We start from the raw sequence: 57,671 nt of genomic DNA, 5'->3' as shown, positions 1-57,671 counted from the left end.
AACAATAAGTTCTCATACGATTTTGCAGTGGTAGGACCTCGTACATATGTATTATAATCATCTGAATTTGGATCATCAATCCATTTATCCTCCTTAGTTGTAACCTGGTTTTCCAGTAGTGTATGCACTTGTTTCTCATACGTGTACAGTTTTCCCAAACGAAAGATTCCAGTTGGAGACTTGCCGTCACCTTCCTGTTTATTAAGTGGCATTGCAAAACCGTTCTTTCCTATTCCAACTGCTACCGGATCATATTTTACCACCCACTTTTTCTCCTTTTTCTCTAAGGCTACAAAAAAAGCACTATAACTTTCTGGCTGATAATTATACACCACCAACAATTGTTCGGTATTATCTAACTTACTTTTATTACGCTCTGCAATTAATAATGCATTTTCAATCGTACTATTATTTGTTTGTGCACGCAGGCAATTACAAAAAAACAGCACTGCGGACAAAAACAAAAATCTGTTTAAAAGTTTCATTTTGGATAGTATTTAATAGCTGATAAGCAAGTCCTGTTAGCTTTGTAAATTTAATTTTACGTGTACGAACAAACAAAGCAAATATATAGTAAAACTATTCGCATCTGGCAATCGCAATTAAAATCACCACTTCCATTACAGACAAATAGTGTTTATATTCGTGTTAAAGAATCTCGAAATATTAGGAATTATAACACCAATTTGTTTTATTTGATGACAATAACAAACCCAAATCCAATATATACTTCATGAAATCCTATTCCATCCAAGAAATAAATGAAATTTTAAAAGGAGTTATTGTCGGCAATACGATCCAAAATATCACTGCACCTGAACAACTTGAAGCTGCAAATGAATCCGAAATTTCTTTTATTGGAAACAAAAAATACGAAAAATTATGGGCAACATCCAAAGCTTGTGTAGCCGTTGTAAATGAAGATATTTCAATAGAACCGGGAGAAAACAGAGCTTTCATTAAAGTGAAAAATGCTGATTTAGCCATGTCGCAAGTTTTAGCTCTTTTTGCACCTCCAACCCCAATATTTGCTATTGATATTCACCCAACTGCAGTTATCGATCCGACAGTAATTATTTGCAATGGTGTTAGAATTGGAGCGGGCTGTTATATAGGACCTAAAGTTGTGCTGGGCGATAATTCAACCATCTATCCAAATGTTACTATTCTGGATGAATGCACGCTGGGAAAAAACACTGTGATCTGGTCCGGAACAGTAATTAGAGAACGTTGTCATATCGGAAATGATTGTATTATACATCCCAACGCTACAATTGGAGCCGATGGCTTTGGTTTTCGACCTGATCCCGAAAGAGGTTTGGTAAAAATTCCACAAATTGGAAATGTTATTATAGGTAATAATGTTGAAATTGGTGCCAACACCTGTGTTGACCGCGGAAAATTCAGTTCTACGGTTTTAGGCGATGGCTGTAAAATCGATAATTTAGTCCAAATTGGGCATAACAGTAAACTAGGTCGTTTTTGCATTATGGCTGGAAATAGTGGACTGGCCGGTTCTGTAACGTTAGGAAACGGTGTCATTATAGGTGGAAGCGCTTCCATAAAGGACCACACAACAATTGGCGATGGTGCAATTATCGGTGCCGGATCAGGTGTTACAGGAGATATTCCTGCAGGTAAAACAATGTTGGGCTATCCCGCTGTCGAAGCTCGTGATGCACTAAAACAATGGGCCATTTTGAAAAGACTCGTAAATGATTCTAAAAAATAAACAATCACTTTTTTATTAAATTCATAAAAAAACAGGGGTTAGCTTCTGTTTTTTTGTTTTAATACCAAATATACATTCGATTTCCTTTCTAAACCAATAAAAATAATAAAATTTATTTCGTTGGATTTTGTATTTTAGCGCAAACTATTTTTTAACATTATTTCATCATGGATTTGAATTTCAATAAAAACGAAGACCACAATAAACTTTTACTTTCTAATTTAAAGCAAAAACTGACCAAAGTAAAATTAGGGGGTGGTGAGAAACGTATCGAAAAACTACACGGTGAAGGCAAAATGACCGCACGGGAACGTATTGATTATTTACTTGACCCTAAAGCAAAAAGTATTGAGATTGGAGCATTTGTTGGTGAAGGAATGTATGCCGAACACGGCGGTTGTCCTTCTGGTGGCGTTGTTGTTAAAATAGGGTACATCAAAGGAAAGCAATGTATTGTTGTGGCCAATGATGCAACTGTAAAAGCAGGCGCCTGGTTTCCTATTACCGCTAAGAAAAACTTACGTGCACAGGAAATTGCAATGGAAAATCGTTTGCCAATTATTTATTTAGTGGACAGTGCGGGGGTTTATCTGCCATTGCAAGACGAAATTTTTCCTGATAAAGAACATTTTGGTCGAATTTTTAGAAATAATGCTCAAATGAGCAGTATGGGAATTACGCAAATTGCTGCCGTAATGGGAAGTTGTGTTGCCGGTGGTGCCTATCTGCCAATTATGAGCGATGAAGCTTTGATTGTCGAAAAAACAGGAAGTATTTTCCTGGCAGGAAGTTATTTAGTGAAAGCTGCCATTGGCGAAAGCATTGATAATGAAACATTAGGAGGAGCTACAACACATTGTGAAATTTCAGGTGTTACTGATTATAAAGCTAAAGATGACAAAGATGCTTTAGACAAAATAAAAAATATAGTTGACAAAATAGGCGATTTTGACAAAGCCGGTTACAGCCGAATCAAAGCGACGAAACCTGCTTTAGACGAAAATGATATTTATGGTATTTTGCCAAAAGCTCGAAATGAACAGTACGATATGATGGAAATCATCAGTCGCTTAGTTGACAATTCGGAGTTTGAACCGTACAAAGACGGTTATGGTCAAACTATTATCACCGGATATGCACGAATTGATGGTTGGGCAGTGGGAATTGTTGCTAATCAACGAAAAGTGGTAAAAACAAAGAATGGTGAAATGCAATTTGGAGGTGTAATCTACTCGGACAGCGCTGATAAAGCTACCCGTTTCATTGCTAATTGCAACCAGAAAAAAATCCCTTTGGTATTTGTACAGGATGTTACTGGTTTTATGGTTGGATCTAAATCAGAGCATGGTGGCATTATAAAAGATGGTGCTAAAATGGTGAATGCCGTCAGTAATTCAGTTGTCCCAAAATTTACGGTTATTGTAGGAAACTCATATGGTGCCGGAAATTATGCAATGTGTGGAAAAGCATACGACCCCCGATTAATATTTGCGTGGCCAAGTGCTGAATTAGCTGTAATGGGAGGTACACAAGCGGCAAAAGTATTGGCCCAAATTGAAGCTTCTTCACTTAAAGCAAAAGGAGAAGTAGTAGATGAAGCTAAAGAAAAAGAATTATTTGATAAAATAAAAGCACGATATGATGAGCAGGTTTCGCCCTATTACGCAGCTTCCAGATTATGGACTGATGCAATAATTGATCCTTTAGATACCAGAACCTGGATTTCTCTTGGAATTGAAGCCGCGAACCACTCCCCTATTGAAAAGAAATTTAATTTAGGAGTTATTCAGGTTTAGATTTTAGCTATAGCATGTAATTTACAGTAATCAGCCCAGTGATCCCTACAGGCCACTGGTGACTGACCGCTTTCCAAAAGCCTTCGTGGCAAATACAAGCAGTTAAATAATCATGAAAAAAATAGTATTAGTCCTGTTTACATTACTACTCTTTGTTCAATGTGCTTCGGTAAAAAAAAACAACAAGCACCTGAATGATTTAATAGCTGAAGATAAGTTAAAATCAGATGCTGATTTTACTTATAAAAAATTGCGTGATTTGCATCCCAATCTCTACTGGTATATTAGTAAGAATCATTTAGATTATAAGTTTGACAGTCTAAAATCCACCATTACAAAACCGATGACTCGTTTTGAGTTTTACAAAAAAATAAGTCCTGTGGTAGCTGCTGTCCGCCAAGGTCATATAACGGTTTATGCTCCTGTCAAATTAATGACAAAAAAGCAGACCAAAGCACTTCTTAAAAGAGGAACAGGCCCTTTTTCACAATTTGATTTTGAACTTATTGATGAAAAATTATATGTTGTAAAAAACAAGTCTTATGACAAAACTATCAATATTGGCACCGAGGTTGTTGCTGTAAATGGGACAAAGCCACTTAATTTAATTCAGGAATACAATAAATTATATAGCTCTGATGGTTATAATACTACGTTCAAAACTCATTTTTCAGGCAAGCGATTTTCTTCATTTTTCACAAATGAAAACGGAATCAAGGATAGTTTACAATTTGATTTCAAATTTAAGGATAGTACAAGAACAATTACCATCAGAAGAAAAGCAGAAGATTCCACTGGAAAGCATCTAAAAAAAATTCAAAAAAAACGAGTTGCTGTTGATAAAACAAAAGCGAAAGCACATCGTAGAAAGAAAAGAATTAATGGCTACTATTCCATTGAAAAAAAGTACAATAGAAACCTCCATTTTTTAGAAAAAGACAGTAGTGTTGCCGTGATGAAAATCAGAAGTTTCAAAATTGGAGATTCTAAAACTTTTTACAAAGAAAGCTTTAGTAAAATTGCAGCATATCAATCCCAAACACTTATCCTTGATTTGAGAGATAATGGCGGAGGCAGATTAAATGAAGTTGCCGATTTATACTCCTATTTGGCAGACTCCACTTTTGTTTTTTTAGACAAATCTGAAGTAGTTTCAAAGTCCAGTTTATTTAAAGGAGCCTATTTTCACGGTGGTTCTTTTGGCGTTAAAGTTTTAAAAACTATACTTTCTCCTTTAATGTACTCCTATTTAGCACTGACTGTTCATGAAAATAAAGACGGAAAAAATTATTACGCGACACAAACGAAACCTCGCAAAGTGAGCCGAAATACTTTCAAAGGAAAAGTTTATGTTCTTATCAATGGTGGTAGTTTTTCAGCCTCAAGTATCATCTCTTCCAATCTAAAAGGTTCTAAAAGAGCCTTTTTTGTAGGTGAAGAAACTGGAGGCGCATATAATGGGACTATCGCTGGATTTATGCCTCGTATAAAATTGCCAAATACAGATCTGAAAATTCGCATTGGATTAATGTTTATTGCTCCTCACTTCAAAACAGCACCAGAAGGTCGTGGCATATTTCCAGATATGGAAATAATTCCTTCACTTGAAGACCGAATAAAAGAAAATGATCCGGAAATGAATTGGACTCTTAACGATGCAAAATCAGCAATTTCAGTAAGCTCTAAAACAAAATAGACCAGATACTTTATAAAAAATTGAAATTTAAGTATTGTATTATAAATTAGGCTGTTCTTATATCTAATTTTAAAGATTATTTAAAAGTAGTCGTCCTTCTAAGGTTCTGTCGCGTCTGTCGAGCAAAAATCTACTTCAGGAGGTCCTAATAGCTTAAATCTAAGTTTGAAATATACAACTTGAATAGTAGATTTCGGACAACACTTTTAGCAAAAACCACTTTTTTTGTCAAAAGTAAATAAAGTAAAATCCTATTTCTTAAGATTCAAGTCGATTCCTGGTATTCGTTTAGAGCGAAACAAACACGCAACAAAAAAGCATAAAAAAACCGTCTCAAGTTGTGAGACGGCCTCGTTTTTTCCAATGTATAGCGTAAGGCTCAAAATAGTTAGTATTTGGCATCAGAAAGAAGTCGTTAAATAATAGTAATTAAAGTTTAAGATCATAACGTTCGTCACGGAATATGGCACCCCATTGGTTTACTTCTGTTGATTTTGTTAACTTAAACCCAGCTCGTTTATACATCTCAAGGGCCCGTTCCTGCATGCTTGTGGTAAGTAGAAATACACTTTTGAATTGTTGATCATAACAGAAATTTAAAGCATCGTTTAAAAGTTTTTTACCAATTCCCAATCCTCTGAAAGCAGGATCTAATAAAAACCATCTCAGCTGTGCTTCTTCCTCTGTTTGATGTACAATAGCAATACAGCCGATGATACGGTTATTATATTCAGCCATCCAAAGGCGCTCTTTGTCCATTGAGCAATGTTCGAGAAATTGATAGAAAGTCTTTATGACATACGCTTCAAACTCATTTGAAAAGATGGATTCGTTACCATAAATTAGACCATGAAGATAAATTATATAACCAATATCTCCAGGTTTAACATCATAACGATAAGTAATATCTTCTGCTGTTGGTGTATTTGCGTCTCCAGCCAATAACTTCTTTACTGTATACATCGAATCAACCAGTTGCTCTTTTTCGGAGGGCTTCAGCTTTTCGATTCTTAATGCTGTCTGATGATCCGAAATATCATTTAAAGTTTTTATTAGTTCAATTCCCAAAACGGTAAGTACAATATTAAAAGCACGCTTATCTTCACTAGACGATATCTTTTCAATTATCCCCTCTTTTAGCAAACGTTTCAATATCCTGCTTAAATAGCCTTTATCAAGAGTTAGGATTTCACTGATTTCTTGAGCTGTTATACCCTGTGCGCCATTGATTTCATACATAATACGGACTTCCGTTAAAGTATAACTGCTATCAAGATAACGTTGATTTAAGATGTCTAAGTGTGATGTGTAAAACCTGTTAAAGGCCCTAATTTCCGATGTTATATTTTCCATATTGTTCAAAATTTATAATAGTATGGCAAATATACAAATTAGTTGCTTTTATCAACTATATTAATGTAAAAGAAAATTACTATCTAAAAAATTTAGATTCAGGCAGACTAAAGTTACCAAAGTTGTTCCTACTCTCCTAATTGTAAAAATCGTCACCATTAACTATCTTGTATCAAAATCAACTGACCACCGAATTCAGTTTATAAGTGCGCCACTGATTCCAGTACAAAATGCTCCATTTTTTTATGATTTTTCTGTGGTTAAAAGCAGCTATTTTTTTAGTTCTTTTTATTTTTTCACGCATCAATTCGCCTGATTCCAAATCGAATTGCGGAGCGAATTGCCCGATCCAAGATTGCCTCTGCTATATTTAAAGCAAAAAAAGCCTACATTTTGTTTTTTTACAGAATACTTTATATATCACTAAAAATTAGTATCTTAGTGTATAATTTTTAAACCTTTAGTATTATGAGCAACGTAAAAAATTTAAATAAGTGGGCAAATGCACATACTTATTTATCACTTGATTTGGTACGCATAGCGCTTGGTGTCTTTTTGTTTATGAAAGGAATTTCTTTTATAACAAACATCCAATATTTACATGATTTAATATCACCTATTGACAAAATTGGTGGCGGAATGTTTCTTATACATTATATCGCACCGGCACATATGGTTGGCGGGATAATGATTGCATTTGGTTTGCTTACCAGATGGGCCATAATAGCGCAATTACCGATATTGTTAGGAGCTGTTACGGTAAATTTTATGGGAGAAATGCAATCTCAAAACTTATTGTTAGCAATTGCCACCCTTGGTATCTGCGTCTTTTTCTTGTTTTATGGAAGTGGTAAACATTCTGCAGATTACTATTTTAAAATGCAACAATAATAAAAACTAAAAAAGCATCTCGTTTTCAAGAAAAACGGGATGCTTTTTTATACCTAATAAATAATACTCTGAATATTCTCCAGAATTTCTTTCCTTTTTATTTTTCCATTTTCTGTTTCAATAAATTTTGAAACATAAAACACTTCTTTAGGCTTCTCGTATTTATCTAAACCCTCAAAGATAGTTTCGTCCAACGGTTGTTTTTCACCTTCAATAATCAGCGCTAATTTTTCACCCAAAATAGCATCCTCAATTCCTGTCACAAAAAATCTTGAGTGAATCTTGTTAGACAGTTTTTCCTCAATTTGCTCCGGAATAAGCTTAATTCCTCCACTATTTACAACATTATCAATACGCCCTAAGAAAACAAATTCTTTGTCATTTACCAATTCAACTAAATCATTGGTTACTATTTTTTCTTCGGAAATTTTTGGTGCATCAATCACCAGACAATTTCTATCGTCCTGCGAAATTTTTATATTCGGTAAAACAGAGAATGTTTTCCCTCCTATTTTCTTGGCTGCAATATGAGTAATGGTTTCTGTCATACCATACGTTTCATATCCTTTGGTACTCAATTTAGAAAGACTGTTTTCTAGTGATTTGCTCATTTTAGCACCGCCAACAATCATTTTTTTTACGTTTTTTAATTCCTTCAACGAATTCTGCGCTTGCAAAGGCACCATCGCAACAAAATCATATTTCGTATCATTTTGCAGCATCGGATGTGCACTTGGTGCTACAAAATCCATATCAAGACCCAAAATAAAGCCTCTGACAAACATCATTTTTCCAGCAATATATTTAGTCGGCAAACAATGTAACGCTTTATCTCCCGGACGTAAATCAAAAAAATCACCTGTAGCCAAAGCCGAATTCACCATGGCCTGTTTGTCCATTTGAATAATCTTTGATTTGCCAGTAGTTCCTGATGTGTTTAACTCGACATAGCTCTTCTTATCAAACCAATCGAGTATAAAATCCCCAACAGATTTTTCAAACTCTTCACCTTCCTTTATAAAACTGTACGCTACCCTGCATAAATCTTTGCGATTCAAATGAAATCCATTCAGTTTAAAATGATTGTGTACATTTTTGTAAGTAATTGCATCCATAATAATGTATTTTATTTTAAATTATTAAAAGCTACCGGCTCCTCAATTTTTCCTGTTAATTTCGCTTTCCAGTCTGTCCATTTGTATTTTTTACTAAAGATAAATAAAAGTATTGGGTAAATGATAACGACAGGTAATATAACATCTAAACCAGCGGAAGGATCCGAAATATCTTTAAAAATAGAATGGGTCTGAAACGCGGACCAATCAGAAGTAATCAATAAAGCGCTAACTAAGTTATTGGCGGCATGAAAGCCCAATGCCAATTCCATTCCCTCATCCATCAAAGTCATTATTCCCAATAATAATCCGGTACCTATATAATACACAAAAACAACATTCCCAATTTTAGCGACTTCGGGGTTTGAAATGTGCATAGCGCCAAAAACAATAGAAGTCATCAGTAACGGAAACCATTTATTCTTAGCAAGATTGGCAAAACCCTGCATCAAATAACCACGAAAAATATATTCCTCGGTACTGGTTTGAATTGGAATTAATACCGTTCCGATAAGCACCAAAATTGCGAATGGAACAGGTTTAAAATTGATTACAAAATCCTCGGGATTTGAAAAATAAAACAATACTGTTGAAATGATCATAAAAACTGACCAGACAGAAAACGAAAAAAACACCCTGTTCCAATCCATTTTCTTTCTGGATGTTGTAATAGAAAGTAGCGTTTGATTGTGTAAATATTTGACAACAAAGTAAATCCCAAACATTGCAAAAACAAACGAAATCAATATCAGAAACAAGGTCAAATTAGGCTCAAAAAAACGCATAACATCAGTATTGTTTGTCGGATATGGCTTTCCGTTTACCAAGGTTTCATAAAGCAAAGCTCCCAGTAAAAATACCTGACCTAAAAAGGAAGCCAAAATAATTATCAATGAGCCTACAATGTACTTCCAAAACTTATTCTCAGACTTTATCCCCTGCTCTATAAACATAGATTTTTGTTTTTATAAATTACTAAAATTAGAATAACAAATTATACTTTTGTCACTCTTATTGTAAGAGTTCGATTCTAAATTACCTAAAAAAAATAGATGATACAAATATACCACAATCCGCGTTGCGGAAAATCAAGAAACTGCCTGGCTTTACTAAAAGAATCCGAAAAAGAGATCGAAATCATTAATTATCTGGATACTGTTCCCACATTTGACGAATTAAAAAGTCTTATCCAAAAACTAAATTTTGAGCCGCTGGCTTTAGTGCGCCAAAAAGAGAAAATCTGGATTGAAAATTTCAAAAATAAAGCAATGAATAATGACGAAATTATTCAGGCCATGGTGACCTATCCCATTCTGATTGAAAGACCTATTGTTATCCGGGAAAACAAAGCGATAGTAGGAAGAGATCTGGATAATGTGGTTAATTTTCTGTAATTAAATTAACAATTTTTTATGATTTACAAATTAAACCAAAACAGTTTTATGCAATCTAAAAAGAAAAACTAAAACTACAAAAATGCCCAAAAAATTAAAACCCCTATTAGCGCTTGTACTTCTTTTTACAAGCCTGATACTTTTTGCCCAGCAACCCAATCCGGTAAAAAAAGTAAAAGTCAGTGGTAAAGTGATTGAAAAAATTAGCAAGCAACCATTAGAATATGCTACAGTTACCCTCATAAATACTCAAAATCCAAAAGCACTTGCCGGTGGAATTACAAATGCAAAAGGAGAATACGACATCGATGTGGTTCCTGGTGTATATGATATAAAAATAGAATTCATCTCTTTCAAATTATCTGAAATCAAGCAAAAAAACATTCAGGGAAATAGTAATTTAGGCACAACTGCTTTAGATGAAGATGCGGCGCAATTGAATGAAGTTGTTATTCGTTCTGAGAAAACTACTGTCGAAATAAAACTAGATAAAAAAATATATAATGTCGGTAGTGATCTAATGGTCAAAGGAGGAACTGTAAGTGATGTTCTTGACAATATCCCTTCGGTATCGGTAGATGTAGAAGGAAATGTAAGTCTTCGCGGAAACGAAAATGTAAAAGTGCTTATTGATGGAAAACCATCAAATGCCATAAATATAGCCGAAGCATTACGCTTAATTCCTGCCGATGCAATCGAAAAAGTAGAAGTTATAACCAATCCTTCCGCGAGATATGACGCTGAAGGCGGGGGTGGTTTATTGAACATCATTTTGAAAAAAGGAAAAAATCTTGGATTAAATGGTACTTTTATTGCCTCTACCGGTTATCCTGAAAATTATGGTCTAAGCGGTACTTTAAATTATAAATCAAAGAATTTTAATCTTTTCACTAATCAGGGTTACAATTACAGAAGCAACCCTGGAAACATGACAACAAATACGGACTATTTAAATCCAGATAATTCGATTCGAAATTACGTAGATGAAAATAGAGAAAACGAGAGACAAAGCAAAGGCTATAATGGGAATTTTGGTATAGAATTGTATTTGGACAAATCTACTTCTTGGACCAACACGCTTAATTACAGAAAAAACAATGGTGACAACACGGATAATGTTTTCCAAAAATATTATAACGCTGATGCGATTTACGACTATACTCGAACGCGTATCAACGAAGAAGACAGTAAAAGTGAAAACGTAGAGTTTGCAACCAATTTCACTAAAAACTTCAAAAAAGACGGTCACAAATTGACTATTGACGGTTCGTTCTCTACCAATGATGATAAAAATAATGCTTTAGTTACTGATACTGCTACCAATACAAGCGCAGTTTTATTTGACAAAACGATAAACAATCAAACTCAAAACAGAAATTTACTCCAGGCAGATTATGTTTTACCATTAGGCAAAGGCAGCCAATTTGAAGCTGGGTATCGTGGTGATTTTTCTAAATTAGTTACGGATTACCAAGTAGAGAGTGATGGAGTTATTAATCCAAACTTCACTAACACATTAGAATACAAAGAAAAAGTGAACGCATTGTATACGCAATATGGTGTAAAAATAAATAAGTTTTCAGCACTTTTTGGAATGCGTTTCGAAGATTCAAATATAGAAATCAACCAATTAGCAACTAACGATTTCAACACCAAAAAATACAATAACTTTTTCCCCAGCGCTTTCTTCACCTACGAGATTGATGATAAAAGCAGTGCTTCGATAAGCTACAGTAGAAGAATTCAAAGACCTAGAGGAAGAATGATAAATCCATTTAGCAATTTATCCAGTAATATCAATATTTTTGTCGGAAATCCTGATTTAGATCCCGCATTCACTAATGCTTTTGATTTAGGATATATCAAACGTTGGGATAAATTGACATTCAACACTTCCTTATATGTGAACAAAACTACCGATGTATTTCAATTTGCAAGAAGAGAATCTGGTGATTTTATAAATGGAATACCAATTATCTTTGCTTCACCAATAAACCTGGCGACAGAATATAGAGCTGGATTTGAATTTACCTTAAATTATTCTCCTTACAAATGGTGGAAATTAAATGGAAACTTCAATTTCTTCAGAAACGAAACACAAGGTGATTTTACTTATATCGATTTTAATGATAATGAAGTTGTTCAGAATTTTGATAATATAGCAACGTCATGGTTTACCCGCATAACATCAAAAGTATCATTACCCTATAAAATTGACTGGCAAACCAATGCAACTTATAATGCACCTCAAAAGAATGCGCAAGGAACTGTTTTAGGAAATTTCAGTGCTAATTTAGCATTCAGTAAAGATGTTATGAAAGATAAAGGAACCCTTTCTTTTAATGTAAGTGACGTATTCAATTCCAGAAAAAGAATTATGGAAACAAATCTTCCCGGTGTACTTAATTCTTACTCTGAAATGCAATGGAGAGAAAGACAGTTTAACTTATCCTTCACGTATCGTTTCAATAAACAGAAAAACGAAAGAGAGAAACAGCCTAAGCGAAATCAAAATGAAAATGGCGATGGTGGCGAATTTCAAGGATAAAAAAATATGGACTCGTGAAAACGAGTCCTTATTTTTTTTACCAATAAACGGATCGTAATTAGTACCCGCTCCTTTATTAAAACAGCTATTGAGGTAACTTTTTGGCACAAAAAAAGGACTCGTGAAAACGGGTCCTTATTTTATGAAACAATTAGTTTAAACTGATTGTTCTTGCTTCTTTTTTGCTCTTTTCTCTTTGTACGCCTCCCAAGTTGCTCCGCCTACCCAATAGGATACGAAACCAACAAGAAAAAACATCAACCAGAATCCTATAGTTAGAACGGTTAAGAAAAGTAAAAAGCCTAAGTACTGTGAAAATTCAAACATGTTTTCCGGAATTTTTGAATGTAGCCACAAATGTAAGTTTAATTCCTTTTCTTACCAATAAAAATTTACAAAAACTGCCTGTCAATTTTTATAAAAAGGGAATTATCCGTATTTTTGGGCTCAGAATTTGGGAGCAGATCCTGCTATTCCTTATAATCTTTTATGCCGACCACCAACACAAAGCGATTTTCACTTCAAATGAAGTTCAGAGAACTCCATTAAAAATAGAAATCAAGTGAAGTAATCGGTGCTAAACAATTATTAAACTACTTAATACTTATAAATAACAACACAATGAAATTTAGAATCGAAAAAGACACCATGGGTGAAGTGCAGGTTCCTGCAGACAAATATTGGGGCGCTCAAACAGAACGTTCCCGAAACAATTTCAAGATAGGTCCATCGGCTTCCATGCCAAAAGAAATCATTGAAGGGTTTGCTTATCTAAAAAAAGCAGCTGCTTATGCTAATTGCGATTTAGGAGTCTTACCGATCGAAAAACGAGATGCAATTGCAGCGGTTTGTGACGAAATCCTAGCCGGAAAATTAGATGACGAATTTCCATTGGTGATTTGGCAAACAGGTTCAGGTACACAAAGTAACATGAACGTAAACGAAGTGGTTGCCAATCGTGCACAAGTTCTAAAAGGATTCAATATTGGTGAGGGGGAACAATTCATCAAAGCCAATGATGATGTAAACAAATCACAATCTTCTAACGATACGTTCCCAACAGGAATGCATATCGCAGCTTACAAAGCCGTAGTAGAAGTTACTATTCCCGGAGTTGAAAAACTAAGAGATACACTTCATGCCAAAGCAATTGAATTCAACAATGTCGTTAAAATTGGCCGTACGCATTTAATGGATGCTACGCCATTAACATTAGGACAAGAAATTTCAGGATACGTAGCGCAATTGAACTATGGTTTAAAAGCGGTTAAAAACACTTTAGCACACTTATCAGAAGTGGCTTTAGGAGGAACAGCAGTTGGAACCGGATTAAATACTCCAGAAGGATATGATGTAAAAGTAGCTGCATACATTGCAGAATTTACAGGACATCCATTCGTAACTGCAGAAAACAAATTTGAAGCTTTAGCAGCCCATGATGCAATCGTAGAATCGCATGGTGCTTTAAAACAACTAGCCGTTTCATTAAACAAAATTGCTAATGATGTTCGTATGTTAGCTTCCGGACCACGTTCAGGAATTGGAGAAATCCTTATTCCTGAGAACGAACCAGGTTCTTCCATCATGCCAGGAAAAGTAAACCCAACACAATGTGAAGCATTAACTATGGTTTGTGCTCAGGTTATGGGGAATGATGTTGCTATTTCTGTTGGAGGAATGCAGGGTCATTATGAACTGAACGTTTTCAAACCATTGATGGCAGCCAACTTCTTGCAATCAGCAAGATTGCTAGGTGACGCTTGTATGTCTTTTGACGAACATTGCGCACAAGGTATTGAGCCAAACTACAAACGCATCAAAGAATTAGTTGATAATTCATTGATGTTAGTGACTGCTTTAAATACTAAAATTGGCTATTACAAATCAGCTGAAATTGCTCAGACAGCACATAAAAACGGAACCACTCTAAAAGATGAAGCGGTTGGTTTGGGTTATGTAACTTCTGAAGATTTTGATGCTTGGGTTAAACCGGAAGATATGGTTGGAAGCTTGAAATAATCCTAAAAATTTTAGTAGCGATGCACAATACTGTATCTTACTTATATAAAAACCTGCAATTAACGTTGCAGGTTTTCTTATGTTAAAAAACGATTTACTCCTATTTCATGGTACCGATAACTTCTTTCATTAGCCGCATACTTTTCAATTTATCTTCATGATTAAAAATCGGACTGGTTATCATTAGTTCATCAATACGGGTCCGATCAATAAATTGCTTCAATTCAGTTTCCAATTTCTTTTTGCTTCCTACAAACGAACAGGAAGTCATTTGATTCACATGAAAATACTCTTCCTCACTCATTATTCCATCAAGAGACGCAACAGGTGGCTGCAATGGTTTTCTATCATTACGAATCAAATTCAGAAACATTTGGGTCAGACTCGTTGACAGTATTTCTGCTTCTTCATCTGTATCTGAAGCTATCGCATTTACGCACGCCATCGTTTTGGGTTTATCTAAAAATTGGGAAGGCTGAAAATTATCACGATAAAATTCAAAAGCCTGATACATTACTTTGGGTGCAAAATGTCCCGCAAACGCATATGGCAATCCATTAGCAGCCGCCAAAGCCGCACTGTCCATACTCGAACCTAAAATCCAAATGGGAACATTAGTGCCTTCTGCAGGAAAGGCTCGCACTTTTGCGGTAGCATTGTCCTTAGAAAAATACGTCTGAAGCGCGGCCACATTCTGAGGAAACCGTTGCGATTGCTCAAAGAAATCGCTCCGAATGGCTTGCGCTGTTAACGAGTCGGTTCCTGGCGCTCTTCCCAAGCCCAAATCAATCCGATTCGGGTATAGTATTTCCAATGTACCAAACTGTTCCGCAATAATTAGCGGGGCATGATTAGGCAACATGATTCCGCCTGAACCGACCCTAATATTTTGAGTCTGACTGGCTATATAACCGATCAGAACAACTGTTGCTGAGCTTGCTACATGAGCCATATTATGATGTTCGGCCAGCCAAAATCGGCTATAACCTAAAGCGTCAGCAAGTTTTGCTAACGCTGTTGTTTTTTGCAATGTTTCGCTTGCATTGCTATCTTGGGTAACTATTGCTAATTCTAATATAGAAATTGGAATATTCTTTGCCATTATAAATTTCAGATTTTAAGCAAAATTAATCATTTACACCAGAGGCATAAATTCTTCGGTGTTAATTGAATTATAATATTTCATACCAAAAACAACTGACACCTCTTTCTTATGTTTCCTATTTCAGGATCTGGGTTAATTCCATAAAAAAAACCGTTCATCAAAGATGAACAGTTTTTTTATATAATGTGAAGACGTGATAAATCTAGTCTCTACAAGAATTTATTATTTTACTTCTTCGAATTCAACGTCTTCAACATTGTCTCCTTGAGCAGCATCCCCTTGTGGTTGTGCTTCACCTTGACCTTGTTCACCTTGAGCATACATCGCTTCAGTAGCTTTTTTCCAAGCTGCATTGATGTTGTCAAGAGCAGTTTGAATTGCAGGAATGTCTTGAGATTGGTGTGCCATTCTCAATTCAGTTAATGCATATTCTACAGCAACTTTGTTTTCATCAGATAATTTAGAACCTAATTCTTTCAATTGAGTTTCAGTTTGGAAGATCATTCCGTCTGCTTCGTTCAATTTTTCAGCTCTTTCTCTTGCAATTTTGTCAGCATCAGCATTAGCTTCTGCATCTTTTTTCATTCTTTCGATTTCTTCAGCAGTTAATCCAGAAGAAGCTTCGATACGAATATCATGAGATTTACCAGTTCCTTTGTCAGTTGCAGAAACTTTGATGATACCATTAGCATCAATATCAAAAGTTACTTCAATTTGTGGAACACCTCTTGGTGCTGGTGGAATACCATCTAAATGGAAACGACCGATAGTTTTGTTATCAGCAGCCATTGCTCTAGCTCCTTGTAAAACGTGGATTTCAACTGTTGGTTGAGAATCTGCAGCTGTAGAGAAAACTTGAGATTTTTTAGTTGGGATCGTTGTATTAGACTCAATAAGAGTTGTCATAACACCACCCATAGTTTCGATACCTAAAGATAAAGGTGTAACGTCAAGTAACAATACATCTTTTACATCTCCAGAAAGAACTCCACCTTGAATAGCTGCTCCAATAGCAACAACTTCATCAGGGTTAACTCCTTTAGATGCTTTTTTACCAAAGAATTTTTCAACTTCTTCAGCAATTCTTGGCATACGTGTAGAACCACCTACAAGAATAACTTCGTCAATATCAGAAACAGATAAACCTGCATCTTTCAACGCTTTAGCAACTGGTGCCATAGAACGTTTTACTAATGAGTCAGTTAATTTTTCAAATTGTGCTCTCGTTAATTTCTTAACTAAGTGTTTTGGTCCTGAAGCTGTAGCAGTTACGTATGGTAAGTTAATTTCAGTTTCAGTAGAAGAAGACAATTCAATTTTTGCTTTCTCAGCAGCTTCTTTCAAACGTTGCAAAGACATTGGATCTAAACGTAAATCAATACCTTCTTCAGTTAAAAATTCAGCAGCTAACCAGTCAATAATTTCGTGATCAAAATCATCTCCACCTAAGTGAGTATCTCCGTTTGTAGATAATACTTCAAAAACTCCGTCTCCTAATTCAAGAACAGAGATATCAAATGTACCTCCACCTAAATCGTAAACAGCAATTTTTTGATCTTTACCTTTTTTATCAAGACCGTAAGCAAGCGCAGCTGCTGTAGGTTCGTTGATAATACGCATTACTTTAAGACCTGCAATTTCACCAGCTTCTTTTGTAGCTTGACGTTGTGCATCATTAAAGTAAGCAGGAACAGTAATAACTGCTTCAGTAACAGTTTGACCTAAATAGTCTTCAGCTGTTTTTTTCATTTTTTGAAGCGTCATAGCTGACAATTCTTGTGCAGAGTATAAACGTCCATCAATATCAACACGTGGTGTATTGTTGTCCCCTTTTACTACTTTGTAAGAAACTCTTTTTGCTTCAGCTGTAATTTCAGCAAAAGAATGACCCATAAAACGTTTGATAGAAGCAATAGTCTTAGTTGGATTAGTTACCGCTTGTCTCTTAGCAGGATCTCCTACTTTAATTTCTCCACCTTCTACAAATGCAATGATAGATGGCGTTGTTCTTTTTCCTTCAGCATTAGGGATAACTACTGCTTCATTACCTTCCATTACAGAAACACAAGAGTTTGTTGTACCTAAATCAATTCCGATTATTTTACCCATTTTTACTATATTTAATTTTATTATATACTCATTTTAAATAGCTCGAAGTCGATAAGTCAATCTTTGTGCCAATGCAACACACCTCCATAAATTGTCAGTTTATGTTAAAATTGGCGTAAAAAAATCTGACAAGATGACATTTTAGAACCTTTGTCATTATAACCCAAGTTGTCCATAATCCCCAAAAGTCTAGCCGAAGTTTCAAAAGATTTCCTGCTATTCATTCTATTTTTTCTTAAAAAAAAGAAAATGATGCCGCTGCTACTGAGACTCAGAAAATCGGCCCCAGCTTCTATTCATCTCTCTACTATTGCTTTAAAAATTTTTATAAAAAAATTACGTAATAAATCACTTATATTAGCACAAGGAAAGAAAAAATGGATAGCTGCGTAAATTAAAAACAAATTAGGCTTGATGTACTTAACGGAGTTGGGTACATTAAACTCTAAACAAAGAAAACTAATTAAATCGTCTGAACCCGAATAGTAACTAGATCTAGATAACAATCCCTTAAACTAACAACCATTATGAAACAACCTTCCAATCATTTTAGAATAAAGACAATCCTAATTGCTTTATTCATTCAAGTAACTGCAGTATCGGTTTGTATTGGACAAACCAAAACAGATCAAATCGATAAGCTGATGAATCTATATTCGGAGTACGGCCAATTTAATGGCTCAGTACTTGTCGCTGATGCTGGTACAGTTATTTATAAAAAGGGATTTGGAATGGCAAATATGGAATGGAATATTCCCAATCAGTCAGACACAAAACACAGATTGGGTTCCGTTACCAAACAGTTTACCGCTGTGTTGATTGTTCAATTAGCTGAGCAGGGAAAATTAACATTAGATGCCCCAATCGCAACGTATCTTCCTAACTATCCAAAAGCATCGGGTGATAAAATTACTATCCACCACTTACTTACCCATGCATCAGGAATTCCAAATTATACTTCATTTGCGAATTTCGAGAAAGATTTAAGCATCAACACGTATAGCCCGGAGGCATTTTTAAAAGTGTTTGCGGACTCGCCTCTGGAATTTACGCCAGGTGAAAAATTTGCTTACAGTAATTCCGGTTATTTTTTATTGGGTTACATCCTGGAAAAAGTCTCTGGCAAAAGCTATGAGCAGTGCCTGCACGACAATATTCTTACACCGCTCAAAATGAGTAATACAGGATACGATCATCATGAAACTATTCTTAAAAATAGAGCCACAGGCTATGAGAAAAACGGTAAAAACTATAAAAATGCTGCTTATTTGGACCTGTCTATCCCCTACGCTGCCGGTTCTTTATATTCTACTGTAGACGATTTGTATTTATGGGACCAAGCGCTTTATACAGAACAATTGCTTTCTAAAAAATACAAAGATTTATTATTTAATTCTTATATCCCTGCAGGACCGGGACATTATGGTTACGGATGGTTTATCAATAAAGCCTTTACTGGAGAAAAGAAAGAAAGCTTGACTATTATTGAACATGGTGGTGGAATAAATGGATTTAACACTTTGTTTTCTCAAATTCCGTCTGATAAAAAACTAGTTGTATTATTAAACAATACAGGTAGTACGAACTTAAATGAGATGAATAAAGCCATTAGAAATATCCTATACAACAAACCATACAGTTTGCCTAAAAAATCGCTTGCTACCGCTTTAGTAGATATTATTATGGAAAAAGGAATCGCCTCTGGTCTGGAATATTTTAAAGAAAATAAAAATTCAACTGTCTACGCTATCAATGAAAATGAAATGAACAATGCAGGATATCAATTATTAAACACCGGAAAAGAAAAAGAAGCAATAGAAGTTTTTAAACTAAATGTTGAAGCATTTCCGCAATCAGGAAATACATACGACAGTTTGGGAGAAGCGTATCTGAAAAACGGAGATAAAAACCTTGCTATTACAAATTACAAAAAATCCGTGGAGCTTGATCCAAAAAATGAAAATGGAAAAAAAATATTAAAAGAGATTTCAAAATCCTAAATAATTGACAATTATTTAAAATTTAATCCGCACGGATGTGCTCATTTCGATAGCACAAACGCGCGGATTTTTAATCCATACTATTTTTTTGTTAAATGCGATGAACCACCGCGCCAAAAACGGCAACCGTCATTTAACAACACACTCTCTGATTGTAAGACAATTAACACTTAAAAAACAAATCACAGTGGAGGCATTTGTGTTTTGCATCCAAAATGAAGGGTGATGAAATAACTTTTTGATTTATTTTGTCAGTTTAATAAATAGATTTACATTTGCTGACTGATTAGTCAGTAACAAAACCGATATTCATTTCAATTTCTTTAATTCTCTTATTCGTAATGAGTGTATTTAAATATTTAAAACAGGCCAAATTTGGTAAATTGCCCACAGGGAAAAGATTGGAGCGAATTAAACAATCTCCGAATTACAAAAATGGCTCTTTTCAAAACCAAAGCATTACTCCTGACCTTACAGAAGGTGCAAACTATTATACCGTTGGTAAAGAGTTCTTTTTCGGACAAAACAAGAATGTTTCACCAGTCGCTGAAATTCCATCCACAAAGACAGACCTTCTCAATTTAGACCTAAAGGAAAATATTTTAGTTTGGTTCGGACATTCCTCCTACTATATTCAAATTGACGGAAAACGTATTTTAGTAGATCCTGTTTTAAGTGGCGTTGCTTCTCCGTTTTCATTTTCAACAAAAGCATTCAGGGGAACCGACCGTTACACAACTAACGATATTCCTCAAATTGATTACCTTTTTATTTCTCACGACCATTGGGATCATTTGGATTATCAAACAATTTTGCAATTAAAACCCAAAATCAAAAAAGTTATCTGCGGACTTGGCACCGGTGAACATTTTGAATATTGGGGTTTTGAACCCAACAAAATAATTGAAAAAGACTGGAATGAAAAAATAGTTTTAGACGAAGGCTTTACCGCACATACGGTTCCTGCCAGACATTTTTCAGGTCGCGGACTAACCCGAAATAAGGCACTTTGGACATCCTATGTTTTACAAACGCCAACGATGCAAATTTTCCTCGGCGGGGACAGTGGTTACGACCAACACTTTGCTGAAATCGGGAAGACTTTTGGAGCTTTTGATCTAGTTATTTTAGAAAACGGTCAATATGACAAGAGCTGGAAATACATTCATTTGATGCCAGATGAAATTTTGCAGGCAGCAAAAGACTTAAACGCCAAACGAATTTTTCCCGTCCACAGTTCAAAATTTGCGCTCGGCAATCACCCTTGGTATGAACCTCTGGAATTGATAATAGAAAATAACAAAAAAGAAAACCTAAACATCATTACACCGATGATTGGTGAACAAGTTAATTTAAAAGATACAACACAACAGTTTTCCCAATGGTGGAAAGGTTTACAATAGTCACAATCAAGCACTGCTGAACAAAGCAATGACTGCATGAGAATTACAATAATCGAACCTGAAGTCCGTTTAGTGGTTTAAGCTTAAAAAAAAACATAATCTTACTAATGGATAAGAGAGAAAAATTATTAGCTGCGGCACTCCAGCTATTTGTTGAGTCTGGCTTCCACGATACGCCAACAAGTAAAATTGCACGAGAAGCAGGCATTGCCAGCGGTACCTTATTTTACTTCTTTCCTACAAAAGACGAATTGGTCAAGGCTTTATATATTACTATTAAAAGCCGGCTGAATGAACACATTTCAGAAACAATTAAAGACGAACAATTATTGAAAGGAATTCTGAAAGGCTATTATTCTGCTACACTGCACTGGGCATTAAAATACAAGACAGAGTTCCGTTTCATTGAACAATTCAACTCTTCACCTTACTTAAAACAAATTGCCGAAGAAGAAATTCAGAAACACATTAAACCAATTATGGGCCTTTTGAAAAAAGGAATAAAAGACAAAATCATAAAGCCCACAGATGTTAACCTAGTTTTCACACTTATCAGTGGGCATACCTTCAGTATCAATCAATATTTAGTTGCAAAACAATTTTCAAAATCCAAACAAGATAAGGTTATCAATGACACTTATGAGTTGCTTTGGGATATGATCACCTAAAGAAAAACCAGATTTGATTCGAGAAAACTGAAAGTGCTCAAACCCTAAAAACACACCTAAACAAATGGATTTAAAACAACATTATACTGTGCTCTACAACGAATCTATTAAAAAAATTGTTACGGGATTTTATCAAATTGACAATCACATCGCTTCTTTTTGAGACAATCAACGAGAGCAATTTTTAAAAGAGTTACACAAAGTCAAGTTAAAAAACAGCAGCAAACAAAATTTGTTTAAAGCTGTTTTTTTTTAGACAATTTAATTTACGCCCTTAGTGGATTTTCCTACCGTTAAATAAATGTGATTATTGGGATACAGAAATTCAATCTTTGTGTTCTGTTTATTTATTCTCATCTCTACTTCTTCTTTTTCATTTTCCAGAGAATAAACCGTATAGTTAGGATCGGAAGAAAAAACTGCTGATTTAATAATTTTATATTTCAATTTCATTTCGGTAAGAAAGAATACTACGTTGCTCTTTTTAGCATCTAAGAACACGAAAGAATACTCGTTTCCTGTAGTGTCACATTCTCCCTTTCTAAAAGGCTGTTCGTCTATGCAATACCGCTGGACATTAAAAACCTGTTCCTGAGCATACATACCACCAGTTAGCAATAGCATTACGATTAATTTTTTCATAGGCATGAGTTGTTTTCTATTATCCGGAATTGAACAATCTCTTTTCTCAATGCAAAAGACAGGCCACATTAATTCTTTTGATTAAATAATCCAAAAACTCCCAAATTACTTTATTTAATTATTAAAAATAAACCTCCAAAAAGCAACGTTTACTCTTAGCTCATTCCGTTTTTATCTGATCCATATGCTTTACGTCAATTTTGATTCTGAAAATGCACCAGAAACAGCCTTAAAGCAAAATAACTTCATTTTACCTAAAAGTGAAGATTTCATAGCTCTGTAAAAAAACTAAGACTAAATCACATATATTTACGGATAGAGTGTAATTTGTATCCTTTAGTAAGGCTTTTTCTTTTCCATTTTTAACGAGATATAAAGAGAAAAATAGTAATTAAAACCATACATTTACTTAAAATTCAAGTAGTTACATTTTGTGTGATTTTTAGATAACCCAATCAATGAATCCTAATTAGACAAATTATATTTTAAATAAAGATGGAAAAAATGTATAGACAAGGGGGCGTTGGAGCATTGCTTGACGTATATGAACAGGCAATCTCGGATTTCAAAAAAGTCATCGAAGATATTCCTGACGCTATTTTGACCAATATCATAGACCAGGAAACAACAGATGAGAATTGTAAATCAATCCAGGCCATTTTATCGCACGTGATAAGTTCCGGTTACAGTTATGTGATCTACATCCATAACCTGAAGGGACATGAGATGCAACGACCTGATAAAGCTTTTCATTTAAGTATCAAGGACTATTTAGAAGACTTGAACAAGTTGATTGTATATACCGAAAATGTTTTTAACGAAATTGAAGATGCTGAACTGGAACAATTTGACCAATCAAAAAAAATAATAACTTCTTGGGAACAACTTTATGATATCGAACAATTAATGGAGCATGCAATCGTCCATATTTTACGGCATCAGAGACAAATTGAGAAATTTAAACGTAACTTATTACCCTAAAACTGTTACTAGATATCATCCAAAAGGAAGCTACTTTTTCTTATCCCCATCTCCTTTGATTTTCCGATGGAGAAATCAGCGTTGAACTAATCATTCTTGAAACAAAGTAGTATTTCCATTTTAAATTAAAAATTATTCGGGTTTGTTGCAACAGGCCTGAAAAATACACAAGCACATTGACGATACATTAATTGAAAAATCCAAATAAATCTATACTACTTCTTTGCCTGCTGGGAAACTATCCTACCAACCTGATTTTGAAGACCCACAGTCTTTTAGCAAATTATTCAAAAGTAAAACCAGTGTTCCGGCTTTCGAATTTACAAGTTCGTTTCGCTTAAACATAAAAATGCAGTATCAATACCGCATTACATTTGTAAAAATAATGATACATTTATCGATTATTACACCATAAGAAAACAAATAAACATGAAATTATTTCCACTAAAGAAAAGTATTTTAAGCCTAATGATTATTAGCTTTGCTTCGTGTTCATCAGTAAAAACAGCTACCGTTAGTGGTAAAGTTTCTGCAATTCAGAAAGGGAAAGACGGTTATACCGCGACAATTGAAAATTCAAAAGGCCAGATATATTACGGAACAATTAGTATTCCTAACCTGGGAAATCCCGAATTATTCAAACAAGCTGAAATTGGAGATGCTATAATTGTAAAAGGAGAGGTTTGGAAAATGGGAAAAGAAAAGCAAATTACTGTTAGAGAAATAATAGAACTGAATAAAAAGAACGATGCCGGAACTAAAATTACCGGAATTGTAGAAACTATCGAAAAAGGAAAAGATGGCTATACTGCCAAAATAAAAACAGCGGAAGGAACAACCTATTTTGCGACAATCAGCATTCCAAATCTTGGAAGTGCAGAAAAATATCGTCAATTTAAAATCGGGGAGAATGTTTCTTTATCTGGTGAAGTCTGGAAAATGGGAGATGATAACCGAATCACAGTACGAAAGATAATAGACTAAAAGCTTCTAAAAAGCAATAGTAATTCACTCGTAAGAAATCGCTTCAATTTTAATAGCAGTAAAAGGCATAAAATCATCTGCACTGGGATAACATTCGATTTTCATAAAAGTACAATTAACCGCTCCAAAGTAACTGGCTACAGCTACTTCAGAGGCATCTTTCCCATTCGCTATTTTTACTAAACCATTGGAGACAGCTAATTTTGTAGGATCAAAAAATATCCATCGTCCGCCAATGTACGCTTCAAAACAAGCATGAAAATCAGGAGGATTAAGGTTGTAGGCATATCCGGTAAAATAGCGCGCCGGTATATCTAAGGCTCTGCATAACGCAATTCCTAAATGTGCAAAGTCTTTACAAACCCCTACCTTGTGCAATAGCGTATCACAGGCTGAAGTACTCGAATTAGTGGTCCCTGATTTATACTCGACTGTATTGAATATCCATTCATTAATGGCTTTTGCTTTGGCATAATCATTGGGCAAATATCCAAATTCTTTTGTGGCAAATTCTAATAATTTATCCGACTCACAATGTCGGCTAGGAGAAATAAAAGGCAATACTTCGTGGTCCAACTTTATAATGGGTATTGACTTCAAAAGTACTTTTTCATCAATAATTGTATGTTGAACATCGACTTCAGCTTGATATGTTATCGTAAAAAACAAACCCTGCTCCACTTCCATTTTCACAAATCGCGCATGCGAATTTTTCAATGTAAACTCCTCCACCTTAATGGCAGGTGTAACGACAATAGATTCTGAAACAACTATTTGGCCTGATGATTTTGCTGCCTGTATATTAAAAACAAAGGTAGTCGCAGCAATGGTTTGGTAAGACAACGCACTGTATACTTTAAATTTCATCTTGTAAATATACCAATTTGAAATTGGCGCTAAATACGATTGTTTCCTTTATTACTAGCTCCTCTTTACTTTTATTAAATTCTTAAATCAGATAATATCTATTTATGCAATTCAAAAAAAGTGATGCTTTTTTTTATACTTTTATAAACTAAATACGTTTTAACTTCCAACGCCACAACAAAAATATGAAAGCAACAAAACTACTATTTCTAGTACTTATCAGCATAGTCATTACTAGCTTTAAGAGTACGACACCTGATTCTAAAACCCCAGTTCAGTTAAGAGAATTCTACCAACTCAAAACTTATATTTTAAATACGAAAGAGCAAGAACAGGCCACTGATAAATTCTTGAAAGAAGCATATTTGCCAGCATTGAAAAAACTGGGAATTAAAACTATTGGCGTGTTCAAACCAAAACCAACTGCTGCTGACTCGTTAAAAAAGATTATAGTATTAATTCCTTTTTCATCGATGTCAAACTTTCTTGGATTAGAAGAAAAACTAGCAAAAGATAAAGTCTATTTGGCTGCCGGAGCGGATTACTTGAATGCATCCTATAAACAGGCACCTTATCAACGCATCGAATCGGTTTTATTGAAAGCATTTTCAGATCATCCCACGATGACAACTCCTGCATTGACTACTCCAAGAGCAGACCGAGTGTATGAATTAAGAAGTTACGAATCAGCAACCGAAGCGATTTATAGAAATAAAGTGGATATGTTTAATGCCGGTGGAGAAGTAAAACTCTTTGACCGACTTGGATTTAATGCTGTTTTTTATGGCGAAGTAATTTCCGGAGCCAAGATGCCAAACTTGATGTACATGACCACCTTTGCAGATCAGGCAAAACGAGACGAGCACTGGAAAGCCTTTTCAGCTTCACCGGAATGGAAAGGGCTACTGGCTATGGAAAAATATAAAAACAATATTTCCCACATAGACATTACTTTTTTGTATCCGACAGACTATTCCGATTATTAATATTCATAACTCAGCCATTTCATAAACTATGCTACAATTCTAAAAAAGTTGTAGTTTTTTTATTTAAGATTAGGAAACACTTTGTAATTTTATAATAGATGAGTTTGGTTCTTTTATAAAGATTTTACTAATAAATTTAAGTATCTTAGTGTTATTTAAAGCTATGGAAACACTCAATACAATACTAAAACTCGCAGCTGGAGTAGGTTTATTTCTTTTTGCGATGTATCTGGTGGAGGAATCCCTGAAAAATCTCTCTGGAAGAAGTTTCAAACTGTTTCTTCAGCGCATCACAAAAAACAATCTCGGCGCTGTAGCCGGTGGAACAATAGTAACTAGTGTTCTTCAGAGCAGTTCTATGGTTTCGATGATGGTTTTGGCATTTGTGGGTGCTGGTGTTTTTACAATGAAAAATGCCATGGCTATAATTCTGGGTGCGAATCTGGGAACTACGCTGGCAAGCTGGCTAGTGGCCACCCTTGGTTTTAAAACTAATATTGAAGTGATTGCCTATCCGGCAGTTTGTTTAGGTGGTTTTCTTCTAATCCTTCTTGGAAACCGTAAGACAATAAAATACGTCTCTTACTTTCTTTTGGGATTTGGATTAATGTTCATCGGTCTTTCTTTTATGAAAACGGCTATGGAAGCGCAGGTACAGCATTTTGATTTTTCGCCCTATGCAACGATGCCACTCCTGGTTTTTCTTTTTATTGGTTTTTTAATCACATTGATTGTTCAATCGAGTTCCGTTACCATGGCACTTACATTGAGTGCTCTCAATGCTGGAGCGATTGACTTTCCTATGGCAGCTGCAATAGTATTAGGGTCCGAAACCGGTACAATAATTAAAATTATCTTAAGTGCAATTGGTGGCAATGCATCCAAAAAACGAGTTGCATTGGGCAATTTGTTATTCAACATCTTCATCACCGCAATTTCTTTTGCGCTATTAAAGCCAATTCTGTTACTGATAACTGATATTATAAAAATCAAAGATCCGCTTATTGGCCTGGTGACTTTTTCGAGCCTGATCAACCTGCTGGCCATTCTATTATTTCTTCCTGTTTTGGATTTATTCACGAAATTTCTGGAACGTTTTTTCAAAAATACGGATGGCTCGACAGCCGCTTTTATAGGACACGCTTCCATCTCGGAGCCAGAAACGGCTTTGGATTTATTCCGAAGAGAAACGGGCTATTTTATTCACAATTCGATGCTTTTTAATTTGGAATTATTCAAAATCAACATGCTGGAACTTAAGGAACAAATAGAGTACAAAGAAATTAATAAGCATAGGGATTTTGATTCAAAAACTAGTGAAGAAAAATATGAATTCCTAAAACAGCTGCAAGGCGAATTACAGGCTTTTTATTTGAAATTAAGAACAAAATTAGATAGCGAACAAAATTCTGAACTCAACCAATTAATTTCTGCGGGGAGAAGTTCCATGCACGCTGTGAAAAGTGTGAAAGATATCGGAAGTAATATTACGAATCTCAGTCATTCCTCTAAAGACATTAAATATCAATTTTTCCTGCATCACAAAAATGAAACTGAAAATCTCTATCTGAAATTTAATGCGCTACTTAATAAAGAAAAACCAGCCAGCTTTGAAGAACTGGCCTCTTTATTTGATACGATTCAAAAAAATTACACCACAGCCCTCAACGCCTTTTATACTGAAGCACAACTGGCTCCAATTGAAAACATAGACATTACAACTGTTATCAATTTCAATCGAGAACTTTTCACTTCAAATAAAGCGATGCTAATGGGTATTAAAGACATTTTATTAGATGAAAAACAAGCCGAGAATTTTAACGAAATTCCGACCTATAAAACATAAACTGAGCGTATCGCTTTTTATTGTCATCCAAAAATTTTACAATAAATTTTACAAACTTTGTAATAAATTTCTTTTTATATTTTTCACCTTTGCGGATAATTCTGTTTACGATTGCAATTGCTATTCTGGATTAAATTGGTTAATTTTAGACCTAAAAACAAGACCATTTGAAAAAATACTTAAAGAAAAGTTTAAAGATTTTCCTTTGGATAATAGGATCAGTACTCTTGTTGTTCTTACTACTGGTTGTGGCCATTCAAATCCCTTCTGTTCAAAATTACGCTAAAGAAAAAGCGGTATCGTATCTGGAAGGAAAAATTAAAACAAAAATTTCTATTGACCGAATCGAAATCGGACTTCCCAAAAAAGTAATTCTTGAAGGCGTCTATTTTGAAGATCAAAAAAAAGACACCCTTTTTGCTGGTGAGAAATTAGCTGTTGACATTAGCCTTTTGCAACTAATGAACAACAAAATCGAAATTAATTTCTTGGAAATGGAAGGTATTTCAGCTAATTTAAACAGAGATTCCAAAGCCATTTTTAATTTTGAATATATCGTTAAGGCATTTGCTTCACCAGAGAAACAAAAAAGCGATTCACCCCCGATGCAATTTTCCCTAGAAGAAATTAAGCTGAACCGAATACATTTTAAGTATACCGATGCCGTTACAAAAAATGATATAATTGCTACTCTAAATCACTTTGAAACGAGAATTAAAACGTTCGATTTAGACAAAATGAACTTTGAAATTCCAAAAGCTAAAATTAATGGGCTAAAGTTTAAATTAAAACAAGGTTTGGTTCAAATATCTAAAGCAACCAAAGTGGCCGCCGCTAAAAACACTCCCGACTCGATCTTAAAATTAAAATTAGGAGAAATTGATCTGGCAAAAATTGATTTCGATTATCAAAGTGAGGAAACTAAATTATCCACTAAATTCTACTTTAAAAAACTATTAGCTAAAATTGACAAAATTGATCTTTACAATCAATTAGTATTAGTTGAAAGTATTGATTTGGTTGGTGTAGAAGGTGATTTGACTTTTGGCAAACAAGACATAAAAAACATAAAAAAAGAAACTGTTACCGGTGAATCAAACGACTGGGAAGTCAAAGTAAATAAGACGGAATTTAAACGAGTTACCTTTCGATATGACAATGACAATATTGCAACTCAGAAAGGAATCGACTACAACCATTTGAATATTACCAATTTAAATTTGCAGGTTGATTTCTTAAATTACAATACCGAAAACATCTCCGGAGACGTAAATTCGTTAACCTTTAAAGACAAAAGCGGACTAAATGTTCAATCGTTTAACGCTGAATTTTTCTACGGTAAAAAGAATGCCTTTCTTAAAAAATTATATTTAAAAACGCCTCAAACAGAATTGAGGGATGAAATCAGAATTGGGTATCCGTCTATCCAATCACTAGCAAAAAATCCAGGCGAATTAGGGCTTACGGCTTATTTAAAGAAAAGTAAATTAGGCGTTAAGGATATTTTACTTTTTGCGCCTACTTTACTAAACACAAATCCTTTTATGAGCCATCCCAATGCGGTACTGCTCGTAAATGGGATCATTAGAGGAAAATTAAAAAATCTTGAATTTCCAAATATACTCATTAGCGGTATTGGAACTACAAAAGTAGCTGCAAGCGGAAGAATTATTGGTTTGCCTGATGTAAACAAAGCCTACTTCGATCTGAACATTAAGGACTTACAATCTGGCTCGAAGGATTTTAATGGATTCCTACCTCCGGGAACGATTCCTAACTCAATACAGTTGCCATCGAAGTTCAGTGCAGTAGGAACTTTCAAAGGAACTATTGCCAATTTCAACACCAATATGAATTTGATAACTAGTTTTGGAAATGCCAAAATTACAGGCACCTACGACCGCAGAATAAAAAACCAGGAGAAATACAATGCGCAAACGGAGCTGACAAATTTCGATTTAGGGAAATTCATCAAAAATGATTCTATTGGAAAAGTCACTTTAAAAGCAAATATAAAAGGAATTGGTTTCAACCCAAAAACAGCAACAGCTTCTTTGAACGGAACGATACTAAAAGCCTATTATAATAAATATACGTATAAGAATCTGAACGTAAAAGGAACGATTCGCAGTGGAAATTTCAACGCAACTGCTGTTGCAAAAGATCCTAATCTTACTTTTGATATGGTCAGCAGCGGGAGTTTCAGAGATAAATATCCCACCGGTAAGTTAAAACTGAATGTTGACATCGCCGATTTAGAAAAACTGAATCTGCATGCAGGTCCAATGAAAATAAGAGGCGTTGTAGATGCCGATATTCAATCGGCTAATCTAGATTACCTTAACGGAACGGTAAATGCACACAGCATCACTATAGCCAATGCGAATGAACAATTTGTAATTGATTCTATTAATGTCTTTGCTACATCCACTTCTGAAAAAAATACAGTGTTATTGAAATCTCCATTTTTGGATGCCGAAGTAAATGGAAAATACAAATTATCAAAAATAGCGACTGCCTTAAGGAATTCTATTGCTAAATATTACGACGGCAACCCCGGTTCCAGAAAAACAGCTGTTGAAAAACAACATTTTGCTTTTAAAGTTAGTGTAAAAGACAGTCCCATTCTATTGAAACTTATTCCTGACTTAAAAAGCCTTGAACCTATTACTATAGATGGAAGATACAATTCGGTAAACGATTCTATTGTCCTCAGCGGTGCGATTCCAAAATTAACGTATGGCGAAAATACCGTTACAAACGCAACGCTAAAAGTAGATACTCAAGACAAAGCTCTTAGATACACTTTGATTGTAGATGATATCCAAAACAAACAAATTCAGTTGCCTTATACGAACATTTCAGGAAAAGTCGAAAGAAACATCCTGGATTACACAGTGCAGTTAAAAGATATAAAAGACGTAGAAAGGTACCTGATAACCGGTACATTACAAGCAACAAACGGAAATAATGAAATAAGTCTTGATCCAAATAATCTGTTACTCAACTATGAATCCTGGAAGATATCGCAAGACAATTTAATCCGTTTTGGCAAAAAAGGAATCTATGCTGATAATTTCGAATTGAGTAAAGACGGCAGTAGCATCCGGATCCAGTCCCAATCTGATAATGTGAATGCCCCTATCGCAATTGATTTTAAGGATTTTGATATAAAAACCATTACCAGTATGGTTGAAAAAAAGGATTTACAAATGAGTGGTAAAATCAATGGGAACGCATTGGTAAAAAACATTAGTACAACACCACTTTTTGTTTCAGATCTGAATATTGAAAATTTTACTTTCAAAAAAGACACCGTCGGTAACATCACGATAAAAGTAAATAATGCAATTGCAAATCAATATGATGCCGTAGTTGGAATTACAGGCCAGGGAAATCAGGTCAATCTGGACGGATTTTACAAAACAAACGAAGGCAGTTTTGATATGAATCTGGCTATTGAAAAACTGAATTTAAAAAGTATTCAGGGTTTTACATTGGATAACATCAAGGAAAGCACCGGTTATTTGACTGGAAATTTCAAAATAACAGGAAATACAAAACAGCCTAAAGTGATTGGAGAATTGCAATTCAATGATGTTGGTTTCAAAGCCACACAACTCAATTCAAATTTCAAATCAATTAATGATAAAATCGTATTTACAAGCGATGCAATTATTTTTGATAATTTTATTATCAAAGATGAGAAAGACAACGATCTAACTATCAACGGAAAAATCAATAGTGAGAATTTCAGAAATTTTGGTTTTGATTTAGCCTTAGATGCTGACAATTTTAAAGCCATCAATTCTAAAGCTAAAGACAATGCTAAGTACTATGGTGAATTATACTTAGACAATCATTTAAGAATATCAGGTGATTTTGAGAACCCTATTGTGGATGGAAGTATCAAAATAAACAAAGACACTAAATTTACTATTGTCATACCACAATCTGATCCGTCAATTGCCGATAGAGAAGGAATTGTAGAATTCATTGACCAAGACCAGCCGCAATTAAGCGAGACCATCCTCATTGATGAATTGAACAGTGAAATGGAGATAAAAGGAATCAATGCTTCGGTAAACATTGAAATAGATAAAGAGGCCGAATTATCACTGGTCATTGACAAAGCCAATGGAGATTTCCTAAAATTAAAAGGAGAAGCACAATTGAATGGTGGAATTGACCCTTCCGGAAAAACGACACTGACCGGAAGATATGAATTATCTGAAGGTAGTTATGAAATGAATTTCAATGCTATTAAAAGAAAATTCGATATCAAAAAAGGAAGTTATATCCTATGGACCGGAGAACCTACAACAGCAGATATTAATATCACAGCAATCTATAAAACGGAAGCAGCCCCAATTGATTTAGTGAATGACCAGTTAGGGGATGATATTACTGCAACAGTGAGAAATACCTACAAGCAAAAGCTTCCTTTTGAAACCAGATTAAAAATGACTGGTGAATTAATGAAACCTGCCATTTCTTTTGATATTGTTTTACCGGAAGGAAACAATAGTGTTTCGACTGAAATCATTAATACTACGCAAACTAAACTGACCCAATTACGACAACAGCCGGATGAATTGAACAAACAGGTTTTTGCCTTACTCTTACTGAATCGTTTTATCGGAGAGAATCCATTTGCCAGCGAAACCGGCGGAACAAACGTTTCATCAATAGCCAGGGAAAGTGCCAGTAAAATTCTATCGCAACAACTAAATAATCTCGCAGAAGATTTAATCAGTGGCGTAGAACTTAATTTTGATTTGAATACCTCTGACGATTATACTACCGGGCAGCGCGAAAACAGAACCGATTTGAATGTAGGCATCTCCAAAAAATTACTGAACGATCGATTAAAAGTTACCGTCGGAAGTAGTTTTGGGATTGAAGGACCGCAACAAGTCAATCAAAATGCAAATAATATTGCCGGAGATGTTTCTATTGATTACCAGCTTTCAAAAGACGGAAGATATAAAATGCGAGCATACCGACTAAACAAATATCAGGTGGCACTTCAAGGCGAAGTTGTGGAGACCGGAATTGCTTTTATAATCACTTTGGATTACAATAAATTCAAGGAATTATTCCGTAAAAGTGAAGCACAAAAAGCAGCTAAAAAATTAAAAAAGGAATCAAAAAAGAAATCTGATGAATAAGACCCATTTACTATATTTTCTTTTTTTAGCATTGTTTGCCACATCGTGCAGCAATACAAAATATTTACCCGAAGGGGATCTTCTTTACATTGGTGCAAAAGTAAAAGTGGAAGGAAATGATACTTCGAAGAAAGAAAATAAAGCTTTGAAAACGGCTTTAAAAGAAATTATCAGACCAAAACCCAACTCCTCCTTTCTAGGATTACGTCCGAAATTATACATCTACAATTTAGCCGGAACACCCAAAAAAGAAAAAGGATGGCGCCATTGGCTGAAAACCAAAGTGGGAGAACCACCCGTGTTATACAGTCAGGTCGATTTAGAATACAGTAAAAGTGTAGTACAAAATTTCTCCGAAAACAGTGGCTACTTCAATGCGAAAACCACCGCAGATTCAACCAGGAAAGGTAAAAGAGCAACTGCGGAATATAGTGTAAAACCGGGAAGACAATATAAAATCAGAGAAGTGAAATTCCCAACAGATTCCTCTCTAATTTCAAATGCTGTTCGCAATACCAGACGCCGAAGTCTGTTAAAAAAAGATCAGGGATACAGTCTTGATGCTATAAAACTGGAAAGAATTCGAATTGACGCCAGACTAAAAGAAAAAGGTTTCTTTTACTTTAATCCCGATTACCTCAAAGTTCAGGTAGACAGTACCGTTGCCGATCATCAGGTTGATCTCATCGTAAAAGTAAAAGACGAAACACCCAAACTAGCCGAAACGCCATTCAAAATTAATAAAATCATTGTTTATCCAAACTACTCCATTGCCTCTGACAGTTTGAAAATTGATTACAACTCGATCAAAAAATACAACGATTTTACCATTATAGATCCTGAAAACTTATTCAAACCACGCGTTTTTGATCGGGCATTGTATTTCAAAAAAGAAGATTTATACAATCGTACCGATCATAATTTATCATTGAATCGCTTAGTGAATTTGGGTACTTTCAAATTTGTGAAAAATCAGTTTAGAGCTTCTGATACGATTGGAAATTATCTGGATGCCTATTATTACCTTACTCCGTTACCGAAAAAATCAATTCGGATGGAAGTACTGGCAAAAACCAATTCCGCTAATTATACCGGGACAGAACTGAATTTTAACTGGAGTAACCGAAATGCTTTTAGAGGTGCAGAATTGCTTACCATTTCCGCATTTGGTGGTGTGGAAGTCCAAGTTTCCGGTCAAAATAGCGGTTTTAATGTGTATCGCGTTGGTACTGAAGCTAATTTGGTCTGGCCACGATTTGTATCTCCTTTTAAACTAAACCCCGCAAGTGGTTTTGTACCAAAAACAAAAGCTACAATAGGATATGAATTTCAAAACAGGATAAAATTATATTCCTTACAAACATTCAAAGGCTCCTTTGGTTATTTATGGAAAGAAAATGAGCGAAAAGAACACCTCTTTAATGTTACAGAGATCACCTATGCCAGTCCGCAAAATGTAACTCCTTTATACCGGGAACAAATTTTAGCTAATGCCTCTTTGGGGAAAGTAATCGAAAAACAATTAATATTTGGACCATCGTATTCGTACACCTATACCAATACATTACAAAAAAGAAAGAAAAACACATTTTATTACAAAGGCACTATCGATCTGGCAGGAAACATTGCCGGATTAGTGACAGGAGCAAATATCCAAAAAGGGGACACCATTAAATTATTTGATGTTCCATTTAGCCAATTTGTTAAAATAGAAAATGATTTCAGACATTATTTAAAGCTGGGGCCGGACTCCCAACTGGCCAGTAGAATTATTGTCGGGGCGGGGTTCGCTTATGGAAATTCGCGTGAAATGCCGTTTATAAAACAGTTTTTTATTGGAGGAACCAATAGTTTAAGAGCCTTTCGTGCACGTTCGATAGGTCCCGGAACTTTTGATGGTTCTAATACTACCACTGCCTTTCTAGCAGACCAGTCCGGTGATTTAAAACTAGAATTTAATACGGAATACCGCGCTAAAATATACGACTTTATAAAAGGGGCATTATTTGTAGATGGTGGAAACATCTGGTTGCTGAAAGATAATCCCGAAAAGCCGGGCGCTCAAATTTCTAAAAAATTCCTTAGCGAATTAGCCGTTGGAACAGGAGTCGGATTGCGTTTTGATTTCTCTTTTCTTATCCTTAGGACGGACTTCGCCTTCCCTATTCGGAAACCGTATCTGCCCGATGGCGAACGTTGGGTTTTAGATAAAATAAGTTTCGGAAGTGGTACCTGGAGAAAAGAAAATTTAGTTTTCAATTTAGCCATCGGTTATCCTTTTTAATCCGGGAATTAACAAAACGTCTATCCAAAAAGTGGTAATCTGATGCCAATTTACAAGTTCTAGTTTTAATTGTTCAAAATTTTGTACCTAACTAAGAGATTAAAAACATAGGATATAGTTGTACTTTTACGAATCACAATTGTGTTATCAGTCACTAACTCAAAAGCAATTAAAAAATGGTTACCAAGAAAAGAATAACAACCAAGTTTGTGCGTTTTTGGAAACTCTTAGGACCTGGTTTAATTACGGGAGCCAGTGATGATGATCCTTCCGGAATTGCCACTTATTCTCAGGCAGGTGCTGCATTTGGACTCTCAACATTATGGACTGCGCTTATTGCTTTTCCATTAATGGCTTCGATTCAACAAATGTGCGCCAGAATTGGTCTGGTTACTTCGCAAGGTTTAACCGGGACCCTTAAAAAAAATTATCCAAGACCCGTTTTGTATCTCATGTTACTTTTCAGTTTTCCCGCTATAGTAATGAATATCGGCGCCGACATTGCTGCAATGGGTGCAGTAGGTAATTTACTGTTCCCCGCTATTGACGCCACTTTTTTTAGTGTTGTTTTCACTATCATTCTATTGGTATTAATTGTCTATTTACCCTATCAAAAAATTGCTTCAACACTTAAATACCTCTGTGTAGTTCTCTTGGTGTATTTAATAGTTCCCTTTTTATACGAACAGGATTTAATGGAAATACTAAAGGCAACCTTTATTCCTACGATACAATTTAACAAAGATTATATCGCCATTCTTGTCGCTATCCTTGGAACGACTATCTCTCCTTATCTCTTTTTTTGGCAGGCATCCATGGAAGTGGAAGAAATGAAGCATAGGAAAAAACATTTAATGGTAAATAAAAAAATAATTAATGAGATGAAAGAAGACGTCGACTTCGGGATGTCCTTTTCCGGTGTAGTCATGTTCTTTATCATTCTAACCACCGGAACGGTATTGTTTAAAAGTGGTATTCATCAAATTGAAACTGTGGAGCAAGCAGCAATGGCATTAAAACCATTAGCAGGTAATTCAGCATACCTGCTGTTTGCAATCGGGGTTATTGGTACAGGCCTTTTGGCAATTCCCGTTTTAAGTGGTTCTCTTTCCTACATTATTACCGAAACTTTTGGCTGGGAACAAGGGCTGGACAAAAAATTTCATGAAGCAAAAGCATTTTATATTGTTATAGCGATTTCACTTATATTGGGTTTATCATTAAACTATATCGGTATTTCACCAATAAAAGCACTGCTGTATACCGCGATTCTTTATGGCTTGACGGCGCCAGTATTAATTGCTATTATTCTGCATATATCAAACAATAAAAGTGTAATGGGAGACTATACAAACGGGAGAACCGCAAATATCCTTGGAAGTATAGCATTCCTTATTATGGCAGCTGCCGCATTCACACTAGTATACCTGCAAATAACTGATAATTAGAGCTGCTTTTAAGATTCCCAATGCTGTGTAGATGATATAGAACTTGCAAAGACAGCACTATAATTTTAATGCGTAAGCAAAATTTATTTCATCTCTTCCATTTTAGCGCCACATTTGGAGCATTTACCCTGGATCATGCTTCCATCCTGCCAGCACGTGCATACGTGTTCGTCTTTAGATTGTCCTTCCTCTATATGCGATGTGTCTAAATTAGAGCATTTAGCGCATTTACCATCCTTCATTGTTTTCCCCTTGCACATTGGGCAATGTGTTTTGGTCTTATTTTCAGCTTTAACTAACTCCATTCCGCAGGCAGGGCATTTTCCCTGATGCTCTTCCATAACATTGGGATGCATAGTACAGGTGTACTCCATTTTAGTATCCATCTGATCATGCATACTCCCTGATTTACTGCTGTTGTCTTGAGCAAATCCCATAGTGGTAAATACAACAGTCATTACTAGTATAAATAAATTTTTCATTCCATTTGAGCATTAAATTAGTTGCTGTTTTTTGGATTCTGCCTGAACAATAAAAAATTTGAAAAGAATTGGTAACTCCCAGTTAAAAAATAAAACAGAGGGTGTAAATAAGCGATTATCACACAAATACACTGTGTATCAAAGTTATACATTATTTTTGAGATATGATTTAGAACTATTTACAATTTATACTTTTCCAATAAAATTGTGTTTATCAGAATTTATTTTTTCGATTAAAAGAAAACGACAAACACGATTGGCTATCATTTACTATTCAAACAAATTAGGCCTAGCAATGAGAAAAATCACAATCTGTTAAATAATAATTAAAATACAACAGAAATTTTATTAAATATCCATCATTTACCTTCTTTGGCTCGCAATCGTTATTACATTCGATTATATTTGCAGTAAATAAAACCTACTAAATACTATGGAAGAATGTATCTCTGTTTTTGATATGCTTAAAATTGGTATCGGACCTTCGAGTTCGCATACACTTGGGCCTTGGCGTGCAGCGGAACGTTTTCTTGGAGAATTGCGAAGCGAAAACTTAATGCATACCGTAAGCAGCGTAAAAGTAGATTTATACGGTTCCCTTTCCCTTACAGGCAAAGGTCACGCAACGGACCTGGCCATTATGTTGGGTTTAAGCGGACAGGATCCGGAATACATTCCGGTTTCAAGTATTGATGGCATTATTAAAGCCATCAAAGATAACAATGAAATCAATTTTGGAAATGAAAAGCTAATTCCTTTCCATTTTTCAGAAGACATTATTTTCAATAAAAACTTCCTTCCTTTTCACGCCAATGGTTTGACTTTTACAGTTCAAACAACGGATGATAAAGAATATTCGTCTACCTTCTACTCTATTGGCGGTGGATTTGTAGTGAAAGAAGAGCGTATCAATGCCAAGAAAAAAATTGCCATAAAATGTGCTTTTCCATTCCCAATCGATAAAGCAACTGAACTTTTGGACTACTGCACAAAAGAGCATAAAAAGATTTCGGAAATCGTTTATGAGAATGAAAAGTCAATGCGCTCCGAAGAAAATATTCATCATGAATTAATGCGCATTTGGAATACCATGCTGGAGTGTATGTATATCGGTTGCCATTCTGAAGGTATTTTACCCGGAGGATTAAATGTGCGTCGCCGTGCATTTGACATGCACCAAAACCTCATAGGCTTAGCAAACTATGATTCCCCCCAAACCTGGTTAGAGCAGATCAGAATGACCCAAGTAAAATTCCGTCAAATATTAAAATGGGTGAGCTGTTTTGCCTTGGCCGTAAATGAAGTAAATGCTGCTTTAGGACGTGTGGTTACTGCTCCAACAAACGGAAGTGCGGGCGTTATTCCTTCCGTATTAATGTATTATTTAGTTATTGAGAACCATGATGCCGGTGAAAAAGAAATCAAACAATTCTTGATGGTAGCCAGCGAAATAGGAAGTATTTTCAAAAAAGGTTCTACTATTTCTGCTGCAATGGGCGGTTGTCAGGCAGAAATTGGCGTTTCCTCATCAATGGCTGCAGCAGCGCTATGCGAATTAATGGGCGGAACTCCCGAACAGGTTTTGATGGCTGCCGAAATTGCAATGGAACACCATTTGGGGATGACTTGTGATCCTATTGGTGGTCTGGTTCAGATTCCATGCATCGAAAGAAATACAATGGGCGCTATAAAAGCCATTAATGCTGCTGAATTAGCGTTGGAAACGGACCCAAAAAACGCTAAAGTTCCTTTAGATAAAGTTGTCGATACGATGTGGCAAACTGCCAAAGACATGAACAATAAATACAAAGAAACCTCCGAAGGTGGTTTAGCCATTGCCGTGAATATGGCGGATTGTTAAGCGGTTCATTTCATCATTAAGTTAAAAATAGTTTCTTTAATTTAAAATAAAAGTAATGGAAATCAATTGGATAGTAGTAGGAATTCTTGCCGTTTGTGCAATTGTTTTGATTGTCTTTATTATTAAAAAAAATCAGAAAGATAAAAAGGAGTATACCACTTTTTTAAACAATGATTACAAAAAAGCAAATCAAGACGAATCAGACCTGAATAATGATGACTGTTAGATTGCTTTCATAGCTTCAAGGGTATTACTGAATGTTTCAGGCTGCAAAAAAAAAACAATCAGTCACAGTTTACGATTTAGATAGTATACCGTAAACTGTCACTGCATCTTGGAATTTACTTTCTTTTCAGTTCCAATTTTAAAATAGGCTGATACACAAAAGGCACTTCCTCAATTTCAACATCACTTTTATCCAGTCCAAAGGCTTTTGTGTCCGAAAGTGACCAATTTTTCAACATGTAATATGAATTTAATAAAAGTCCGTCTTTAACTGTAAACTCATTTTCTACCGATAAGAATTTTTCTAAAATAATAAATTTAAAATCGGGCTCAGCATTGTATTTAGTAGAGCCATCCGGTCGGATGTGCAAATTTAATTCTTTGTTTTGGACCAAATCCTGCACAATTTTCTTAAAATACAATTCCACTTTGGGTTGAATTCGGAAACCAATATTCAATACAATTTTGATGACCTTATCGTCCAACAGCTCAATAACTTCATAATTTAGGGTAAAAGGATCATTGGTTCTGTTAATGTGAAAAAACCAATACACATCTGCTCTTTTTGGTTTTTTAGAAAATATAGATTTCAGTATTTTTTCTTCAACTTCATAATTTCTATCTGCCTTAGACAGATAAATTAAATGCGTTGAATACTTTGAAATCCCCATGTCATTACTCAATTCCTGCAGTTGTTTGGTATGTTCCGTTAAATTAGTGAACTTTAGAAATTTATTATTAATTTTTCTGGCAAAAAACCAAGCATACATGGTCATGAAAATAAAAAGTTCAAAGAACAAAAACATCCAACGCTCTTTGATTTTTACAATATTAGCAATGAAAAATGAAATTTCGATAATGACAAAAATTGTAATGATTAAGGTTATCAAAATTCTATTCATCTTTCTTATATAAATCAAATAATAATTTAAAAGAACCGTGGTCATAAGCATCGCAATAGTTATGGAAAAACCATATGCTGCTTCCATATTTGAGGAATTTTTAAAATATAAAATCATCAGAATACAGCCAACCCAAAGAATTGTATTCACCGATGGAATGTAAATTTGTCCCTTTAAATTTGTTGGGTTTCGCATCGCTACTCTTGGCCAAAAGTTGAGAGACATCGCTTCATTTATTAACGTATAGGAACCGCTTATCAAAGCTTGTGATGCGATAATAGCCGCAAAAGTGGCAATGATTACTCCTGGTAGCAAAAACCATTGCGGCATGATGGTATAAAAAGGATTTCTACCATCAAGAAACGTATTTTCCTGATTCATAAGCCATGCGGCTTGGCCTAAATAATTTACAACCAATGCAATTTTAACAAAAATCCATGTGATTCTGATATTCTTTTTTCCACAATGTCCTAAATCTGAATACAATGCCTCTGCTCCTGTTGTACACAAGAAAACAGCCCCCAATAACCAAAATCCATGCGGATATTCTACTAACAATTCATAAGCATACATCGGGTTTAAAGCAGTTAAAATGGCCGGATGTTCTAGTATTTGAACAGCTCCCAATACAAAAAGCATCGAAAACCAAACTACCATAGCCGGTCCAAAAAAGAAACCTACTTTTTGAGTTCCAAAGCGTTGAAAAAAGAACAGTCCTGATAAAATTGCTATTACAATTGGTATCGTTGGGATATTGGGAACTACATCTCTTAAACCTTCTACTGCAGAAGCTACAGAAATAGGCGGTGTAATAATTCCATCTGCCAGGAGCGTTGTTGCACCAAGTATTGTGGGAATAACTAATTTTCCTTTTCCAAAACGTTTTACAAGTGCATAAAGGGAAAAAACACCACCTTCTCCATGGTTATCTGCTGAAAGTGTGAGTAATATGTACTTAAAGGTCGTTTGAAATGTAAGGGTCCAAAAAACACAAGAAATACCGCCATAAACAAGTAGTTCAGATATTGCTCTTTCTCCAATAATGGCTTTCATTACATACAAAGGGCTTGTCCCTATGTCACCATAAATAATTCCTAGTGCAACCAAAAGTGATGCAGCGCTGACTTTTTGAATCGTTGATTTATTCATTTTAAATTTAATTTTTAGATTGTAGTACGCATTAATTATTAGACAATAGAAATCCTTATCGTGATGTTTTAAACATACAATACAATGATTTTTATCTTTTTTGATTGGTACCTAAAGTTGATTACTCTAAGTAGGGAATATTAGCAGCTGTTAAAGCGATACCCTACTCCCGATTCAGTGATGATGTATTTAGGCCGGTTGGGGTCCTCTTCAATTTTTTTTCGGAGTTGCGCCACAAAAACACGCAAATATTGGGTTTGATCAGAATAGCTATTGCCCCAAACCTGCTTGAGCAAATACTGATGCGTGAGCACTCTTCCTTCGTTTTTCACTAAAATTGAAAGCAAGTTATATTCCGTAGTTGTTAATTTTAGGATGTCATTTTTCAACTTGACAATTCTAGCCGTAAAATCAATTAAAATTTCACCAAACTCAATTATGGGTTCATTTTCATTTTGGTTTAAATTTCGTAAAGCAGTGCGAATTCTTGCTAGTAACTCCTGAGTTCTAAACGGTTTTACTAAATAATCATTGGCCCCATTATCCAGTGCCGTTACAATTTCCTCTTCGGTATTTTTTACTGTTAAGATCAGAATAGGTTTTGTATACCATTCTCTAATTCTTTTTAAAACTACCTGTCCGTCTTCGTCCGGCAAACCTAAATCCAAGATAATTAAATCCGGCTGATGATTTGCTGCAAGTGCTATCCCTTCCTTTGCATTTACAGCGAAAATAGTGCTATACCCATTAGACTCCAAAGCGATTTCGAGTAATTTCCTAATTTGAGCTTCATCGTCTATGATTAATATTTCGGCTGAATTATTCATTTGAAATCTCTTTTGTATTCATTACTAGTGCCGGGAAACATATTTTAAAAACTGACCCGCCTTCTTCTTTATTCTCTAAGGTGATTTTACCATTTTGGGCTTCAACAAAACCTTTCACAATAGATAACCCTAATCCGGTTCCTCCTGTTTTTGAATTTTGCAATCTGTAAAACTTATCAAAGACTTTATCAATTTCGGCTTCAGGAAAACCGTTTCCATCATCGGAAATGGTGATTACACAAGGCATCGCTTTGGAGGAATTAAACTCAAAATCAATATCCGGATTGTGCTCCACTTTAATTTCAATTTTAGCTCCTTTTGGGGCATACTGCGAAGCATTAAAAACCAAATTGTAAATAATCTGTTCGGTCAAACCATAATCTAATTTAAAAAGAGGCAGGTTTTCACCGGCAACAACTTCAACTTTATGAAACTGCAAGTCATCTTTCAAACTATCTAAAACATTATAAACCAATTCTTTTAAATCGCACCAATCCATTTTTGGTTGTATTACTCCCGATTCTAACCTGGACATATTTAATAAATTCTCCACCTGATGGTTTAAACGTAAAGATGCTTTTTCGATTTCTGAATATAACTTTTGCTTATTTTCCTCGGAAACAGTTAATGTTTTACTTTGTATTGTATCAATGGAACCCATAATTGTAGAAATGGGTGTACGCAATTCATGTGATAATGAGTCTAATAAAGCATTGTACAACTTCATTGTATTTACCCTGACTTCTTTTAATTGCATTATTTTTTCAGCTTTTCTAATTTTGTTGGTTAAAACACCATTAATTAGCGCAATCACAAAAAACAAAAACAATAATAGGGAATCTTCTGCACTACTGATATGAAAGGTATAATACGGTTCTATGAATAAAAAATTCATGATTAGAGCACTTAAAACGGCACTCAATAACACCGGTAAAATATCTAAAAATGTAGCCAATAAAGAAACGACAACCAACAATAAATAACCTACAATTCTATAATCCAGATAATCTCTAATGAATAAACATAAGGAAGCCACTATACTTACCGACAATACACATATTAGGTATTGATTTTCTTTTTTTATTTGGTTCAAAATACTTTTCACAGCACTACTTTTTAGTAACAGTACAAAGTTAAATGATATGTTGTAAGTATTTTATAATATATCGGAACAGGATATAAAGATTTTATAAAGATTTCTTTTGCTGATTTCCTAAAAAACGAGCAATCTAATCCGCTTAATAATTCAATTTCACTACTTTTACAGGCTCAAATCGTATTTTTAATACTTAAAACAGTAAACCATAATGTCAGTAGCAAAAAAAGATTACAAAAGAATTACAACAAAGTCATTAATTGAAATGAAAGCTAATGGAGAAAAAATTTCCATGCTGACCGCTTATGATTATACCATGGCTAAAATTGTTGACACTGCTGGAATTGATGTAATCCTTGTTGGAGATTCAGCTTCCAATGTAATGGCTGGTCATGAAACGACATTACCTATCACTCTGGACCAGATGATTTATCATGCTTCCTCAGTTGTAAGAGCAATAGAAAGAGCTTTGGTTGTGGTTGATTTACCTTTTGGAAGTTACCAATCGGATCCAAAAGAAGCACTGCGCTCTGCTATTAGAATTATGAAGGAAAGTGGTGGACACGCCGTAAAACTAGAAGGTGGAAAAGAAATTAAAGATTCTATCAAGAAAATATTAAACGCAGGAATTCCGGTTATGGGACATTTGGGTTTAACACCACAATCTATTTATAAATTTGGAACTTATACCGTTCGTGCCAAGGAAGAAGAAGAAGCTCATAAACTAATAGAAGACGCTATATTGTTGGAAAGACTGGGCTGCTTCGCTTTAGTTTTAGAAAAAATCCCTGCACATTTAGCGCAAAAGGTTGCTCAAAGTATTTCGATTCCGGTTATTGGCATTGGTGCTGGTGGCGGTGTTGATGGACAAGTTTTGGTTATTCATGACATGTTAGGAATGAATAATGAATTCAGTCCTCGTTTCTTGAGAAGATATATGAATTTATATGAAGGAATGACAACGGCAATCAGCCAATATGTTACGGATGTGAAATCGAGTGATTTTCCAAATTCTAATGAACAGTATTAGTATTAATTGATCCATCGCAGTTCATCAGTTTATCAAAAAACAGCTTAAAAAAGTGGCTACCAAAATAATTTCGAACAAAAATAATCTCCAAATTCTTCACGAAGACAACCATCTTATTGTTGTCAATAAACGGGTTGGGGATATTGTGCAAGGCGATAAAACAGGTGATAAACCTTTATCAGAAGTTGTAAAAGAATACATCAAAGATAAATACAATAAACCCGGTGAAGTTTTCCTTGGGGTGGTGCACCGTTTGGACCGACCTACAACCGGGATTGTCGTTTTTGCCAGAACAAGTAAGGCTTTAACGCGAATGAATGAATTGTTCAGTACTCGTGAAACGCAAAAAACGTATTGGACCATCGTTAAAAACAAACCATTAAAAGAGGAAGATAAGCTTGTTCATTACATAAAAAGAAACGAAAAAAACAACACTTCAAAAGCACATAGTAAAGAAGTTCCTGAAAGCAAGCTAGCCAGTTTAGATTATAAAATTTTCAAAGAATTAAATAATTATTTTGCATTAGAAATTAATCTTCATACCGGAAGGCATCATCAGATCAGGGCACAACTTTCTGCTATAGGCTCGCCTATAAAGGGAGACTTAAAATATGGTTTTGATCGCAGTAATCCAGATGGCGGTATTCATTTACACGCCCGGAAACTGGTATTCATACACCCTGTCACCAAAGAGGTTATGACCATAGTAGCTCCTACCCCCTCCGATTCAATCTGGGATGCACTGTAATTTTTTTAAAGAATAATTCTTTATGTAAATTATAAAAATTAACTTGCATAGCACTTAATAAATTGTGCGTGCCTCATGAAATACAAAACTACTATAGGATTTAGAAAAGAAGTTTTAATAAAATTACTGAATGTAATTACTACTCATGAAAATGAAATTATTCAGGCTTTACATGATGATTTCAGAAAACCGGCTTTCGAAGCAGTACTCACAGAAACCAATTATGTTATTTCTGAACTTAAAGACACCATAAAAAATTTGTATAAATGGGCTAAACCCAAAAAAGTATTCCCTTCAATCCTCAATTTCCCTTCCACCGATTATATTTACAAAGAACCTTATGGCAAAGTATTAATTATAGCTCCCTGGAACTACCCGTTTCAGTTAGCACTTTGTCCACTAATCTCAGCAGTTGCTGCCGGTAATCAGGTAATCCTGAAACCTTCCGAACTTACCCCAAAAACAGCTGAAATAATTACAAAAATCATTGAAAAAACGTTTCACAATGATCATGTTGAAGTAGTACAGGGCGGAGTTGAAGTCACGCAGAACCTACTTTCAAAACGTTGGGATTATATCTTTTTTACAGGAAGCGTTGCGGTAGGCAAAATTGTTGCAAAAGCAGCAGCGGAAAACCTAACTCCGGTAACACTAGAACTTGGCGGGAAAAATCCTTGCATTATTGATGAAACCGCCAATTTAAAACTTGCTGCCAAAAGAATCGTTTGGGGAAAATTTATAAACGCTGGCCAAACTTGTATTGCGCCGGATTATATTTTGATTCAAAAAAACATGAAAAGTCATTTCATAGCATTCATAAAAGAAGAAATCACCAAAGCATATGGTGAAAATCCAAAATTATCACCTGATTACGCCCGCATTATAAATCAGAAGAACTGGCTCCGGCTAGTGAATATGATTGAAGAAAACAAAGTGGTTTTTGGAGGTCTGACTGAAATTGAAAGTTGTTATATCGCCCCTACACTTATCGATGAATCGAGTGTAGACAGCCTTATTATGCAAGAGGAAATTTTTGGACCTCTGCTTCCTATTCTATCCTATGAAAATGAGAGCGAAATTACTGCAATAATCTCTAAATACGAGAAACCTCTAGCATTATATGTTTTTACTGAAAATCATTCCTTTGCAAAAAAAATCATACAAAAGTATCCATTTGGAGGCGGTTGTATCAATGATACTGTTGTCCATTTTTCCAATAAAAGACTCCCTTTTGGAGGTGTTGGACATAGCGGAATTGGCGCTTATCATGGCAGTTTGAGTTTTGACACTTTTTCGCATAAAAAAGGAATCGTAAAAAAAGCAAATTGGTTGGACTTACCGATGCGTTATGCGCCCTATAATGATAAATTAGACACAATTAAAAAATTATTAAAATGGTTGTAACAAATGAAAAATCGGTAAGTGAGGCTATTAAATACAGACGGTCAGTTCGGGTTTTTAAAAAAGAGCCTATTGCTACGCAAAAGGTAAAAGAATGTATTGAATTAGCCACACTTGCCGCCACAAGCAGCAATATGCAACTTTGGGAGTTTTATCACCTTGTATCCCCTGAAATTATACAACAAATAACCAAAGCGAGTTTTGATCAAAATGCTGCCAAAACGGCCCAACAAATGGTTATTGTAGTGGCCCGAAAAGATCTATGGAGAAAAAGAGTGCAATCAAACCTTGATTATTTAAAATCTTTGTATGGTGACAAGCCCGAATCAGCGTACTCAAAAAGAGAAAAATTTGCCTTAAATTATTATCAAAAAATCGTTCCCACACTTTACTTTGATTTTTTAGGAATATTTGGAATGCTCAAATTTATTGCCTTTCAGATCATTGGAGTATTCAAACCTATTTATAGAGAAGCCAGACAAAGCGATATGCGTATTGTTGCCCATAAAAGTGCCGCACTTGCAGCCCAGAATTTCATGATTAGCATGGCTGCAATAAACTATGATACTTGCCCTATGGAAGGTTTTGATTCACTAATGGTAAAAAAAATATTACATTTGCCAGCTTCATCCGAAATAAATATGATTATAGGATGCGGAATTCGGGAAGAGCAAGGCGTTTATGGAGAACGTTTTAGAATTCCTTTTGAAGAAGTCTATTTTAAAATATAAATACATTCAATTTACCCAATACTAAAACAAAGCAACTAAATGAAAAAAACTACTCAAGAAAAAATAGAAGAAATAAAGAATAACGGATACCAGCTGGATTTTGGAAATGTATTTAATCATGCATTTGAAAACTATAAAAAAATTGCACTTTATGCCGGTTTAATGATTTTTGTTTTCTCCGTCCTGATCGGTATTCTAATAGCTGGTGCAGCAATTTTTACTTTTGGAATTGCTATACTAAGCGAGGAATCATTAGAAAATTTAAAAAATGAAAACTTTTCAGGCGTTTCTCTGCCAGTTTATATAATTGGTGCAATAGTACTATCCTGTCTTTTAAGTCCTTTCCCTGCCGGCTTAATTAAAATGGCCGATTGTGGTGAAAAAGATGAAGAATTTCATGTTTCAACTATTTTTAACTATTACAAAGCACCCTATTTTAAAGAACTTGTAATTTCTACAATCGTAATTTCACTATTGACTACCGGCCTATCAGCATTAGTTGATTATACTGGAATTAAAATAGTTGGATCCTTGATTTCCATCATAGTTTCTTTTTTTACTTTTCTAACCATTCCTCTTATTATATTTGGGGATCTAAAAGCTTTAGATGCCATAAAATCTAGCGTGATAATCGTATCAAAACAGCCCTTTGTTCTTTTAGGATTACTTGTTGTATCCATAATAGCATCAATGGTAGGATTCATAGGATGTTGCATTGGAGTATTTTTAACAATTCCTTTTTTATATTCCATGTACTATGCCATCTATGTTGCAATTATAGGGATCGATTCTGAAAATGAGTTGGAATAAATTGTTCTGAATTTCGAATCTTTTTTTCAAAAAAACACAATTAAACCTCTTTAATTGTGTTTTTTTTGAAAAAATTCATATATTTCAAAACTCTTAAGACCACTCCAAGTCAGTCTTTCAAACCTAAGCAAATATATTCTATGGTATCATACTGTAGTTCTTTACTATTTTTCAAACCTAGCTTTTCTTTTTTAAGTTGGTTCAATTATCTTATCATTTCTAATCATTTTTTATTAATTGATGAATCGGTCATAAGCGATAATTTATTTAGAATAATAGCTCCGTTTTCATTTCTGTTGCTTTTTTTATTGATTTATAAATTTTCAAAAATTAAATCTATACTGGACAATAAGTATTTAGAAAACTATTCAAAAGAGGATTCGAAAAGTGAAGAGTACCAACTCTATCTTTTATTTTTAGGTATTATAATTCCTATTTTTGAAATAACTTTCGAAGTATTCAATGTAAGGACTAAAAGTTTATTAGTCGTAAATTGTAGTTTAGGTGCTTTTTTATTAGCGGTATATTTTATTAGTAAAAAATCATTATTTGTATTTCGAAACATACAGCATATTTTCAAGGTTCTTTTTCTGTTGTCTTTTGGTTTTATTTCAAGAAACTTAATTTATTCTTCCCCTGATATTTTACCTGGTGTTGCTTTTATAATAGCTTTTTTCTTTTCCTACAGTGTTCTAAAGCCAATAAAATTGTATTGGTTATTTGTTACATTAGTTTTTACCTACTTAATATCCATTTTCATTTTTGAGTTAGTACCACTGAATACAGCAATTATGCTGTTTAATTACTCTTTAATAATTTCGGTGGTCAATTACATAAGACATGCTTCTATAGTAAACATTAAAGATAAATTTAGCTTTACCAATGAAATTGTAAACAAAGGAAATTCGCTCTCCGTGGCAAGTAATAAAAAGGGAGAAATTATATTTTGCAGTGAAAACATACTGCAGATTTTAGGATATACTCCAAAAGAAGTAATGGGATTAGAGTTTTGGAGACTTACCGAAGATCAGGAATTCATTGGAGCGAAACACCATGAAAATTATGTTGATGAGCGATTGTATACCCGAAAACTAAAATGCAAAGATGGGGACTATAAATACATCCAATGGAAGGATAAAAAATTTTTAGATAACTTATTTATAGGAATCGGCCAGGATATAACGAATGAAATTCAAATTCAAAATCAATATAAAAATCTAATTCAAACCGCGACTGATATTATTTTTGAAGTAGATGACGACGGTAATTTTACATTTATCAACGATTTCACCATTAAAATTTTAGGATACGAAGAGAATGAAATTCTAACCCGAAATTATTCAGAATTTATAAGACCCGATTACATCAGTGAAATGATGCGTTTTTATCAAAATTTGGAAGAAAATGAATTTCATTTTCCAACTATTGAAATTCCTCTCTTAAAAAAGAGTGGCGAAGTAGTCTGGATTTCTCAAAAAGTAATTATTCGTAGAAATGATTCCCACAAAATAATTGGTTACTCCGGTATAGCCAGAGACATAACTATTTTAAAAAACATTGAGGCTGAAAATAGAATACGTGATAAAAAAAATGAAGCGTACAACAAAATAATTAAAAAATTATCTACAACTAATTTTAGCAATTTTGAAACTAGCATAAAGTTAATATTAGAGGCTGCCGCAAAGGTTTCCAAGTGCAATCGGGTTAGTTTTTGGAAATATACCCAAGACAGCATTTGCTGCGAAAATATATTCTTTTTAGACACCAATGAATTTGGTACTGGAAATAATTTAGAAGAGCAAAATTTTCCAATTTATTTCGAAGCCATAAAAAATAAAAAACAAATTGTTGCTTCTGATGTTTATACTAAATGGGAAATATCAGAATTCGTCGAAAACTATTTTTTAAAGAATGCTATTAAATCCACGCTTGATATACCCATTTTAACAAATGGGGAATTAATTGGTATCTCATGCTTTGAAACTACAGATGCTATACGAAATTGGGATAATGAGGACATCAATTTTGCGAGAACCATCTCTGACATTATATCGTTGGCAATTGCATCGCAAATGCGATATGAAGTAGACAAAAAACTAGAATATAAAAGTGAATTACTCTCGGCAATGGCACTTTGCACCGAAAAATTCTTAAATAGTAAAGATATTACTGCTATTTTTTCGGATGTTCTTATAATCATGGGGAAAGCAACAAAATCACATCGGGCATATTACTATGAAAATGACGCCAATACAGGATTGATTAGCCAAAAATACCGATGGATAATCAACCATCTCAAACTAACAGAGAATAACATCAAGCTTCAGAATTTACCTCATGCATTTTTTGAGGAACTGCTAACGCCACTTTTAAATAATCAGATTTTTGAAGCTACTGTTTCCAAAATTGAAAATGAATCCTTAAGAAATAAACTATCCAATGTAGATGTTACTTCATTAATTCTATTTCCAATTTTTGTAAAAAACAAATTTCATGGATTTTTAGGATTTGATGACACGCTGAATGAAAGAATTTGGAATGAAGATGAAATCAACATTCTACAAACACTAGCGAGAAACATCGCTGCCTCTATAGAACGAATTACCAATGAAATAGCGATAAATGAAAGTGAAGAAAAATTTAGATTATTAGCCAATAATATTCCCGGGACTGTTTATTTATCAAAATATGATAAATATGCCACTAAAATTTATATCAACGATGAAATTGAGAAACTGACTGGCTATCCTAAATCAGATTTCCTTAATAATAAGCTATCCTTTATAGACCTAATCCACCCGGAGGATAAAGAAATGACGCTAAAAAGTGAGCAGGATGCAATCGAAAATGAAAGACCAATACATTCTATTTTTAGAATTCTCCGTAAAAACAAAGAAATTGTATGGGTAGAAGAATTTGGAGATGTTATTCATAAAGACGGAAAAATTGCATTTATAGAAGGTATTTTCATTGATATCACAGAAAGAAAACAAGCGGAAACATTTATAAAAGCAAAGGAACTGGCGGAAGCTTCCAACAAAGCAAAATCAGAATTTCTTGCTAACATGAGTCATGAAATCAGAACTCCGTTAAATGGAATTATTGGTTTTACAGATTTATTGATGAAAACCAATTTAGGCAGAACTCAGGAAAAATATATGATAACCGTAAATCAATCGGCGCACTCATTATTAGACATCATTAATGACATTCTTGATTTCTCAAAAATAGAAGCGGGAAAACTAGATTTATATATTGAGAAATATGATGTCAAGGAAATATTGAGTCAAATCATAGACTTAATATTATATGAATCCAATCAAAAAAAACTAGGCCTGGAATTGAATATTGCGCCAGATATCCCAAAATATTTTTGGATCGATAGTGTTCGTTTAAAACAAATCCTGATCAATCTTTTAGCAAATGCAGTAAAATTCACAAAAAAAGGCTCCATAAAATTAAACGTTTCTGTTATTGAAAAAACAAATGATTCAAAAGCCAAAATTAGATTTGCAGTAATAGATACAGGGATTGGAATATTGGAAGAAAATAAAAAGAAAATCTTTCAGGCTTTTTCTCAAGAGGATAGCTCAACAACAAGGAAATTTGGTGGAACCGGTTTGGGATTAACAATTTCGAATCAATTATTAGGTTTAATGAATAGCCGTTTACAAGTTGACAGTATTATTGAAATGGGCAGTACTTTTTATTTTGATCTGGATTTAGAGATCAGCAATCAAACAGCAGAGAATATAGGGCAAAACAAAGCTCCTATTGCTATAACAGCGCTACCGGTTAAAACCTATAAAAGTGCGAAAAAAATAAAAATAATGATTGTTGAGGATAATAAAGTTAACATGTTATTACTGAAAACAATCCTTAAAAACTTATATTCAGAGGCCACAATTTCTGAAATACCAAACGGTAAAGATGCTGTTGATCAATTTGAAATCATACAACCCGATATTATTTTCATGGACATCCAAATGCCAATAATGAATGGTTACGAAGCGACCAAAGAAATACGAAATTTAAAGTCGGGTAAAGACATTCCTATTATCGCAATTACCGCTGGTACGGAAAAAGAAGAAAAAGACAAATGCATTAAAGCCGGGATGAACGATTATATCTCAAAACCAATAATAAAAGGAATTATTGGTGAAACTCTTTCTAAATGGACCAGCTAACATTCTTGAAAAAACAAAAAAACAATTATTTATTCTCCAAAATTGCATAATTTTATGTATATTTCTTTTTTAATAACTAAATAAAAACAGCGCAAAATGAAATGGATAGGAAGACGTCAGAGTGACAATGTTGAAGATCGAAGAGGAATGTCTTCAGGAGGAAAAGGTATTATAGGAGGTGGAATCATAGGGATTATAATTTTATTGGTAAATCTTTTCGGAGGAGAAAATGCGCAAATGTTAACTCCGGTTCTGGAACAATTCAATCAACAATCAGGTCAAACTGAATCAAGACCACTAACGGAAAAAGAATTAGAAGAACAAAAATTCATCGAAACCATATTGGCTGATAACGAAGATGTCTGGACAAAAATATTTCAGGAAAATAATCTTCAGTTTAAAGAACCAGGCTTAGTATTGTTTTCCAACGCAGTGGAAACCGCTTGTGGAAATGCAACCTCTTCTTCTGGACCTTTTTATTGTCCGGGTGATCAGAAAGTGTATATGGACTTAGTATTTTTTGAAGAACTAAAGACAAGATTTGGTGCACAGGGAGGTGATTTTGCTACTGCTTATGTAATTGCGCACGAGATAGGTCACCATGTACAGACGTTATTGGGAACTTCTGGCAAAATGAGACAGATGCAAGAAGGTAAAAGTGACGCCGAAGCTAATAAATTATCGGTAGCCTTAGAATTGCAAGCTGATTTTTATGCTGGTGTCTGGACCCATTACAATCAAAAAATGAATGCTATTTTAGAAGAAGGTGATCTGGATGAAGCTTTAAGTGCAGCACATGCTGTTGGTGATGATGCTATACAGTCCAAAATACAGGGACATATCGTTCCGGAATCATTTACACATGGTACATCCGAACAACGTAAATATTGGTTTATGAAAGGATATAAAACTGGAGATATTAAACAAGGCGATACCTTTGCCGAATTAAGATAAAAATTATTGTATAAACACATTAAAAATCGGGAATCAAAGCCCGATTTTTTTGTTTTAAAAAAAGGATTCCTACTCGGTACAACTACAAAAATTGATTAGTAAGGGTGAACTACGCTTTTTAGACAGCTCTCTTCTCTTGGCTCAGCATCATTTCCAGAATTGTTCATCACAATAGAATTCCAATAGTTAAAGTCAACTCAAAACCGGAACCAGTCCTTTTGCATAGAAATTAGTAAAATATTAGCTTAATAACACGGAAAATAATATATTTTTGAAATTCATTAAACTAGAAAAAAACTATGGGAATATTTAACGCCATTTTAGGCAACGCATCAGAAGTAACAATTGAAAATATATCAAAAGAATTCGAACCAATTTTAATTGATAACGAAATAATTGAGAAAGCCTATAAAGTCATTAAAGACATGTTTATTTTCACCAACAAAAGATTGATTTTAGTTGAAAAACAATTAGTTGGAACCAAAGTAGATTATATGTCAATTCCTTATTCCAGTATCAAAAAATTCTCTAAAGAAAGTGCCGGAATACTTGATATGGATGCTGAGTTAAAAATTTGGTTAAACAGTGAAGATAAGCCTATTTCAAAACAATTTGGAAAAGGAGGAAACAATATTAATGAGGTTTACAAAATATTGAGCCAACACATTTTAAAATAAACAATTCCTTATAACTCTAAGAAAACGCCTACTACATCTGTATTAGGCGTTTTTTTTCATTTTAAGCTATTTTAACAATTTTATTGTAAAATAGTTTATATTTGTGTATAATCAACAAATAATCGTTACTATATTAAAAACCTACTAATATATTGTGATAATTTTAATAATTTACAAAAGCTTTCATTTTTTAGCAAATCAACATTAATAAATCATTAATTTTAATCTTCAATTATCATATACCCATAAATTATAGGGGGGTCTATTGAAAAATTAATAAAAATAAAATAATATATTCATTTTTTTATAGGGGTTCAAAATCATTTTCTATTTTTATCGAAATTTAAAACTAAAAACTATGCGAAAGATTATTTTAAGTGTGATATTGATCACAATTCTAGTATTATCTATTTTCTCAATTCATCTTTTTGCTGAATCTACGGCACTAGGTGCACACGTTGTTGAATTAAAATTAGATACAGGAGATACGGCTTGGATGATAGTTGCCACAGCTCTTGTATTATTAATGACTCCAGGACTTGGATTCTTTTATGGCGGAATGGTAGGTAAAAAGAATGTTATTAGTACCGTATTACAAAGCTTTATGGCTATGGTTATAGTAACAGTCTTATGGGTTGTTGTTGGATTTGGATTATGTTTTGGACCATCAGTAAACGGATTTATCGGAAACCCTACATCAAACTTATTTTTTCAGGGAGTAAGTGCTAACACTGCATGGGAACTGGCACCAACCATTCCAATGATCTTGTTTGCCTTATTTCAAGCAAAATTTGCAATTATTACACCAGCGTTAATAACAGGAGCATTTGCAGAACGTGTTCGTTTCTGGGCTTACTTGTTATTTATGGTTTTATTCATATTATTCGTTTACTCTCCTTTGTGCCATATGACTTGGCATCCTGATGGATTATTATTTGGATGGGGAGTATTAGATTTTGCAGGAGGAACGGTAGTTCACATGAGTGCAGGATGGGCTGCTCTTGCCGGAGCAATGTTCTTAGGAAAAAGAAAAGTACAAAAAGCAAACCCTGCTCGTATTACTTATGTATTATTAGGAACAGGTTTATTATGGTTCGGTTGGTTCGGTTTCAATGCAGGATCTGCTGTTGGCGCTGGAAGTCTTGCTGCACAAGCTTTAGGAACTACAACAGTTGCTGCTGGAGCTGCTGCAATGGGTTGGGTATTTCTTGACAAAATTCTTGGACACAAACTTTCTGCAATGGGAGCTTGTATTGGAGCTGTTGTAGGTTTAGTAGCCATTACTCCAGCTGCAGGATTCGTAACTATTCCTCATGCAATGGCAATTGGTATTATTGCCAGTGTTGTAAGTAACCTAGTAGTGAGCAAATTCCCTAAAGGAAAAATTGATGATGCTTTAGATGTATTTGCTTGTCATGGTGTTGGAGGTATGGTAGGTATGCTTTTAACAGGTGTATTTGCATCAAAATCTGTAAACTCTATTGTTGGTGATAACCAAGGTTTAATTTTCGGTGATGCTACTTTGTTTTTAATTCAATTAAAAGCATTAGTTCTTGTTTCGATATTTGCATTCTCAGTATCGTATTTCCTTTTCTTTGTTGTAAATAAAATTACTCCTTTAAGAGTTACTGAAGAAAAAGAAGAATTAGGTTTAGATATCTCTCAACACGGAGAATACCTATAAATCATTTTTATAATAAAGCAAAAACACTCTGGAAATTCGTTTTCAGAGTGTTTTTTTTTACATAATACGCAATGCGCTTTTCTTTATTTCAAACTTCGTATAATACTTTTGACAATGGGCTTCTGTGTAGCCTTTCAACAATCATAAATACAATACAGACTTACAATTTTTCAAATTAAACAGATACGGTACTCCAATACAAGTTATCGTTATTTCCAAGACAAACGATTTGAATTGACAGCTACTGCCTATTTCGACCTTCAATACATCATAATCCTGTTATAAATCAGCACTACAATAAAAATTTAATTTAGCTCTATGCTTTACTTTTTTATTTGAAATTCACCCCTTACTTAAGCCTTTTACAGGTATTATTATATCCAAAACTAATTTAAACATTTTAACTAACTACTTAAAAAAACTCCATCTCAATTAAATTGAAATGGAGCTTTTTTTAACTTTATAAAGAACATCTATTATTCTTTTATTAATCTGATAGTTTTTTGGTTAATACCCTGATTGATTATCGCAATGTAAGCACCTGATGGAAATTCTTCTCCTAACTTAATTTCCTGCCCATCACTTTTCTCAATGTGTTTTACCATTCTTCCAAGTACATCATACACTACTACTTCCACTTTTTCATTACTATTACCTTTCATTTCTATGGTAAAGTATTGGCTTGATGGATTAGGATATGCCATAACATTAAATGGAACAAGTTCTGTAGTTTTCTCAACAAGTTCTACTTTGATTTTTGCGTTTTTCTTCACCTCATGTATTACAATAGAGCCTCCGCCTAGCACTGTTGTTGGTAAATCATTTTCATCGTTGCCCATATTATTATCATAAACAACAGCATTACCGTTATCCTTGTTCCATATTTTTATACGGAACTTATCAGCACCCGCGCCTCCATCAATTGCGGAAACCAAGAACCCATAATTCCCTGAACCATTGATTTTACCTACTCCTTTGTAGTTAGCCTTTGTACCGGAAATAACCAATCGCATATCATCATAAGAAGAACTATTAAAGTTAAGATTACCTTCTTTAAACTGAAATTCAGTATTCCCATCTGGTACTGTGGAACCTTTTTTGTATTTCGCTACAAATCCAAAATTGGCTTTTCCGATTAGTGTAGGATTGCCTACCCAGGCACCTGGAGGAGAGTTAATCCAGCCGCCACCTGTTACGAAACCACCATTAGGGTCATAAACAACAATGTAATCATACTTACTGGAAGTAGTAATTCCGCAAGCATCTGTTAATACTAATGTAACCGTATAAACTCCTGGCGTTGCATAAGTATGACTTAGAGTAAAGATATTAGCTGGGTTAGTAACTGTAATACTTGTTGCGTCATCCCAGTTAATCACTGCACTGGTAACATTATTATCTGCATAAACAAAGTTTAACGATGCACTAGTACCTAAAGCTATTGGTGAAAGTGAAATATTTGATGGCGTAATGGATGTTATAGCTGGTGCATTGTTGGTCACAATTACTGTTTGGACTACTGGGGTTGCAGCATTTCCATTGGCATCTATTACATTCCATGTGATGGTTGTTGTTCCAACCGGATATAAAGCTGTCAGTGCAAGCGAATCACTTCTTACGCCGATTGAACTTCCTACAGAACAATTATCCGTTACAGAAGCGGAAACGACTACGGTAGCTCCACATGCATTCAAATCTGTAATTAAATTCTTATTTCCGTTTGAATAAATAATTGGAATTTGGTTGTCTTTCACAACTATTTTCTGTGTCTGGGTACTGGTGTTTCCAACAGCATCTGTAAAGGTCCACGTAACTATTGATGTCCCTTGGGTTGTTCTTGTCAACGGATCCGAAGTAGTTCCTTGTAGG

The 57,671-nt window shown here is 34.5% G+C and carries 42 protein-coding genes (1 of these 42 running past the window's edge); 28 read left to right on the top strand and 14 right to left on the bottom strand.

Going from position 1 to position 57,671, the window contains the following annotated elements; all coding sequences use genetic code 11:
- On the bottom strand, nt 1–485 hold the 5' portion of the coding sequence (locus ACNQGN_RS05750; protein ID WP_417986892.1) for a L,D-transpeptidase family protein. Its footprint begins 232 nt before the window's first position; only the first 485 of its 717 coding nucleotides appear in the window; it begins with the start codon at nt 483–485; the stop codon falls past the left edge of the window.
- A 248-nt stretch (nt 486–733) separates the two neighbouring features.
- Here ACNQGN_RS05750 and lpxD point away from each other — a divergent pair, with 248 nt between their 5' ends.
- The 3 genes from lpxD (at nt 734) to ACNQGN_RS05735 (ending at nt 5,224) form a co-directional block, all read left to right on the top strand.
- Nucleotides 734–1,732, top strand: coding sequence for a UDP-3-O-(3-hydroxymyristoyl)glucosamine N-acyltransferase (gene lpxD / locus ACNQGN_RS05745; RefSeq protein WP_417986891.1), 999 nt, complete (start codon nt 734–736; stop codon nt 1,730–1,732).
- A gap of 167 nt (nt 1,733–1,899) precedes the next feature.
- Complete coding sequence (locus ACNQGN_RS05740; RefSeq protein WP_417986890.1) at nt 1,900–3,528, top strand: acyl-CoA carboxylase subunit beta; 1,629 nt, start codon at nt 1,900–1,902, stop codon at nt 3,526–3,528.
- Nucleotides 3,529–3,640: 112 nt separating this feature from the next.
- Nucleotides 3,641–5,224, top strand: a complete 1,584-nt coding sequence (locus ACNQGN_RS05735; protein WP_417986889.1) for a S41 family peptidase — start codon at nt 3,641–3,643, stop codon at nt 5,222–5,224.
- A gap of 429 nt (nt 5,225–5,653) precedes the next feature.
- On the opposite strand, the gene ACNQGN_RS05730 is transcribed toward ACNQGN_RS05735, so the two are convergent.
- Complete coding sequence (locus ACNQGN_RS05730) at nt 5,654–6,577, bottom strand: bifunctional helix-turn-helix transcriptional regulator/GNAT family N-acetyltransferase (RefSeq protein ID WP_417986888.1); 924 nt, start codon at nt 6,575–6,577, stop codon at nt 5,654–5,656.
- A gap of 468 nt (nt 6,578–7,045) precedes the next feature.
- Between ACNQGN_RS05730 and ACNQGN_RS05725 the strand changes: the two genes are divergently transcribed.
- Nucleotides 7,046–7,468: a DoxX family protein gene (locus tag ACNQGN_RS05725; RefSeq protein ID WP_417986887.1), complete on the top strand. Its 423-nt coding sequence runs from the start codon at nt 7,046–7,048 to the stop codon at nt 7,466–7,468.
- Nucleotides 7,469–7,521: 53 nt separating this feature from the next.
- On the opposite strand, the gene ACNQGN_RS05720 is transcribed toward ACNQGN_RS05725, so the two are convergent.
- Together ACNQGN_RS05720 and ACNQGN_RS05715 are read right to left on the bottom strand one after the other, a co-directional pair.
- The gene (locus ACNQGN_RS05720; RefSeq protein WP_417986886.1) at nt 7,522–8,583 is read right to left on the bottom strand and encodes an AMP-binding protein; all 1,062 of its coding nucleotides are present in this window, start codon (nt 8,581–8,583) and stop codon (nt 7,522–7,524) included.
- A gap of 11 nt (nt 8,584–8,594) precedes the next feature.
- Nucleotides 8,595–9,536 (bottom strand): CPBP family intramembrane glutamic endopeptidase, encoded by a 942-nt coding sequence (locus tag ACNQGN_RS05715; RefSeq protein ID WP_417986885.1) that lies wholly within the window; start codon nt 9,534–9,536, stop codon nt 8,595–8,597.
- 99 nt (nt 9,537–9,635) lie between these two features.
- Here ACNQGN_RS05715 and arsC point away from each other — a divergent pair, with 99 nt between their 5' ends.
- Nucleotides 9,636–9,977 (top strand): arsenate reductase (glutaredoxin), encoded by a 342-nt coding sequence (gene arsC, locus ACNQGN_RS05710; RefSeq protein WP_417986884.1) that lies wholly within the window; start codon nt 9,636–9,638, stop codon nt 9,975–9,977.
- 82 nt (nt 9,978–10,059) lie between these two features.
- Nucleotides 10,060–12,525, top strand: a complete 2,466-nt coding sequence (locus ACNQGN_RS05705; RefSeq protein WP_417986883.1) for a TonB-dependent receptor — start codon at nt 10,060–10,062, stop codon at nt 12,523–12,525.
- 156 nt (nt 12,526–12,681) lie between these two features.
- On the opposite strand, the gene ACNQGN_RS05700 is transcribed toward ACNQGN_RS05705, so the two are convergent.
- Entirely contained in the window at nt 12,682–12,852 is a 171-nt protein-coding gene (locus ACNQGN_RS05700; protein ID WP_143386564.1) for a hypothetical protein, read from the bottom strand.
- Between the two features lie 294 nt (nt 12,853–13,146).
- Between ACNQGN_RS05700 and fumC the strand changes: the two genes are divergently transcribed.
- On the top strand, nt 13,147–14,544 hold the full coding sequence (fumC, locus tag ACNQGN_RS05695; protein WP_417986882.1) for a class II fumarate hydratase: 1,398 nt from the start codon (nt 13,147–13,149) through the stop codon (nt 14,542–14,544).
- 100 nt (nt 14,545–14,644) lie between these two features.
- On the opposite strand, the gene ACNQGN_RS05690 is transcribed toward fumC, so the two are convergent.
- Entirely contained in the window at nt 14,645–15,646 is a 1,002-nt protein-coding gene (locus ACNQGN_RS05690) for an LLM class flavin-dependent oxidoreductase (RefSeq protein ID WP_417986881.1), read from the bottom strand.
- Between the two features lie 225 nt (nt 15,647–15,871).
- Nucleotides 15,872–17,758 carry a molecular chaperone DnaK gene (dnaK, locus tag ACNQGN_RS05685; RefSeq protein WP_417986880.1) on the bottom strand — a complete coding sequence of 629 codons (1,887 nt, stop codon included), beginning with the start codon at nt 17,756–17,758 and terminating at the stop codon, nt 15,872–15,874.
- Between the two features lie 527 nt (nt 17,759–18,285).
- Here dnaK and ACNQGN_RS05680 point away from each other — a divergent pair.
- From ACNQGN_RS05680 to ACNQGN_RS05670, 3 genes are all read left to right on the top strand, one after another.
- Nucleotides 18,286–19,758, top strand: a complete 1,473-nt coding sequence (locus tag ACNQGN_RS05680; protein ID WP_417986879.1) for a serine hydrolase — start codon at nt 18,286–18,288, stop codon at nt 19,756–19,758.
- Between the two features lie 341 nt (nt 19,759–20,099).
- A complete protein-coding gene (locus ACNQGN_RS05675; protein ID WP_417986878.1) occupies nt 20,100–21,161 on the top strand; it encodes an MBL fold metallo-hydrolase in 1,062 nt (353 codons plus the stop codon).
- 107 nt (nt 21,162–21,268) lie between these two features.
- A complete protein-coding gene (locus ACNQGN_RS05670; protein WP_417986877.1) occupies nt 21,269–21,829 on the top strand; it encodes a TetR/AcrR family transcriptional regulator in 561 nt (186 codons plus the stop codon).
- Nucleotides 21,830–22,090: 261 nt separating this feature from the next.
- On the opposite strand, the gene ACNQGN_RS05665 is transcribed toward ACNQGN_RS05670, so the two are convergent.
- On the bottom strand, nt 22,091–22,471 hold the full coding sequence (locus ACNQGN_RS05665) for a hypothetical protein (protein ID WP_417986876.1): 381 nt from the start codon (nt 22,469–22,471) through the stop codon (nt 22,091–22,093).
- 495 nt (nt 22,472–22,966) lie between these two features.
- Here ACNQGN_RS05665 and ACNQGN_RS05660 point away from each other — a divergent pair, with 495 nt between their 5' ends.
- Both ACNQGN_RS05660 and ACNQGN_RS05655 read left to right on the top strand, forming a co-directional pair.
- Nucleotides 22,967–23,452, top strand: coding sequence for a DinB family protein (locus ACNQGN_RS05660; RefSeq protein WP_417986875.1), 486 nt, complete (start codon nt 22,967–22,969; stop codon nt 23,450–23,452).
- A 429-nt stretch (nt 23,453–23,881) separates the two neighbouring features.
- Nucleotides 23,882–24,436 carry an OB-fold nucleic acid binding domain-containing protein gene (locus tag ACNQGN_RS05655; RefSeq protein ID WP_417986874.1) on the top strand — a complete coding sequence of 185 codons (555 nt, stop codon included), beginning with the start codon at nt 23,882–23,884 and terminating at the stop codon, nt 24,434–24,436.
- A gap of 24 nt (nt 24,437–24,460) precedes the next feature.
- On the opposite strand, the gene ACNQGN_RS05650 is transcribed toward ACNQGN_RS05655, so the two are convergent.
- On the bottom strand, nt 24,461–25,303 hold the full coding sequence (locus tag ACNQGN_RS05650) for a transglutaminase-like domain-containing protein (protein ID WP_417986873.1): 843 nt from the start codon (nt 25,301–25,303) through the stop codon (nt 24,461–24,463).
- 185 nt (nt 25,304–25,488) lie between these two features.
- Between ACNQGN_RS05650 and ACNQGN_RS05645 the strand changes: the two genes are divergently transcribed.
- The 5 genes from ACNQGN_RS05645 (at nt 25,489) to ACNQGN_RS05625 (ending at nt 37,038) form a co-directional block, all read left to right on the top strand.
- Nucleotides 25,489–26,289, top strand: a complete 801-nt coding sequence (locus tag ACNQGN_RS05645) for an NIPSNAP family protein (RefSeq protein WP_417986872.1) — start codon at nt 25,489–25,491, stop codon at nt 26,287–26,289.
- Between the two features lie 163 nt (nt 26,290–26,452).
- Nucleotides 26,453–28,135 (top strand): Na/Pi cotransporter family protein, encoded by a 1,683-nt coding sequence (locus ACNQGN_RS05640; RefSeq protein ID WP_417986871.1) that lies wholly within the window; start codon nt 26,453–26,455, stop codon nt 28,133–28,135.
- A gap of 167 nt (nt 28,136–28,302) precedes the next feature.
- Nucleotides 28,303–33,306: a translocation/assembly module TamB domain-containing protein gene (locus ACNQGN_RS05635; RefSeq protein WP_417986870.1), complete on the top strand. Its 5,004-nt coding sequence runs from the start codon at nt 28,303–28,305 to the stop codon at nt 33,304–33,306.
- Complete coding sequence (gene tamL / locus ACNQGN_RS05630) at nt 33,299–35,590, top strand: translocation and assembly module lipoprotein TamL (RefSeq protein ID WP_417986869.1); 2,292 nt, start codon at nt 33,299–33,301, stop codon at nt 35,588–35,590. The genes ACNQGN_RS05635 and tamL overlap by 8 nt, the downstream gene beginning before the upstream one ends.
- Before the next feature lie 176 nt (nt 35,591–35,766).
- Nucleotides 35,767–37,038 carry an NRAMP family divalent metal transporter gene (locus ACNQGN_RS05625; RefSeq protein ID WP_417986868.1) on the top strand — a complete coding sequence of 424 codons (1,272 nt, stop codon included), beginning with the start codon at nt 35,767–35,769 and terminating at the stop codon, nt 37,036–37,038.
- An 83-nt stretch (nt 37,039–37,121) separates the two neighbouring features.
- Here the strand turns inward: ACNQGN_RS05625 and ACNQGN_RS05620 are convergent, their stop codons facing one another.
- Nucleotides 37,122–37,496: a heavy metal-binding domain-containing protein gene (locus ACNQGN_RS05620; RefSeq protein WP_417986867.1), complete on the bottom strand. Its 375-nt coding sequence runs from the start codon at nt 37,494–37,496 to the stop codon at nt 37,122–37,124.
- A 457-nt stretch (nt 37,497–37,953) separates the two neighbouring features.
- Here ACNQGN_RS05620 and ACNQGN_RS05615 point away from each other — a divergent pair, with 457 nt between their 5' ends.
- Nucleotides 37,954–39,381 carry an L-serine ammonia-lyase gene (locus tag ACNQGN_RS05615; protein WP_417986866.1) on the top strand — a complete coding sequence of 476 codons (1,428 nt, stop codon included), beginning with the start codon at nt 37,954–37,956 and terminating at the stop codon, nt 39,379–39,381.
- Between the two features lie 55 nt (nt 39,382–39,436).
- Nucleotides 39,437–39,607 carry a hypothetical protein gene (locus tag ACNQGN_RS05610; RefSeq protein WP_417986865.1) on the top strand — a complete coding sequence of 57 codons (171 nt, stop codon included), beginning with the start codon at nt 39,437–39,439 and terminating at the stop codon, nt 39,605–39,607.
- A gap of 115 nt (nt 39,608–39,722) precedes the next feature.
- On the opposite strand, the gene ACNQGN_RS05605 is transcribed toward ACNQGN_RS05610, so the two are convergent.
- The 3 genes from ACNQGN_RS05605 to ACNQGN_RS05595 all read right to left on the bottom strand — a co-directional run bounded on the left by ACNQGN_RS05605 (nt 39,723) and on the right by ACNQGN_RS05595 (nt 43,589).
- Nucleotides 39,723–41,657 carry a KUP/HAK/KT family potassium transporter gene (locus ACNQGN_RS05605; protein ID WP_417986864.1) on the bottom strand — a complete coding sequence of 645 codons (1,935 nt, stop codon included), beginning with the start codon at nt 41,655–41,657 and terminating at the stop codon, nt 39,723–39,725.
- A gap of 140 nt (nt 41,658–41,797) precedes the next feature.
- Nucleotides 41,798–42,484 (bottom strand): response regulator, encoded by a 687-nt coding sequence (locus ACNQGN_RS05600; protein ID WP_417986863.1) that lies wholly within the window; start codon nt 42,482–42,484, stop codon nt 41,798–41,800.
- A complete protein-coding gene (locus ACNQGN_RS05595) occupies nt 42,477–43,589 on the bottom strand; it encodes a sensor histidine kinase (RefSeq protein ID WP_417986862.1) in 1,113 nt (370 codons plus the stop codon). The genes ACNQGN_RS05600 and ACNQGN_RS05595 overlap by 8 nt, the downstream gene beginning before the upstream one ends.
- Before the next feature lie 202 nt (nt 43,590–43,791).
- On the opposite strand from ACNQGN_RS05595, the gene panB reads away from it, so the two are divergent.
- The 9 genes from panB to ACNQGN_RS05550 all read left to right on the top strand — a co-directional run bounded on the left by panB (nt 43,792) and on the right by ACNQGN_RS05550 (nt 55,802).
- On the top strand, nt 43,792–44,610 hold the full coding sequence (gene panB, locus ACNQGN_RS05590) for a 3-methyl-2-oxobutanoate hydroxymethyltransferase (RefSeq protein WP_417986861.1): 819 nt from the start codon (nt 43,792–43,794) through the stop codon (nt 44,608–44,610).
- Nucleotides 44,611–44,662: 52 nt separating this feature from the next.
- Entirely contained in the window at nt 44,663–45,358 is a 696-nt protein-coding gene (locus ACNQGN_RS05585) for an RluA family pseudouridine synthase (protein WP_417986860.1), read from the top strand.
- A 75-nt stretch (nt 45,359–45,433) separates the two neighbouring features.
- Nucleotides 45,434–46,762 carry an aldehyde dehydrogenase gene (locus ACNQGN_RS05580; protein ID WP_417986859.1) on the top strand — a complete coding sequence of 443 codons (1,329 nt, stop codon included), beginning with the start codon at nt 45,434–45,436 and terminating at the stop codon, nt 46,760–46,762.
- The gene (locus tag ACNQGN_RS05575; RefSeq protein ID WP_417986858.1) at nt 46,753–47,490 is read left to right on the top strand and encodes a nitroreductase family protein; all 738 of its coding nucleotides are present in this window, start codon (nt 46,753–46,755) and stop codon (nt 47,488–47,490) included. The genes ACNQGN_RS05580 and ACNQGN_RS05575 overlap by 10 nt, the downstream gene beginning before the upstream one ends.
- Nucleotides 47,491–47,529: 39 nt before the next feature.
- Complete coding sequence (locus ACNQGN_RS05570; RefSeq protein ID WP_417986857.1) at nt 47,530–48,300, top strand: DUF2189 domain-containing protein; 771 nt, start codon at nt 47,530–47,532, stop codon at nt 48,298–48,300.
- Nucleotides 48,301–49,091: 791 nt separating this feature from the next.
- A complete protein-coding gene (locus ACNQGN_RS05565; protein WP_417986856.1) occupies nt 49,092–52,487 on the top strand; it encodes a PAS domain S-box protein in 3,396 nt (1,131 codons plus the stop codon).
- 96 nt (nt 52,488–52,583) lie between these two features.
- Nucleotides 52,584–53,441 (top strand): KPN_02809 family neutral zinc metallopeptidase, encoded by an 858-nt coding sequence (gene ypfJ, locus ACNQGN_RS05560; protein WP_417986855.1) that lies wholly within the window; start codon nt 52,584–52,586, stop codon nt 53,439–53,441.
- A gap of 299 nt (nt 53,442–53,740) precedes the next feature.
- The gene (locus tag ACNQGN_RS05555; protein WP_417986854.1) at nt 53,741–54,118 is read left to right on the top strand and encodes a PH domain-containing protein; all 378 of its coding nucleotides are present in this window, start codon (nt 53,741–53,743) and stop codon (nt 54,116–54,118) included.
- Nucleotides 54,119–54,476: 358 nt separating this feature from the next.
- Nucleotides 54,477–55,802 (top strand): ammonium transporter, encoded by a 1,326-nt coding sequence (locus ACNQGN_RS05550; protein WP_417986853.1) that lies wholly within the window; start codon nt 54,477–54,479, stop codon nt 55,800–55,802.
- A gap of 476 nt (nt 55,803–56,278) precedes the next feature.
- Here the strand turns inward: ACNQGN_RS05550 and ACNQGN_RS05545 are convergent.
- A partial coding sequence (locus tag ACNQGN_RS05545) for a T9SS type A sorting domain-containing protein (RefSeq protein WP_417986852.1) occupies nt 56,279–57,671 on the bottom strand: 1,393 nt, incomplete at its 5' end.

The organism is Flavobacterium rhamnosi (assembly GCF_048286515.1).
Classification (GTDB): Bacteria; Bacteroidota; Bacteroidia; order Flavobacteriales; family Flavobacteriaceae; genus Flavobacterium.
The sequence above is the reverse complement of the archived record's forward strand: the minus strand, read 5'-3'. Positions and strand labels throughout refer to the sequence as shown.

What these genes read in the sequence shown, in the direction of transcription:
- ACNQGN_RS05670 (WP_417986877.1), top strand. Translation starts at nt 21,269, where the DNA reads ATGGATAAGAGAGAAAAATTATTAGCTGCGGCACTCCAGCTATTTGTT.
- dnaK (WP_417986880.1), bottom strand. Translation starts at nt 17,758, where the DNA reads ATGGGTAAAATAATCGGAATTGATTTAGGTACAACAAACTCTTGTGTT.
- ACNQGN_RS05580 (WP_417986859.1), top strand. Translation starts at nt 45,434, where the DNA reads ATGAAATACAAAACTACTATAGGATTTAGAAAAGAAGTTTTAATAAAA.
- ACNQGN_RS05680 (WP_417986879.1), top strand. Translation starts at nt 18,286, where the DNA reads ATGAAACAACCTTCCAATCATTTTAGAATAAAGACAATCCTAATTGCT.
- ACNQGN_RS05715 (WP_417986885.1), bottom strand. Translation starts at nt 9,536, where the DNA reads ATGTTTATAGAGCAGGGGATAAAGTCTGAGAATAAGTTTTGGAAGTAC.
- ACNQGN_RS05725 (WP_417986887.1), top strand. Translation starts at nt 7,046, where the DNA reads ATGAGCAACGTAAAAAATTTAAATAAGTGGGCAAATGCACATACTTAT.
- ACNQGN_RS05700 (WP_143386564.1), bottom strand. Translation starts at nt 12,852, where the DNA reads ATGTTTGAATTTTCACAGTACTTAGGCTTTTTACTTTTCTTAACCGTT.
- arsC (WP_417986884.1), top strand. Translation starts at nt 9,636, where the DNA reads ATGATACAAATATACCACAATCCGCGTTGCGGAAAATCAAGAAACTGC.
- ACNQGN_RS05600 (WP_417986863.1), bottom strand. Translation starts at nt 42,484, where the DNA reads ATGAATAATTCAGCCGAAATATTAATCATAGACGATGAAGCTCAAATT.
- fumC (WP_417986882.1), top strand. Translation starts at nt 13,147, where the DNA reads ATGAAATTTAGAATCGAAAAAGACACCATGGGTGAAGTGCAGGTTCCT.
- ACNQGN_RS05665 (WP_417986876.1), bottom strand. Translation starts at nt 22,471, where the DNA reads ATGAAAAAATTAATCGTAATGCTATTGCTAACTGGTGGTATGTATGCT.
- ACNQGN_RS05640 (WP_417986871.1), top strand. Translation starts at nt 26,453, where the DNA reads ATGGAAACACTCAATACAATACTAAAACTCGCAGCTGGAGTAGGTTTA.
- ACNQGN_RS05690 (WP_417986881.1), bottom strand. Translation starts at nt 15,646, where the DNA reads ATGGCAAAGAATATTCCAATTTCTATATTAGAATTAGCAATAGTTACC.
- ACNQGN_RS05620 (WP_417986867.1), bottom strand. Translation starts at nt 37,496, where the DNA reads ATGACTGTTGTATTTACCACTATGGGATTTGCTCAAGACAACAGCAGT.
- lpxD (WP_417986891.1), top strand. Translation starts at nt 734, where the DNA reads ATGAAATCCTATTCCATCCAAGAAATAAATGAAATTTTAAAAGGAGTT.
- ACNQGN_RS05720 (WP_417986886.1), bottom strand. Translation starts at nt 8,583, where the DNA reads ATGGATGCAATTACTTACAAAAATGTACACAATCATTTTAAACTGAAT.
- ACNQGN_RS05735 (WP_417986889.1), top strand. Translation starts at nt 3,641, where the DNA reads ATGAAAAAAATAGTATTAGTCCTGTTTACATTACTACTCTTTGTTCAA.
- ACNQGN_RS05605 (WP_417986864.1), bottom strand. Translation starts at nt 41,657, where the DNA reads ATGAATAAATCAACGATTCAAAAAGTCAGCGCTGCATCACTTTTGGTT.
- ACNQGN_RS05610 (WP_417986865.1), top strand. Translation starts at nt 39,437, where the DNA reads ATGGAAATCAATTGGATAGTAGTAGGAATTCTTGCCGTTTGTGCAATT.
- ACNQGN_RS05625 (WP_417986868.1), top strand. Translation starts at nt 35,767, where the DNA reads ATGGTTACCAAGAAAAGAATAACAACCAAGTTTGTGCGTTTTTGGAAA.
- ACNQGN_RS05675 (WP_417986878.1), top strand. Translation starts at nt 20,100, where the DNA reads ATGAGTGTATTTAAATATTTAAAACAGGCCAAATTTGGTAAATTGCCC.
- ACNQGN_RS05730 (WP_417986888.1), bottom strand. Translation starts at nt 6,577, where the DNA reads ATGGAAAATATAACATCGGAAATTAGGGCCTTTAACAGGTTTTACACA.
- tamL (WP_417986869.1), top strand. Translation starts at nt 33,299, where the DNA reads ATGAATAAGACCCATTTACTATATTTTCTTTTTTTAGCATTGTTTGCC.
- ACNQGN_RS05660 (WP_417986875.1), top strand. Translation starts at nt 22,967, where the DNA reads ATGGAAAAAATGTATAGACAAGGGGGCGTTGGAGCATTGCTTGACGTA.
- ACNQGN_RS05645 (WP_417986872.1), top strand. Translation starts at nt 25,489, where the DNA reads ATGAAAGCAACAAAACTACTATTTCTAGTACTTATCAGCATAGTCATT.
- ACNQGN_RS05705 (WP_417986883.1), top strand. Translation starts at nt 10,060, where the DNA reads ATGCCCAAAAAATTAAAACCCCTATTAGCGCTTGTACTTCTTTTTACA.
- ypfJ (WP_417986855.1), top strand. Translation starts at nt 52,584, where the DNA reads ATGAAATGGATAGGAAGACGTCAGAGTGACAATGTTGAAGATCGAAGA.
- ACNQGN_RS05555 (WP_417986854.1), top strand. Translation starts at nt 53,741, where the DNA reads ATGGGAATATTTAACGCCATTTTAGGCAACGCATCAGAAGTAACAATT.
- panB (WP_417986861.1), top strand. Translation starts at nt 43,792, where the DNA reads ATGTCAGTAGCAAAAAAAGATTACAAAAGAATTACAACAAAGTCATTA.
- ACNQGN_RS05565 (WP_417986856.1), top strand. Translation starts at nt 49,092, where the DNA reads ATGCTGTTTAATTACTCTTTAATAATTTCGGTGGTCAATTACATAAGA.
- ACNQGN_RS05575 (WP_417986858.1), top strand. Translation starts at nt 46,753, where the DNA reads ATGGTTGTAACAAATGAAAAATCGGTAAGTGAGGCTATTAAATACAGA.
- ACNQGN_RS05655 (WP_417986874.1), top strand. Translation starts at nt 23,882, where the DNA reads ATGAAATTATTTCCACTAAAGAAAAGTATTTTAAGCCTAATGATTATT.
- ACNQGN_RS05615 (WP_417986866.1), top strand. Translation starts at nt 37,954, where the DNA reads ATGGAAGAATGTATCTCTGTTTTTGATATGCTTAAAATTGGTATCGGA.
- ACNQGN_RS05740 (WP_417986890.1), top strand. Translation starts at nt 1,900, where the DNA reads ATGGATTTGAATTTCAATAAAAACGAAGACCACAATAAACTTTTACTT.
- ACNQGN_RS05570 (WP_417986857.1), top strand. Translation starts at nt 47,530, where the DNA reads ATGAAAAAAACTACTCAAGAAAAAATAGAAGAAATAAAGAATAACGGA.
- ACNQGN_RS05550 (WP_417986853.1), top strand. Translation starts at nt 54,477, where the DNA reads ATGCGAAAGATTATTTTAAGTGTGATATTGATCACAATTCTAGTATTA.
- ACNQGN_RS05650 (WP_417986873.1), bottom strand. Translation starts at nt 25,303, where the DNA reads ATGAAATTTAAAGTATACAGTGCGTTGTCTTACCAAACCATTGCTGCG.